Source organism: Nocardioides sp. HB32 (assembly GCF_054058995.1).
The window spans coordinates 834,817-889,764 of the sequence record NZ_JBSSBS010000001.1 but is presented as its reverse complement, the minus strand read 5'-3'; the positions used below and the strand labels follow the sequence as shown (position 1 = coordinate 889,764).

Here is a 54,948-nt window from a genome sequence, read left to right as displayed (position 1 = left end):
GCGCGCAACGCGATGGTGGCGTGGGTCCGGGCCCGGTCGCCGAAGCCGTGCTCGTCGACGGTGCCGGTCCAGAGCAGCGCGAGGTCGCAGAGGTGCAGCGGGTTCTGGTCGTCGTGCGCCTGCGGCACCAGGCGTACGGCGCCCGCGACCAGCTCCTCCTCGTCCGCCTCGACCCGCAGCGACAGCGTCACGAGCTGCGGCAGGTCCCTCGGGTCGAGCCGCTGGTGGCGGGCCAGCCGCGCCTGCAGCCGCTGCTCGAACGTCGGCCGCTGCGTACGTCGTACGGGTGCCGCAGCAGTGGTCGGTGCGCCGCGTGGCAGTGCGTCGGCGATCGCGTCGACCAGGTCGCGGACCACCCGCTCCTGCTCGCCGCTGCCCGCGGCGAGCATCCCGATCCGGTCCTCGTCGTCGGCGTCCAGCCCCGCCGCCCGCCAGTGCGGCGGGTCCCCGGACGGCGCGAACTTGCCCGCCGCGACGATCCGCATGCCGAGCAGCGCCGCCCCGGAGAGCAGGCCGACGCTGGGGTGCAGGTCCTCGCGCGACCGGGCCTTCGCGAGCACCGGGAGCGCCGCCCGGATCGGCAGGCTCACGGTCCGCTTCGCGTCCGTGAACTCCACGACGCCCTCCCGTGGGGGCTCGGCGGGGCGGAAGGTCGCCGGGCCGGTCACGGGGACGAAGGACACGCGGAGACGGTAGCCCGCGGCGCCTACACCCGCGTCCCTCCGGGCGCGCGCACCGGCCCGGCGCTCAGCCGAGGCCGTCGAACGGACGGACCTCGACCTTGCCCCGGCACGCCCGGGAGCCCTCCGCCGCCAGCGCCAGCGCCACGTCGAGGTCGGGAGCGTCGATGATCCAGAAGCCCCCGATGACCTCCTTGGTCTCGAGGTAGGGCCCGTCGGTCATCACCGGGCGCTCGCCCTGGCCGTCGACGACGGTCGCGTTCGAGGCCGGGGCCAGCCCGCCCGCGAACACCCAGTAGCCCTCGGCGCGGAGCTTCTCGTTGAACGCGCCGGTCTCGGCGAACGACTCCTCCATCTCCTCCCGGGAGCCGTAGCTGCCGAACTCGGTCGTCTCGGCGGGGCCGTGCACGCTCAGCAGGTATCGAGTCATCGGACTTCTCCTCTTGTCCCGGTGGTCCTGGTGACCACTCTCTACCCCCACCACGAACGGGACCGCGCCGACACGACAGCCGGCTGGAAGGATGGCGGCGTGGCCCACGTGCACCGTCTCGATCACATCGGCATCACCGTCGCGGACCTCGACGCGGCCACGACGTTCTTCGTCGGGCTCGGCCTCGAGGTCGAGGGCAGGGGATCCGTGGAGGGTGAGTTCGTGGAGACCGTCTGTGCCATCCCCGGCGCCCGCTGCGAGATCGTGATGCTTCGCCCACCGGACGGCGGGTGCCGGCTGGAGCTCTCGAGCTTCGTCACGCCCGACCACGTGCCCGGCTCGCCCGCGGCGATGGCCAATGAGCTGGGCCTGCGCAACGTGTCCTTCGAGGTCGGCGACCTCGACGCGGCCGTCGACGCCGTTGCCGCGGACGGCTACGGACTCGTCGGCGGCATCGGCGACTACCAGGGCAGCGTGCGGATGGCCTACGTGCGCGGGCCCGAGGGCATCATCGTGTCCCTGTTCGAGCAGACCGGCTGACGGGCAGCGTCCAGGGCCCGGCCGGGGGTTGCCTAGGCTGGCCGCATGAGCATCCTCTCGACCCCGATCGCCCGGCTGGACGGCACGTCCACGACCCTCGGCGAGATCACCGGCGGCCGGCCGGCGCTGCTGGTGAACGTGGCCTCGAAGTGCGGCCTGACGCCGCAGTACACCGGGCTGGAGGAGCTCCAGGAGCGGTACGCCGCCCGGGGGTTCACCGTGGTCGGCCTGCCGTGCAACCAGTTCATGGGCCAGGAGCCCGGCTCCGCCTCCGAGATCGCCGAGTTCTGCTCCGCGACGTACGGCGTGACCTTCCCGATGACCGAGAAGATCGAGGTCAACGGCGAGGGCCGCCACGAGATCTACGAGGCGCTCGTCTCGACGCCCGACGAGCAGGGCGAGGCGGGCGACGTGCAGTGGAACTTCGAGAAGTTCCTCGTCGCCGGTGACGGGTCCGTGGTCGGCCGGTTCCGTCCGAAGGTCGAGCCCGAGGACCCACGCCTCGTCTCCGCCATCGAGGAGCTGATCGGCTGAGCGGGTGACCTCCGGGTCCTCGTCGTCGGCACCGCCTAGCGTCGGACGCGTCCGGTGATCGGCGGGAGGTCCGCGAGCGTCACGATCCCGGGCGGTGCGGCGACGACGGCCGGCACGGCGTTGGTGACCGGCATCGCGGTGTAGATCATGCCGAGGCCCATGAAGCCCTCCGCCCAGTCCTGCGGCGGGAGGCAGTGCAGCACGGTGCGCATGTTCGGCACGCCGAACACCTGGATCACGTGCCCGTGCGCGAGCGGCTTCGGCGGTACCGTGTGCTCGCCCATGACCCAGTTGAAGCCGACGCTCACGACGTTGCGGTCGCCCACCCAGCCGCGGTGGTAGCCGAGCACTCCGCCGACGGTCCCGGCCGGGATGGTCATGAAGCCGAGGTCGCTGTCGCCGGTCGCCGCCGTGAACTCGACGTCGAAGGTCACCCGGTCCAGGGTCACCCCGATCGCGTCGGCCATCATCGCCGCCGACTCGGCGAACACCTCGCTCTCCCGGCGCACGCTCTCGCCGAGGCCCGGGGTGTCCGGCGGCTGGGAGAACCCCATCGCCGTCTGGGTCTCCGCGCTCTCGTACGTCGAGCAGTCGACGGACTCGGTGATCCGGATCTCGTCGACCCGCTCGCACGCCCCGCTCAGCACCATCCCGACCGTGTTCGTGAGTCCGGGGTGGGCTCCGCTGCCGAAGATCGACGTACCGCCGCGCTCGCAGGCCTTCCGGACCCGGTCCAGGTCGGGCGGCGACTGCTTGCCGCCGGTGATCCAGGCGGCCGAGCTGCACACGTTCACCCCCGCCTCGAGCAGTGCGCACAGCTCGTCGATGCTGGGCCACAGCGGGTTGTAGCAGCACGCGTCGGCGCCGAGCGCGAGCAGCGCGGTGACGTCGTTCGTCGCGAGCACGCCGGTCGGCGCCGGCCAGCCGCAGAGCTCGGCCGCGTCGCGCCCGACCTTCTCCGCACCGTGCGCGTACACGCCGACGAGCTCGAGGTCCGGGCGGCCGAGGATCGCGTGCAGCGACCGCCGGCCGATGTTGCCGGTCGTCCACTGGATCACGCGCAGAGGTCTGTCCATGGGCGGCAGAGTAGAACGTGTTCTAGCCGCTGCACAGGGCCGCCGGTGGCGGGCCGCCCGTCAGGCGGTGATCGCGACGGCGCCCAGGAGGCGGTCCCGCAGCGCCGCCAGCTGGGACACCGACTCGATGAAGCGGGCCGTGCTCTCGCCGATCCCGAGGTCGTCGAAGTAGTGGTGCCGCATCGCCACCCGGGCGAGGTGGTGCTCGTCGTGCTCGAGCCGGGCCGCCACGAGTGCCGCCACCTCGGCGGCGTCGACGTCGGCGAGCACGTCCGCGCACCGGCTCACCGGGACGTCGCGGCGGAGCCGGTCGGCGTCGTGGTGCCGGTCGGTGATGAAGATCGGGCGCTCGGTGCGCAGGTACAACCAGTCCAGCCCGACCGACGACACGTCGGTGACCATCGCGTCGCAGTCCGGCAGGACCGCCAGGATGTCGCCGGACGTGACGGACCGGTGCAGCGGCCCCGCCGCCTCGACGAGCGCGAGGATCGCGTGGTGAGCGTCCCGGACCGCCGGCGTCTCGCTCGTGGTGACCTTGGGGTGCGGCTTGTAGACCAGCCGCACGTCGGGAACGGCCAGGATGCCGCGGGCGATCTCGACGCCGAGGGTGTCGACCGAGGTGTAGTCGTTGTACTCGGCGTCGCCCTCCCAGGTCGGGGCGTAGAGGACGGTACGCCGGTCGCTCGGCTCGAGCAGCGAGGGCGGTCGCAGGTCGAGCTGCGGGCGGCCGGTCCGCACCAGCTTGGCGGTGTCGAGCTCGAGCACCTCGGCGGCGTACCGCTGGACCGCGGCCTCGCCGGCGACGAACACGCGGTCGTAGGCCTTGGCGTTGTTCGACGCCATGCTCTGCTTGTCGCTCTCGCCGTGGTTGATGTGCACGTGCAGCATCCCGGTGTGCAGCAGCGACTGGAAGTTGAGCACCGAGTTGTTGCAGTAGAGGACGACCTTGGCGTCCAGCTCCGCGTAGAGCTCGGCGAGCTCGGCGAAGGCCGGGGCGACCGAGATGGGGAGCCGGGTCCGCTCCCGCAGCACCAGGGCCGACTCCGGGTCGCGCAGCACCAGGCCGACGGGCTGCTGCTGGTCGAGCAGCTCCAGGACGGGGAGCCACTGGATCAGCTGGTACGTCCGGGTGGGATCGTCGGCGAAGTAGGCGAGGACGGGAACGCGGTTCACTCCCTGATTTTACGTGGTGGTCGCGAGCGTCAGCGGCCGGGCCTCCGTCGCCCCGGCCGCCCGCACCGCCCGGGCCGCGAGGGTGAGGGTCCAGCCGGTGACGACGAGGTCGTCGACCACGAGGATCCGCTGTCCGGACAGGTCGTCGGCCTGGAGCGCGAAGCGGCGGCCGACCGCCGCGACGCGTTGTGCGGAGTTGGCCGCACCCTGCCCGGGGAGCACGTCCGGGTCGACGATCGCCCAGCGTCCGACGACCGGGACCTGCAGGTAGCGCGAGAGCCCGTCGGCCAGGTCGGCGGTCAGCGCCGGCCGGCTCGCGGACTCGACCACGACGATCCCGTCGACCGCCGGCTGCCAGTCGCCCAGCACCTCGATCACGGCCTTGACCAGCCCGATCGGCACCGGGCCGTCCGCCGTCCCGGGCGCGAAGAGCTCCCGGAGCGCGTTGCCGTAGCCGAGGTCGGTGAGCCGGGCCACGGCGCGGCCCTCCCCGGCCGTGTCGGCGATCTTGCCCTTGAGGTCGAGGCCGAGGTTGGCCAGCGACGTCGGCCACATCTTGCGCGGCTCGACGGGGATGCCGGGCCGGGACAGCCGGGCGCCGGCCTCCTCGACGGCGGCCGCGGAGACGTCGGCCGACAGGCTCAGGCCCCCGCAGTTGTCGCAGCGGCCGCAGATCGCTGCCTCCGGGTCGTCGAGCTGCTCGCGCAGGAAGCGCATCCGGCAGCCGTCGGTCGCGATGTAGTCGAGCATCGCGCGCTGCTCACGCTCGCGCGCCTCGCTGACGCGGCGGTATCGCTCCTCGTCGTAGGTCCACGGCCGGCCGGTCGCCTCCCAGCCGCCGCGCACCCGGCGTACGGCGCCGTCGACGTCGAGCACCTTCAGCATCGTCTCGAGCCGGGTGCGGTTGAGGTCGACGTACGTCTCCAAGGTGGCGGTGCTGAGCGGGCGACCCTCCTCGGCGAGCACCTCGAGGGTGCGGCGCACCTGCTCCTCGCGCGGGAAGGCCAGCGAGGCGAAGTAGGCCCAGATGTCGCGGTCCTCGATCGCCGGGAGCAGCACCACCGTCGCCTCGTCGGTGCCACGGCCGGCACGGCCGACCTGCTGGTAGTAGGCGACCGGGGACGCCGGCGCCCCCATGTTGACCACGAAGCCGAGGGTCGCGTCGAAGCCCATGCCGAGGGCGCTCGTGGCGATCAGCGCCTTGACCCGGCCGGTGGCGAGGTCCTGCTCCAGGGCGTGCCGCTCGGTGGTCTCGGTCTGGCCGGAGTACGCCGCGACGTCGTGGCCCCGCGAGCGCAGGTAGTCCGCGATCTCCTGGGTGGCCGCGACGGTCAGGCAGTAGACGATGCCCGACCCGGGCTGCTCGGCGAGGTGGTCGGCGAGCCAGGCCAGCCGCTGCTCCGGGGTCTTCAGCCGGACCACGCCCAGCCGGAGCGACTCGCGGTCCAGCGATCCCCGCAGCACCAGCACGTCGCCGAGGGACCCGGCGGTGCCCAGCTGCTCGGCGACGTCGTTCGTCACCCGCTGGTTGGCGGTCGCCGTCGTCGCCAGCACGGGGATGCCGTCGGGCAGGTCGCCGAGCAGCGTGCGGATCCGCCGGTAGTCGGGCCGGAAGTCGTGGCCCCAGTCGGAGATGCAGTGGGCCTCGTCGACGACGAGCAGGCCGCAGGTCGCCGCGAGCCGGGGCAGCACCTCGTCGCGGAACCCGGGGTTGTTCAGCCGCTCCGGGCTGACCAGCAGCACGTCGACCTCCCCGGCGCGGATCGCCTCCTGGATCGGCTCCCAGTCCTCCATGTTGGTGGAGTTGATGGTGACCGCGCGGATGCCGGCCCGCTCGGCGGCCGCGATCTGGTTGCGCATCAGCGCGAGCAGCGGCGAGACGATCACGGTCGGCCCGGCGCCCTGCTCCCGCAGCAGCAGGGTCGCGACGAAGTAGACCGCGGACTTGCCCCAGCCGGTGCGCTGCACGACCAGCGCGCGCCTCCGGTCGACGGCGAGCGCCTCGATCGCCGCCCACTGGTCCTCGCGCAGGACCGCGTCGTCGCTCCCGACGAGAGCACGGAGATGGGCCTCGGCCCCCTCCCGGGTGACCGATCCTGGCGTCGCGGGGCCACGGGTCAGGGAGCCTCGGGTCATGCCGCCTGTCTACCAGCCGCCGGTGACAGGACCGGACCGGGTGGTATCTGCCTGTGGACGACGCGCTCCTCACCACCAGCGCGGCTCGCTAGGGGCCGCCGGTCACAGGAGCTGTCATGATCACCACCTTCCGCACGATCACCGCCGCCGGCGCCGCGGCCCTCGCCCTCGCCGGCGGAGCCGCACTCACCGGCACGAGCGCCCAGGCCGACGGCGGCGCCCACCGCCTGCCCCCGCGCCCGGAGGCCCGGTCGCTCGTCTCCAGCTGCTCGGGCGGCCAGGAGATCTCGATGTCCCGGCGGGCCACCGACTACCAGGGTCTGGCCGCCGGCGCCGCCGCCGAGGTCGAGGGCTCGCAGCTGCAGGTCAAGGGTCCCACGAAGGGCACCGACACGGTGCTCGTGACGCTGTACGCGATGTCGTACAGCGGTGGGTCGTCGGTCCAGCTCTACCGCGACGGCGTCGGGACGTCGGAGGGCAGCAAGTACCTCGCCTACGGCACCACGCTCGACCAGGGCGCGGTGCAGTTCTGCACCAAGATCGGCAAGGGTCAGCACACCCTGAGCCTCAAGGTCACCGACACCGGTGGCAGCGGTACGACGCTCTACTACCCGACCGTGACGTACCAGCGCTTCAGCTGAGCCCCGGTCCTCGTCGAGTGACGTGAACTGGCTGCGATCTCGCCTCGGAGAGAGCCAGCTCGCGTCACTCGACGGGCGAACCGGCGACGAACGCCTCCCCGTGGAGCACCGGCACGACGTCTGTCGCGTCGAGCTCGGCGGCGATGTCGACGTCGACCCCGAAGCCGATGCCGACCAGCTCCTGCCCGCTCGCACAGGCGACCAGGTCGTCGGGGAGCCTGGCCGCGCGGTAGGCCCGCTCGGCCACCCGTGCCTCCGCGGTCAACCCGGAGCGGCCCAGGTCGACCAGCCCGGCGATCACCGCCCCCGCGCCCCAGAGGTCCTCGATCGCCGGCCGCAGGGTGGCGTCGGGCCAGCGCTCGCCGGCGGCGACCACCGCGACCGGTCCGTCCCGCTCGGCCAGCCAGCGCGCGACCGCCGACGCGTTGCGCAGCGAGGCACCGACGACCGTCGCGCCGGCCCCGGCGAGGCCGAACGCGATCGCCGAGCCGTTCGGCGACGGCAGCACCAGCCGCTCGACACCCTCCGCCGCCCGCACGGACGCCGGCGACAGGCTCACCCCGTCGCGCAGCGACCGGCCCGTCGCCAGGACGGCGCCCCGCTCCGCGGCGTACGCCACCGCACGCTCGTCCTTCCAGCGGAACGGGTACACCGTCATCCCGCGCTCGACCGCCACGCTCAGCGTGGTGGTGAACGACAGCACGTCGACCACGACGGCGATCCCGCCGGGCTCGGCGATCGAGGCGGCCCCGGTGGGGCCCCACTCGAAGGAGATCACCAGATGCGGACCCGGTCGGCCGGGTCCAGCCAGAGGCCGTCCCCCTCGGCGGAGCCGAAGACCTCGTGGAACTCGTCGAGGTTGCGCACGATGTTCGCGCGGAACTCCGGCGGGCTGTGCGGATCGATGGTGAGGTACTGGAGGTCCTGCTCCTTGCGCCGCTTGGTCCGCCAGCAGTACGCCCAGTTGAGGAACAGCTTCCGGCGGTCCTCGACCGAGGCCTCGCCGCCCTGGGCGATGAGGTACGCCGTGTGCCCGATCGTCAGCCCGCCGAGGTCGCCGATGTTCTCCCCCACGGTGAGCGCGCCGTTGACGTGCTCACCGGGCAGGTTGCGAGGCTCGAAGGCGTCGTACTGCTCGATCAGCGCCCGCGACTTGACCTGGAAGGCCTCCTTGTCGGCCGGGGTCCACCAGTCGTTGAGGTTGCCGGCGCCGTCGTACTGCGCACCCTGGTCGTCGAAGCCGTGGCCGACCTCGTGGCCGATCACCGCGCCGATGCCGCCGTAGTTCTCGGCCTCGTCGGCGTCCGGGGAGAAGAACGGCTTCTGGAGGATGCCGGCCGGGAAGCAGATCTCGTTGGTGCCCGGGTTGTAGTAGGCATTGACGGTCTGAGGCAGCATGAACCACTCGTCCCGGTCGACCGGCGAGCCGATCTTCGCGAGCTGCCGGTCGGTCTCGAACGCGGACGCCGCCGCGACGTTGCCGAGCAGGTCGTCGCGGGTGACCTGGAGCCGCGAGTAGTCGCGGAACTTCTCCGGGTAGCCGATCTTCGGGCGGAACGTGTCGAGCTTCTCGTACGCCCGCTGCTTGGTCTCGTCGGTCATCCAGTCGAGCTTCGAGATCGACTGGCGGTACGCCGCGAGCAGGTTCGCGACCAGGTCGTCCATCATCGCCTTGGACGCGGGCGGGAAGTGCCGGGCGACGTACTCCTTGCCGACCGCCTCGCCCATCGCACCCTCGACCAGCGCGACGCCGCGCTTCCAGCGGGCCCGCAGCTCGGGCGTGCCGTTGAGGGTGCGGCCGTAGAAGTCGAAGTTGGTCTCGACGAAGTCGTCGGTGAGGTACCCCGCGGAGGCGCGCAGCACGTGGGCGAGCAGCCAGTGCCGCCACTCGTCGATGCCGACCTCCTCGAGGACCCCGGAGAGGTGGGCGACGTAGGAGGGCTGGCGCACGCACACCTCGGCGAGCGTCTCGTCCGAGCCGCCGAGGTTCGTGACGTAGGCGTCCCAGTCGAAGGCCGGCGCCAGCTCGACCAGCTCGGCCTTGGTCATCAGGTTGTAGGTCTTCTGGACGTCGCGGGTCTCCGCCCGCTCCCAGTGCCCGGCCGCGAGCCGGGTGTCGATGTCGAGCACGGTCCGGGCCGCCGCCTCCGCGCCGTCGTGCTCCGCGAGCGTGAACAGCCGGGTCAGGTAGGCGACGTACTTCTCGCGCACCTCGGCGAACTTCTCGTCGCGGTAGTACGACTCGTCCGGCAGGCCCAGGCCGCCCTGGACGAGGTTGAAGAGGTAGCGGTCGGAGTCCTTGGAGTCGGTGTCGACGTAGGACCCGAACAGGCCGTGCCCGCCGATCCGCTCGAACTCGCCCAGGAAGGCCGCCAGGTCGCGGACGTCGCGCAGGCCGGCCACGGCGTCGACCAGCGGCCGGATCGGCCGGGTGCCGCGGGCGTTGACGGTGTCCTCGTCCATGAACGACGCGAAGAGGTCACCGATCTTGCGGGCGTCGTCGTCGACGTCCGCGCCCTCGGCGACCTGCCGCGCGAGGTCCTCGATGATCGCGTGCACGTGCTCCTCGGCGGCGTCCCCGAGCTGGACGAAGGGGCCCCAGCTCGAGCGGTCCGACGGGATCTCCGTCTCGTCGAGCCAGCGGCCGTTCACGTGGCCGAAGAGGTCGTCCTGCGGCCGGATGTCGGGGTTCATGCCCTCGCGGGCCTCGTCGAGGGTGCTCACGCGACGACCCTAGCCCGCTGATGGCGGATACTCCCGTCATGTCCTCACTCGAGATGCCTGCGGACGAGCGCGACTACGGCACCAAGGTCGGCGCGATCGAGCCCGGCGGGATCGAGTTCATCCCGCTGGAGGAACGGCACGGCCGGCCCGTGCAGCTGCTCTGGACGTGGGCGTCGCCGAACTTCGAGTTCGCGACCGTCTTCGTCGGCGCGCTCGGCACGCTGTTCTTCGGACTGAGCTTCGGTCAGGCGGCGACAGCGATCGTCGCCGGCACGCTCGCCGGGGCGCTCACGCACGGGTACCTCTCCACGATGGGCCCGCGCACCGGGCTGCCGCAGATGGTGGCGGCGCGCTCGGCGTTCGGCTTCGCGGGCAACGCGATCCCGGCCACCGTGAACGCGCTGATGGCCGGCATCGGGTGGTTCGCGGTCAACAGCGTCAGCGGCGCGCTGGCCCTGGCCTCGCTCACCGACCTGCCCGACGTCCTCTGCCTGCTCGTGGTGGTGGTCGCCCAGGTCGTGGTCGCGTTCTTCGGCTACAACCTCGTGCACGTCTTCGAGCGCTACGCGTTCCCCCTGCTCGCGGTGGTCTTCGTGGTCGCCACCGTCATCGTCTTCACGAAGGCCGACGCCGGTGCCGCCGGGGGCGGCTTCGGGGGCTGGATGCTGCTGGCCGCCGCCAGCTTCGGGTACGCCGCCGGCTGGAACCCGTACGCCTCCGACTACACCCGCTACCTGGCGCCCGACGCCGACCGTCGCCAGGTCTTCCTGTTCTCCGGGCTCGGCATCTTCGGCGCGTGCGTGCTGCTGGAGCTGGCGGGCGCGGCGGCGGTGACGACCGGCGCGGACGCGTTCCTCGGCAACCCCACCACGGCCTTCACCGACCTGCTCCCCACCGCGATCGGGGACCTCACCCTGCTCTGCATCGCGTTGGGAGCCGTCTGCGCGAACGTGCTCAACATCTACTCCGGCTCGATGGCCTTCCTCGCCCTCGAGATCAAGATCCCGTCCCACATCCGGCGGGCACTGGTCGCGCTGGTGTTCGGCGTGATCGGGTTCCTCTTCGCGTGGTCCGGGCTCTCGGATGCCGGCGCGAAGTACGAGAACTTCCTGCTCGTCATCGCCTACTGGGTGGCCCCGTGGCTCGGCGTCGTGCTGACCGACCGGCTGCTGCGCGGCGGCGGCGTACCTCCGCGGGCGCTGCTCGAGCGCGGCTACTCGAACTGGGCCGGACCGATCGCGTTCGTGGCTGCGACGGTGGTCTCGGTGTGGCTGTTCTCGAGCCAGACCAAGTACGTCGGGCCCGTGGCCGAGGCGCACCCGGGCATCGGCGACCTGACCCCCGTGATCGGCTTCGCGCTGGCCGCGCTCCTCTACGCCGTGCTGTTCAAGCCGCTCGCGGTACGGTCCGAGGCATGACGCTCGACCTCGCCACCGCTCGCGACTGGCTGGCCGTCGCCGTCTCGGAAGCCCGGGTGGGCCTCGCCGAGGGCGGCATCCCCATCGGTGGGGCGCTGGTGGCCGCGGACGGCACCGTGCTCGGTCGCGGCCACAACCGCCGGGTGCAGGACGACGACCCGTCCATGCACGGCGAGACCTCGGCGTTCCGCAACGCCGGCCGCCAGCGCACCTACGCCGGCACCACGATGGTCACGACGCTCTCGCCGTGCTGGTACTGCTCCGGCCTGGTGCGCCAGTTCGGCATCTCCCGTCTGGTGATCGGCGAGGCGACGACCTTCTTCGGCGGTCACGAGTGGCTCGCGGAGAACGGCGTCGAAGTCGTGCTGCTCGACGACCCGGAGTGCATCGACCTGATGGAGCGCTTCATCGCCGACCGCCCCGACCTGTGGTTCGAGGACATCGGCGTCGACCCGAGCTGACGCGGGTGGGGTGGCGGCGATCAGCGGACCCGGACGACCGACTTCCCGAGGGTCTTGCGCGCTTCCATGTCCAGGAGGGCCTGACCGAAGCCGTCGAGGTCGTACGTCGCGCCGATCGGCGGCCTGACCACCCCGGACTCCAGCATCGGCAGCAGCTCCTGCCACTGCTGCTGCATGAAGCCGGGCCGGACCATGGCGTACGCACCCCAGCCGACACCGCGGACGTCGACGTTGTTGAGCAGCAGCCGGTTGACCTTCACCTCGGGGATGCCCTGCCCGGCGGCGAAGCCCACCACGAGCAGCCGGCCCTGCGGTGCGAGGCTGCGCAGCGAGTCGGTGAACGCGTCACCGCCCACGACGTCCACGACCACGTCGACGCCCTTCCCGCCGGTGAGGTCCTTGACCGCGTCGCGGAAGCCGTCGAGCAGGACGGCCTCGTCGGCACCGGCGGTCCGCGCGACCTCGGCCTTCTCCTCGGTGCTGACCACGGCGATCGTCCGGGCGCCGTACCCCTTGGCGACCTGGATGGTCGCGGTGCCGACGCCGCCGGCGGCGCCGTGCACCAGCACGGTCTCGCCGGCCTCGAGGCCTGCGCGCTCGGCCAGGGCGAACTGCGCGGTCAGGTAGTTCATCGGCAGCGCCGCGCCCTCGTCGTACGACACGTGGTCGGGGAGGGCGAAGGTGGACATGGCCGGGTTCGCGACCAGCTCGGCCGCCCCGCCCCAGCCGCCGACGCCGGCGACCCGCTGGCCCGGCTCGAAGCCGTCGGGGCCGGAGACGACCGTGCCGGCGAAGTCCACGCCGAGTGTGAACGGCACCTCCGGCTTCATCTGGTACTCGCCCTTGCTCAGCAGGAGGTCCGGGAACGAGATGCCGACGCTGTGCACCTCGACGAGCACGTCGTCGGACCCGGGCGTCGGCTCGGGCACGTCGTTGACGACGACGTCGGCGGGACCGGTGGTCGTGACTACCTGGGCGGCGCGCATGGGCCTGACGTTAGCGGTGGCCGTGGAAGGGATCGCGCACCGTCCCACCGACGTGGACCGCGCTCAGGACGCTCGGGTGGCTGATCGGTGGACCACGTTCAGGTCTGCGAGGTCGGCCTGATGACGAGGCGGCTCGTCCGGCCCGACATGGTCGCCGACGAGGGCCGACCAGTCGGGGTAGCACCGATGTGGTGGATGGCGGTGCACCACGAGCACGACACCGTCACGAACCAGTGCGCGAGCGAGATCGGAGTCCAGGCAGCACTGGGCTACCGGCTCCACACCATCTCGACAGCCGCCTCTGGCAGCAAGGGGCTCGGGGGCGGGGACCGGATCCAGGCCACGATGGTGTTCGAGCGGCTCACCTGATCCCAGGCCCGGCACGCGATGACCGCCGTTCAAGCCCGAATGCGTCGCCTATGTTCGCCGGTGGAAGGTGACGTCGCCGTTGGGGTGGTGGGTGGTCCGGTAGTTGGTGTCGTGGGCGCGGGCGTGGTGCCAGGGGCACAGGGAGATGCCGTCGGCGAGGTTGGTGTGGCCTCCGTCGACCCACCGCTGCTTGTGGTGGGCGTGCAGGCCGGTGGCGCGGTCGCAGCCCTGGGCGCGGCAGCCGCGGTCGCGGACCAGCATCGCGGTCCGTTGGGCCTCGGTGAACAGCCGGCGTTTGCGGCCCACGTCGAGGGGCTGGGAGTCGCCGTCGAGGACGACGGGGATGATCCCGGCCTGGCAGGCGAGCCGGCGGGCCATGCTCGGGGAGATCTTCTCCCCGGTGTCCAGCACCCCGGCCTTCTCGAGGCGGCCGAGCAGGACGTCGAGGTCGAGGAGCACCACCGCGGTCGCGGAAACGCCGCCGGTGGTGGGGAGCCGGTCGGCGGGGTACCGCTCGATCAGCTCGCACAACGCCCGCCCCCACGCCTCGGGGGTCTCCGGCCGCTCCACCCCGGGACCCTGGGTGGCGGCCACGTGCCGGGGCGCGGCCAGGGCGCCGAGGATCTTCCGCAACGTGGCGCCGTGGAAGGTGGGCACCGTGAAGGTGCCGTGGGTCTTGCCCTGCCCGTCGTCGTACATCGAGAGCCGGCAGGCCTTGGCGGCCGCGGCCTCCTCCTTGGCCAGCAGCGCGGCTTCGCGGGCATCGGCCTCCTCGGGGGCGACCACCTCGAACAGGTGCTTCCCGAGCCGGTTCAACGCCTTCGCGTCGTGGTGCCGGGCCAGCTCCAGCAGGTGCGCCTCGGCCGCGGCGACCTTCCCGGCCGGGACCGTGGCGGGCAGGTCCTCGACCCACCGGATCACCACCCGCGCCTGGTCGGCCAACACCCGCCCAGCGGCCAGCGCGTCCCGGGTCGGGCGATGCGCCTCGAGGTCACGACCCAGCCGCACCGCCGCGTACGCCGCGGCCCGGGTCGCCTTCGTCTCGTGCGCCAGCCAGCTCGCCGCCGACGAGGCGCCGACCTCGTGGCCGACGTGCAGGTCCTCGGCGTGCGCGGCCACCCGGGCCTTCAGCTCGACCAGCCGGGCCTCGGCGCGCTGCAGCGCGACCAGCGTCTGGCCAGTCTCGACCGGGTCCATCGACCACACCGACGCATCCGCGACCGCGTCGAGCTCGGCGTGCAGGTGCGCGGTCGCGACACTGACCCGGTGCCGGGGCGTCGCGATCGCTGTCATGGATCCATCACAGCACCGGCCACCGACAGTCAGACGCTCAGAACCCTTGTTTTGACCAGCATTCGGACACTTCCGGAAGATTCTTCAGCAGAAATTTTCGCAGCCCCGCCGCGGACCCAGGAAGCCGGGAAGCCACCTCGACCTGAGCTCGCCGTTACCCGCGTCGCTGCCTTTCGGTCGCCACCACCCATGGCCTGCAGCCCGCTGTCACCGACGCGGACCCGCAATCCGGGAAGCCACGGCGACCAACCGCCGCCGTTCCCGTCGCTGCCATATCGGTCCTGAACCCAGCGGGCGGCGAGCTACTGCCAACCAACGGGGCAAGCACCCTCGTCAGCGAGGCTGCACCAGCTGATTCATCTCGAAGTGCATCGGGTCGGTGTAGTGCCAGTCGCCGCCCCAGGTGAAGCCCCAGTGCTTGAAGATCGCGACCACGCCGCGGTCGATCCGGCCGGCGGTCCCGCGCTGGTTCTCGACCGCGTTGATGTCGAGGGCGAGGCCGAACGCGTGGTTGGACAGCGTGGTCGTCCCGGCGATGAAGCGCGGGTAGAAGCAGCCGGCGTACTGGGTCGGGTGGATCGTGTCGGCCAGGCCCTGGGTGATCACATCCTCCAGCGCGGCACGCAGCTGCGGGAAGATCAGCTTGTTGCAGGTGACGTTGCCGAGGATCGGCACCGGCTCGGTGGCGATGTGGCTCCTCACCCAGGCCGGGTCGGGAGCGATGTGACCGCCGGAGAGCACGGTGTAGCGGAACGTGCCGACCGCGTCGGCGATGGTGCCGACGACGACCGCGGTCTGGACGACGCCGGGGTCGAGGCCCTCGCGGGCGACCACGTCGGTCATCGAGACCGCGGCGTCCGTGCCCCGGAGGATCCTCTCGATCGGCTTGCGCAGCGGCTCCGGCGCGGTGCCGCCGGTGCGGATCAGCAGCGCGTTGCCCTCGGTCATGTCGAGGTCCTTGATCCAGGTCTCGTTGACGACCGCGTCGACCAGCCAGGACTGCTGCGCATAGGCCCCGACGTGCACCTTCGCCGCGTCCGCGGTGCTGCCGAGGGCGAGGAACCCCTCCTTGTCGATCGGCGCCCGCTTCTCCAGGGCGGGGCGGATCGCGAGCTCGCCGCCGGCGACCCGGTTCCAGACCTGATTGGCCTGGGCGCTCGCGGACTTCGTCACCCAGTTCCGGTACGTCGCCGGGTCGACAGCCGCGACGCTCAGGGTCCGGTTCTCGACCGGCACCGACGCCAAGGAGATCTGCTCGACGTCGAGGACGCCGTCGAGCCTGCGGATCGCGTCGACCTTGTCCTGCGGGATCGTCTTCGAGCCGTTCGCGACGATGTCGGCCGGCGCGATCAGGCCGGTACGCCGGCCGGGCGGGTCGACCGCGTGCTTCGGGTCGAGCGCGGGTGCCGCGGTCTGGCCGCTGGCCGCCGGGGTCGTGCTCGTCGTCTCGCTGGGTGCCGGGTCGCCGGCCTCGGTGCTCCCGTTGCACCCGGTCAGGAGCGCGCAGGCCAATGCCGCCGTACCCAGCGCACGCCCCAGTCGCATGGTCCCTCCCCGGATTCAGGGTACGTCTACCCCGCCGGAGCCGTGCCTATCCGCGACGCCGCCGGATCTCCGCGTTGATCGCCGGCACCACCTCGTGCAGGTCACCGATGACGGCGTGCGTCGCGCGGGTGACCATCGGTGCCTCGGGGTCGGTGTTGATCGCGAGGATGTGCTTCGCCGACGAGCAGCCGGCCCAGTGCTGGATGGCGCCGCTGATGCCGCAGGGGATGTAGAGGTCCGGCGAGATCCGGGACCCGGTCTGGCCGACCTGCTCGTGGTGCGGCCGCCAGCCGAGCGAGGTCACCACCCGGGAGACACCGAGCGAGGCGTCGAGCAGCGCGGTGAGCTCGAGGATGTCCTCGAAGCCTTCCGCCGAGCCGGCACCGCGGCCGGCACCGACGACCACCCGGGCCGACTTCAGCGAGCCGGACAGGTCGGCCTCGGGCTCCTCGGTCGAGACGACCCGGGCCACGAGATCCGCGTCCGCCACCGACGGCGTCTCGATGACGACCTCGGCCGCACCGGGTGCCTCGGCCGGAGCGGCCTCGACCGCGTGCCCCGCCACCGTGAAGACCGCCGGCCGCGCGGACAGCTGCATCTCCTCGAGCACCGCACCGCCGACCACCTGGCGGGTGACGACGAACGGCGAGAGCCCGCCGAAGGACAGCACGTTCGCGGCCATCGGTACGCCGGCGCGGGCGGCGACGTGTGCCATCACCTCGCCGCCGCGTGGGGTCCCGGCGGCCAGCACGACCACGGCACCGGCCTGCTCCCGGACGGTGAGGATCCCGGACGCCCAAGCGGCTCCGGAGAACGCCTCGAACGCGGGGCCGGTCAGCGCGTGCACCCGGCGGACGCCGTACGCCGCCATCGTCTCGACCAGCGCGCCGGACGGGGTACCGACCACCACCACGTCGACCGGCACACCACCGCCGGCGGCGGACAGCGACCGCGCGAACGTGACCGCCTCGCGGGACACCTCGACCGGCTCGCCGGACGGCGAGACCTCGACCAGCACCACGATCATCGGGCCAGCACCCCGAGCTGCTCGAACAGGTCGACCACGGCGGCCGCGGCCTCCGGGCCCTTGCCGAGGACCTGCACGGTCGACGGCGCGGGCGGCGGGAGCAGGAGCCGGACCCGACCGGGTCCGGTCGGTGGGGCGGAGGGCTGCCGTTCCTCGATCGGCACCTTCTTCGCCTTCATCCGGCCCGGCACCGACGGGTAGCGCGGCGCGACGCCGCCCTCGAGCACGGTCACGACGGCGGGCAGCGGCACCCGGTAGGTCTCGTGGCCGTCCGGCCCGTCGACCTCGGCCGTCACCACGCCGTCGTCGACGGAGACCAGGGTCGCGCCGTTCACGACCGGCCGGCCGAGCTCGTAGGCGAGCCGGATGCCGACCTGGAAGTCGCCGGTGTCCGCGGCGTCGTTGCCGAGCAGCACCAGGTCGTGCCCGCCGTCGCGGACGACGGCCGCGATCTCGCGCGCGACGTCGGCCGGGCCGAACGCCCCCGCGTCGGCCACCACGTGGGTCGCGGCCTCGCAGCCGACGGCCAGCGCCGCGCGCAGCTGCTCGACCGCGTCGGCGTCCCCGAGCGTCATCACCGTGGCAGCGCCGATCCGCACGGCGAGCTCCACGGCACACTCCTCGTGCGCGCTCATCGTGAACCCGGCGTACCGCCCGTCCACGGCCTGACCGTCCTCGGTCAGCACGACCTCGCTGGAGGAGTCGACCACCCGCTTCACGCAGACGAGGGTGCTCATCGCAGTCGCTCGTTGGCCGGGTCGAGCAGCGGCGTCGCGTCGACGGAGCCGACCGTCACCGGGTAGAGCTCCTCCATGTACGACACGGCCAGCTCGTTGCCGAGGACCGCCGCCTCCGGAGGCAGGTACGCCAGCAGCAGGTGCTTGCCGAGCGACGGCGCCGAGCCGGCGCTCGTGACGTAGGGGTGGTGGCCGTGCCCGTCGGTCAGCGCCCCGCCGTCGCGACGCAGGATGGGCTCCCCGCCGAGCATGTACCGCTTCACCCCCGACGCCGACGTGTGGTCGTCGACGACCAGCGTGCACAGCACCGACGCGGGCGCCTCCCCGGAATCCAGCCGAGCGCGCTGGGCCAGGTACGCATCGCGCCCCACGAAGTCGGCAGCCTTGACCTTGGGCCGCTGCATCCCGGCCTCGACGATCGAGCGCTCGGCGTCGAGCTCGTAGCCGAAGGCCCGGTAGCCCTTCTCGATCCGGCCGGTGGTGCCATACACCCCGATGCCGACCGGTACGGCGCCGTGCGCGGCACCCGACTCGAGCAGCGTGTCCCACACTCCGGCGGCGTCGTCGGCCGCGACGTACAGCTCCCAGCCGAGCTCGCCGACGTAGGAGATCCGCGAGGCGAGCACCGCGGTGCCCTTGACCTGGATCTCGCGGCAGGTGAGGAACCCGAAGCCACCGTCGGTGACGTCGTCCGAGGTGAGCCCGGCGAGGATGTCGCGCGCCCGCGGGCCCCAGAGCCCGATCGTCACCACGTCGTCGGTGCGGCTGGTGAGCGTGGTGCCGTCGGGCACGTGGCGCGCGAACCACTGCCGGTCCGCCGGGCCGTGCGCGGCGCCGGTCACCACGCGGAAGTGGTCCTCACCGAGGCGCATCACGGTGAGGTCGGACCTGAAGCCGCCCGCCGCGTCGAGCACCGGTGTGTACACGACCTTGCCGACCGGCACGTCGCACTGCGCGACGCAGGTCATCTGCACCGCGTCGAGCGCGCCCGGCCCGGCGATGTCGAAGATCTCGAACGCCGAGAGGTCGATGACACCGGCCGCCTCACGCATCCGCAGGTGCTCGGCGTTGATGATCGGGCTCCACCAGCGCGAGTCCCACTCGTGCTCGCGGGGCATCACCGCGTCGCCGTACTGATCGAGGAGCGCGGCGTTCGACTCGTACCAGAACGGGCGCTCCCAGCCGCCGGTCTCGAAGAAGACCGCGCCGAGCTTCTTCTGCGACTCGTGCATCGGGGCGAGCCGCTGGTCGCGGTCGGACTCGTACTGCTCGGCCGGGTGGATGATCCCGTAGGTCTTGATGAACGACTCGGTGGTGCGCAGCCGGGTGTGCTCGCGGCGCTTCTGGTGGGGGTGGAACCGCGCGATGTCGCTGTGGCTGACGTCGATCTCCGAGTGCCCGTTGACCATCCACTCGGCGACCGCACGGCCGACGCCCGGGCCCTCCTTGATCCAGACCGCGGCCGCCGTCCAGAGACCCTGGACCTCGCTCTCGCCGAGGATCGGCCAGCCGTCACAGGTGAGCGACAGCAGGCCGTTGATGGCGTACCGCATCTCGGCGCCCTCGGCACCGAGCAGCTCCGGCATCAGCTCGTAGGCCTGCTCGAGCTGCGGGTCGAAGTCGTCGGAGGTGAACGGCATCTCGGTCGGCGACAGCTTGGACTGCTCGATGGAGGGGATCTCCTCCGGCTCGTGCAGGATCGCGCGGTGCGCGTAGGAGCCGACCTCCATGTCGGCGCCGTGCTGGCGCTCGTAGCAGAAGGTGTCCATGTCGCGGACGATCGGGAAGGAGATCTCGCCCTCCCGCTCGGCCAGCTGCGGGCACGGTCCGACGCTGATCATCTGGTGCACGGCGGGGGTCAGCGGGATCGAGACGCCCGCCATGTCGCCGATCTTCGGGCTCCAGACGCCGCACGCGATGACGACGTACTCGGTCTCGATGTCGCCTCCGTCGGTGCGGACCCGGCGGATCCGGCCACCCTCGACGTCGAGGCCGGTGACCTCGACGTTCGCGACCACGGTCAGCGCGTCGAGCTCGATCGCGCGCTCGCGCATGATCGTGCCGGCGCGCAGGGAGTCGACGACGCCCACGCCGGGTGTCCAGAAGGCGCCGATGAACTGGTCGGTCTCGATGAACGGGACCTTCTCCTTGACGAAGTCCGGGCTCACCAGCTCGGCCTCGATGCCCCAGGCCCGCGCGCTCGACATCCGGCGCCGCAGCTCCTCCATCCGCTCCTCGGTGCGGGCGAGCTCGAAGCCGCCGGACTGCGTGAAGACCCCCATCTCCTGGTACTGCTTCACGGAGTCGAGCGTGAGGTCCGTGATCTCGCGCGAGTGGTCGACGGTGAAGATGAAGTTGGACGCGTGCCCGGTCGAGCCGCCGGGGTTGGGCAGCGGGCCCTTGTCGAGCTGCACGATGTCGCGCCAGCCGAGCCGGGCGAGGTGGTGGACGAGGCTGTTGCCGACGATGCCGGCGCCGATCACGACGACCTTGGCCGAGGCGGGGACGGTGGCCATGGAACTCTCCGGTCTGTGTCCGAGTGTGTTGCGTATCGTGCAACAGGATTCGTATTACGGAACTGCTCAAGGATCACCCGACCCCGGCCGGGAGGTCAACCCCCCGGCCGGGACGAGTGAGCGTCGGTCAGCGGGTCAGCTGCTGACGCCGGCGGCCTTGAGCCAGGCGTCGACCTTGTCCGGGTTGGCGTCGATCCACTTCTTCGCCGCGTCGTCGGGGTCCATCTGGTCTTCGGCGATGTACTTGGCGACCAGGTTCTGGTCGTCGTTGGTCCACTTGAACGCCTTGACCAGGTCGTACGCCGGGCTGCCTGAGTCGGCGAACGACGACGACACGACCTTGTTCAGCGGGTACGGCGGATAGTCGCACGCGACCTTCTCCGGGTCCGCGTCGCAGCCCTCGGTGTACTTCGGCAGGTCGACCTTGACCAGCGGCACCTCGGACAGGAACCACTGCGGCTCGTAGAAGTAGCCGATCATCGGGGTCTTGTTCTGCTGGGCGTTGCGGAAGTCCTGGATCAGCGCGTTCTCGCTGCCCGCATAGACGACCTTGAAGTCCAGGTCGAGGTTCTTGACCAGCGCCTCGTCGTTCGTGACGAAGCCGGGGTCGCCGTCGTAGAGCGTGCCCAGGTCACCGGATTCGCTGGTCTTGAACATGTCGGCGTACTTGTTCAGGTTCTTCCAGTCGGTGATGTCCGGGTACTTCTCGGCCAGCCACGGCGGGACGTACCAGCCGATGATCCCGTCGTTCCCGGTCAGGCCGGCGTCGACCGCGGTACCGTCGCCGCCCTGGTCGGACATGTACTTCTTCTGGAGCTCGGGGTGCCCCCAGTTCTCGATCACGACGTCCACCGAGCCACTGCCGAAGCCCTTCCAGGACACCTGCTCGTCGAGGTTCTTGTAGTTGACCGTGCAGCCGAGCTTGGTCTGGGCGAGGTAGCCGACCACGTGCGCGTCGGCCTCGTAGCCGACCCAGGGGTTGACCGCCATGTTCATCTCGCCGCAGTCCTTGCCCCCAGCGGGCTGGTCTGCGTTCTTGATGGAGTCGCCGCCACACGCACCGAGCGTGAGCGCCGACGCCGTCACCAGGGCGGCGATGGCCCCCTGTGTGCGCTTGACTCTCATTCTTTACACCCTTCCTCGGTTGGGAGCGAGCCGCTCCGCGAAACGGAGCCTGGTGAGGCGCCGCGATGACGGCTGACTGGACCCCGAAGCCCGCTGCGCGCCATACGTCGTGATCCGGTCGAGCATGATCCCGAGCAGCACGACCGTGATCCCGGCAGCGAGACCCTTGCCCGCGTAGTCGGCCTGCCGGAAGCCCTTGACGATGTCGAAGCCGAGGGCGCCGCCACCCACCATGCCGCCGATAACGACCATCGACAGCACGTAGAGCAGGCCCTGGTTGGTGGCCAGGAGCACCGAGCCGCGGGCCATCGGCAGCTGCACCTTGGTGATCTCCTGCCAGCGGTTGGCCCCGGTGGAACGGGACGCCTCGATCGTCTCCGCCGACACGCCGCGGACACCGTCGGCGACGAGCTTGGTCGCGATCGGTACGGCGTAGATCACGGCCGCGATGATCGCGGTGAACCGGTTCGAGGAGAAAAGGATCAGCACGAACATCAAGGGCACGAACGGCGGAATCGTCTGCCCCGCGTCCAGGAGCGGTCGGAGCCCGCGGTCGACGGCGAGGCTGCGGCCCATCGCGACGCCGAGCACCACCGCGATCGCGACGACGAACACCGTGGCCACGAGGACGGAGGTGAGCGTGACCATCGCGTTGTACCAGAGGTCGAGGGCGTAGATCCCGGCGAGGCAGACCACGCTCGCGACGAAGGCCCGCACACCACCGACGATCGCCGCGATGAGCAGGATCGCGGTGCCGGTGACGAACCACGGCGACTCGGCGACCACGCTCTGCACTGGGTTCAGGAAGTGGTTGGTGAAGCCCGTCTGGATCGACGACGTGAAGCCGGACAGGTCAGTGAGCAGCCACGTCCCGAAGTCGTCGACGGCGTTGCTGATCGGGGTGCCGAGGTCGGGGCGCGACGGGAACTCGTTCGCCCAGACATAGATGTGCGACAAGTAGAGCGCGATCAGCGTGCCCACTGACCCGATGACGAGCACGAGCCGGCGCAACCGGCGCCTCCGGTCGCCCGCGCGCCGGGCCTGCTCGGCGCGCACACTGGCCGCGGTGGTGACGCGGTCGAGCATCACGGCGAGGATCACGATGCAGGTGCCGGCCACGAACCCGGTGCCCAGCTGGCCCCGCTGGAGTCCGTCGAGGACGGGCTGGCCGAGTCCAGGCCCGTCGATGTACGCCGCGATGGTCGCCATCGCCAGCGCGGCCATCGTCGTCTGGTTGACGCCGACGATGATCGTGCGCTTGGCCAGTGGCAGCTCCACCTTCGTCAGGCGCTGCAGCCGGCTCTGGCCGAGGGAGCTGGTCGCCTCGAGCACGCCCGGGTTGACGGTGCGGATGCCGTGGGCACCGATGCGCACCACCGGAGGGACCGCGTAGACAAGCGTGACCATGATCGCCGCGGCCGGGCCGATGTCGAACAGGATGGCTGCCGGCAGCAGGTACACGAACGACGGCATCGTCTGCATCACGTCGAGCACCGGCGTGACGATCGCCGTCACTACCTTGCTGTGGGCCATCCAGACGCCGAGCGGAATGCCGAAGACGCAGGCGATGACCACGCAGAACAGCGTGATCAGCAGGGTGTCGATCGAGTCGGTCCAGTAGCCGAGGGTCCCGAACAGCAGGAACGCCGGCACCACCAGCAGCACCAGCCGCCAGCCGGAGACTGCGAACGTCACGAGCGCCGCGAGGGCGATGGTGCCGAGCCAGCCGACCTGGGGCAGCGGCCGCGGGAACGGCGCGACGGTGAACACGTGCTGCAGCCGAGTGAACCAGAGGTCCAGCTTGTCGGCGAAGTAGTTCACCGCGGCCACCAGCCAGTTCGACTGGGACGCGAACGCGTTCGACACCGAGTCGCTGAGGTCCTGCAGCCGCGCGTGCACGTCGGTGATGGCCGACGTCGAGATTTCGAGCGTGTGCTTGCCCTCGGCGAACCACCAGATGACGATCCACCCGACCACCACCGCGAGCAGCGCCCACAGGCGCCACCGGGCACGCAGCGACGCGACGACCGCGTCGTCGCTGCGGACCCGGGTCCTCGCGCCCGCGGTGGCGACGCTCATGCGATCGACTCCTCCGCCACGACCACCCGGAGGATCGCGTCGTCGTCGACGATCCCGACCAGCTGGTCACCGTCGACCACCCGCAGCGGGTGCTCGGAGGCCAGCGCGGCGTGGGCGGCCTTGCGGACGATCGTGTCCGGGCTCATCACCGGACCCTCGGTGGAGTCGTCGGGCCGCGGCTCCCGCATCACCCACTTCAGCGTGAGGACGTGCGAGCGCGGGACGTCGGAGGTGAAGTCCTTGACGTAGTCGTCGGCCGGGGCGCCGACCACCTCGTCCGGCGTACCGATCTGGACGATCGCGCCGTCGCGCATGATGAGGATCCGGTCGCCGAGCTTGAGCGCCTCCTGCAGGTCGTGGGTGATGAAGACCATCGTCTTGCCGAGCTCGTGGTGGAGCCGGATCACCTCGTTCTGCATGTCCCGCCGGATCAGGGGGTCGAGCGCGGAGAACGGCTCGTCGAAGAGCAGCAGCGACGGGTCGTTGGCGAGCGCGCGAGCCAGGCCCACCCGCTGCTGCATGCCACCGGAGAGCTGGTCGGGGTAGGACATCTCGTAGCCACTGAGACCGACCAGGTCGACGACCTCCCCGGCCTTGGCCCGGCGCTCCTTGCGGCTCATGCCCCGGACCTCCAGGCCGTAGGCGACGTTGTCGATCACCTGGCGGTGCGGGAGCAGCCCGAAGTGCTGGAACACCATCGAGGCATGGGTACGCCGCAGGTCGCGCAGCTCGCTCTCGCTGGCCCCGGTGATGTCGCGGCCGTCGATCACGACCTCGCCGGAGGTGGGCTCGATCAGCCGGGTGAGGCAGCGGACCAGGGTGGACTTGCCGGAGCCGGACAGGCCCATGACCACGAACACCTCGCCCGGGGCGACGTCGAACGAGACGTCGCGCACGCCGACCACGCACCCCGTCTTCTCCTTCAGGTCGGCGCGCGAGAGGTCCGCGTCCGGCGTACCGACGACCTTGTCGGCGCCCCGGCCGAAGATCTTCCAGAGGTTCTTGACCGTGAGTGCGGCGTCGCTCATGAGAGTTCCTCCGGGTTGAGGGGCATGCCGTCGCGGTAGCGGTAGTACGGCACGTCGGCGGGCGGGAGGGGCGTGTTGCCGGCGATCAGGTCGGCCGCCTTCTCGGCGACCATCATGACGGGGGCGTAGATGTTGCCGTTGGTGACGAAGGGGAACACCGAGGCGTCGACGACACGGAGACCCTCGACGCCGTGCACGCGCATCGTGCCGGGATCCACGACGGACATCTCGTCGACGCCCATCTTCGCGGTGCACGAGGGGTGCAGCGCGGTCTCGGCGTCCGCGCGGACCCAGTCCAGGATCTGCTCGTCGGTCTCGACCTGGGCGCCGGGCGAGAGCTCACCGTCGTTGTACGGCGCGAACGCGGGCTGGTTGAGGATGCTGCGTGCGACCCGGACCGCCTCGACCCACTCGCGGCGGTCGTTCGCCGTCGAGAGGTAGTTGAAGAGGATCGAGGGGTGCTGCCGGGGGTCGCGGCTCCGGATCTTCACGTGGCCCCTGGTGTCGGCGTACATCGGGCCGATGTGCACCTGGTAGCCGTGTCCCTCGGTCGGCGCGGACCCGTCGTACCGGATCGCGACCGGGAGGAAGTGGAACATCAGGTTCGGGTAGTCGACGTCGGCGTTGCTGCGGCAGAAGCCGCCGCCCTCGAAGTGGTTGGTCGCGCCGAGGCCGCTCCGGTGGACGAGCCACTGGTAGCCGATGCCCGGCCGCCTGCGCCACTTCAGGCCCGGCGCGATCGAGACCGGCTGCTTCGACGCGTGCTGGATGTAGACCTCGAGGTGGTCCTGCGCGTTCGCGCCGACGCCGGGGAGGTGGTGCACGACCGGGATGCCGTGCTGCTTCAGGAGGTCCTCGTCCCCGATGCCCGACAGCTGGAGCAGCTGCGGGCTGTTGATCGCGCCGCCGCAGAGGATGACCTCGCCGGCGTGCGCCGTACGGCGGGCGCGGCCGGCGCGCACGTAGTCGACGCCGACGGCGCGCTTGCCGTCGAAGCGGACGCCGGTGACGAAGGCGAGGGTCTCGACCTTCAGGTTCTTCCGGTCCTTCACGGGGTGGAGGTAGGCCCGGGCGGCGGAGAGCCGGCGGCCGCGATGGATGTTGCGGTCGAACCGCGCGAAGCCCTCCTGGCGATAGCCGTTGACGTCGTCGGTCAGCGGGTAGCCGGCCTGCTGGACGGCCTCGAAGAACGCGCCGAACAGCGGGTTGTCGGCCGGTCCGCGCTCCAGGACGAGGGGGCCGTCGCCGCCCCGCCAGCGGTCCGCCCCGGCGAGGCAGTTCTCCATCTTCTTGAAGTACGGCAGGCAGTGGAGGTAGTCCCACTCCTTCATCCCCGGCTCGGCGGCCCAGCGCTCGTAGTCGAGGGGGTTGCCGCGCTGGAAGATCATCCCGTTGATCGAGGACGAGCCGCCGAGCACCTTCCCGCGGGCGTGGAACACCTTGCGGTTGTCGAGGTTCGGCTCCGGGTCGGTCTCGTACTTCCAGTCGTAGAGCCGGTTCCCGATCGGGAACGGCAGCGCCGCGGGCATGTGGATGAACGGGTCGATGCGGAAGTCCGAGCGCCCGGCCTCGAGCACGAGCACCGAGGTGCCGGGATCGGCGGAGAGCCGGTTGGCGAGCGCGCACCCGGCCGAGCCACCACCCACGATGACGACGTCGTACCGGTCGCGGCTCATCCCTGGAACCAGCGCTGCTCGGCCGGGCGGATGTTGTGCCAGACGTGCTTGGTCTCGCGGTACTCCTCGAGGCCGGCGTTGCCGAGCTCGCGGCCGATCCCGGACTGCTTGTAGCCGCCCCACTCCGCCTGCGGGACGTACGGGTGGTAGTCGTTGATCCAGACCGTGCCCATCCGCAGCCGGGCCGCGACCCGCTGGCCCTTGCCCGCGTCCTGGGTCCAGACCGCCCCGGCCAGGCCGTAGATCGAGTCGTTCGCGATCCGCACCGCCTCGTCCTCGTCGCGGAACGTCTCGACGGTCAGCACCGGGCCGAAGGACTCGTCCTGGATCACCGACAGGTCGCTGCGACAGCCGTCGAGGATGGTCGGCAGGTAGTAGAAGCCGTCCGCCAACGCCGGGTCGTGCGGGCGCCGCCCGCCCGTCCTGAGCACGGCTCCCTCGGCGATCCCACGGGCGACGTACGCCTCCACCTTGTCGCGATGGGCGGCGCTGGTGAGGGGGCCGGTCTCGGCCTTGTCGTCGAACGGGCCGCCGAGACGGATCCGCTCGGCGCGCTCGACCAGCCGGTCCACGAAGTCGTCGTGGATCGACTCCTCGACGACGAGGCGCGCGCCCGCGGAGCAGACCTGGCCCGAGTGCAGGAAGACCGCCGTGAGCGCGAAGTCGAGGGCGACCTCGAGGTCGGCATCGGCGAACACCAGGTTGGGGTTCTTGCCGCCGAGCTCGAGCGCCACCCGCTTCACCGTCCCGGACGCGGCCGCCATCAGACGCCGTCCGGTCTCCAGACCGCCGGTGAAGGAGACGAGGTCGACGCGGGGGTCGACGGCCAGCGGCGCACCCGCCGTCGCGCCGGCGCCGAGGACGAGGTTGCCGGCGCCCGCGGGCAGCCCGGCCTCCTCGAGCAGCCGCATCAGGTGGATCGCGGTGTGCGGGGTGAGCTCGCTGGGCTTGAGGACGAACGTGTTGCCCGCCGCCAGGCAGGGCGCGACCTTCCAGGAGACCTGGAGGAGCGGGTAGTTCCAGGGCGTGATCAGCGCGCAGACGCCGACCGGCTCGTGCACGATCCGGCTGACGACGTCGGGGTTCCCGGTGTCGACCATCCGGCCGGCGTCCTCGGCGGCGACCCGCCCGTAGTGACGGAAGACCGCGACGACGTCGGCGACGTCGTACTGGCTCTCGACGAAGCGCTTCCCCGTGTCGAGCGACTCCATCCGCGCGACCTCGTCGGCGTCCCGCTCGAGCAGGTCGGCGACAGTGAGCAGCAGGTCGCCGCGCTCCCGGGCGGACCGCAGCGGCCAGGATCCGTGGTGGAAGGCGCGGTGCGCCGCGGCGATCGCGCGCTCGGTGTCCTCGGCGCCGGCCTCGTCGACCTCGGCGACGAGCGAGCCGTCGGCCGGGCACCGGATCTCGCGGCGCGCTTCACCCTGCGCGCTCGTCCACGCGCCGTCGAGGTAGAGCTCGGCCACCTGCGACCCCATCCTGAGTTGCGTATCACGCAACTCGATGCTCTCAGCGCAACTTACTTGTTGTCCTGAATATGTAGTCCGGTCACCCGGTCGTCAAGCGCCGCAGCCGACTTGTGACTCAGCGGTGACCCCAGCCGAGCCGATGAGAGACCTCGGCAGCGGCCTCGACGAGCTGCGGCAGCACCTCATCGACGCGGGCGTCCGGGAGCCGGAACGTCGGGCCGGAGACACTCATCGACGCGATCACGTCACCGTGCGCGTTGCGGATCGGGGCGGCGACCGCGGTCAGTCCCTCCTCGAGCTCGTCGACGGCGACGGCGTACCCCTGCGCGCGGACCTGCTCGAGCTCGGCGCGCAGCTTGGCCTTCTTGGTGATGGTGAGCGGGGTGTAGCGCGACAGCGAGCCCAGCACCTCCGCGACCCGCTCCTCGTCCAGTCCACTGAGCAGCACCTTGCCGTTGCTGGTGGCGTGCAGCGGGATGTGCTGCCCGACCCAGTTGTGCGGCTGCAATGCCGAGGTGCCGGCGACCTGGTCGAGGTAGAGCGCCGAGCTCTCGGAGAGGACGGCGATGTTGACCGTCTCGCCGGTGTCGGCCGCGAGCTGGCGGCAGACCGGTCGCGCCTCCTGGACCAGGTCGAGCCGCGCGGTCGTGGCGCCGGCCAGCCGCAGGACACCGACCCCGAGGCGGTAGCGGCCGCGGTCGGTGGTCTGCTCCACCAGCCGGTGCGACTCCAGGGTCGAGACCAGCCGGAACGCCGTGCTCTTGTGCACGCCGAGCTCACCCGCGATCTCGGTGACGCCGGCCTCGCCGACGCGCGCGAGGACCGCGAGGATGGTCAGCGCCCGGTCGACGGACTGGACGCCGGCGCTCGCGTCGTTCACGATGGCGACAGTAGCGGAGATCTGTTGCGTATCGCAGGACGCGTTTCTGCCAGCGCAACACTGATGCGAAGGTTGTCCCGTGCCCTCTCTCGCGCCCCCGACCATCGCGGCCGGCGACTTCGTGCTCATCCTCTCCTGCCCGGACCGGCCCGGCATCGTGCACGCCGTGTCCGGGTTCCTGGTCGCGCGCGGCGGGAACATCCTGGAGAGCCAGCAGTTCGGCGACCGGCTCAGCGGCACGTTCTTCATGCGCATCGACGTCGAGGTGCCGGGGCCGGCGACGGCCGCGGAGCTGCGCGCCGAGTTCGCGCCGATCGCCGCGGAGTTCGAGATGCGCTTCGAGCTCTGGGACGCGCGGGCGCCGTACCGGACGCTGATCATGGTGTCCAAGCACCTGCACTGCCTCAACGACCTGCTGTTCCGCACCTCCACCGGCTCCCTGCAGATCGAGGTGCCGGCCGTCGTCTCGAACCACGAGGACGCCGCCGAGATGGCGGCGTCGTACGGCGTGCCGTTCTTCCACGTGCCCGTCACGCCCGACACCAAGCCGGAGGCGGAGGCGCGGCTGCTGTCGCTGGTGAAGGAGCTGGACGTCCACCTGGTCGTGCTGGCCCGCTACATGCAGGTCCTCTCCGACGACCTGTGCCGGTCGCTGGCCGGCCGGGCGATCAACATCCACCACTCGTTCCTGCCGAGCTTCAAGGGCGCGAAGCCCTACCACCAGGCCTTCGACCGCGGCGTGAAGCTGGTCGGCGCGACCGCGCACTACGTGACCGGCGACCTCGACGAGGGCCCGATCATCGAGCAGGACGTGATGCGCGTCGACCACTCCTACGACCAGGACGCCATGGTCGGCGCCGGCCGCGACGTCGAGGCGCAGGTCCTCTCCCGTGCGGTCCGCTGGCACTCCCAGTCGCGGGTGCTGCTGAACGGGTCGCGGACGGTGGTGTTCCGGTAGCGGGGCGGGTTTCTCCGGCTGACCGGAGAAACCCGCGCGACACGCCGAGGCGACACGGCGTGTCGAGCGGGTTTCGGCGGACAACCCACGGATCTGCTCAGGCCGACCAGAGGATCGAGTCGGCCGCGATCGTCGCGGGCGGGTAGACGTCGTGGAGGTCGGGCCGTCGGCCCATCAGCTCCGAGAGCGCCACCGTGGGCGCCCGCCGCGGTTCGTCCCGTTCGCGTCGGGACGTCGGCGTGGATGCGGCGGGGTGCGGCCGGCGTTCCCGCACCGGTCGGTCCTGCAGCGTCGTCATGCCGGCACGGTTCCCCGACCGCCCGGATCCTGAACGTACCCCGGCGAGCCGGTCTGGACCGCGGCACCTCAACCGTCAGAACCCCCGACTCGACCGTGAGAGCGGGTCAGTCCCCGAGCTCGGCGCGACGGCGTACGACGTAGGCCTCGAGCTCCTCGCGGACGGCCTCGTCGAGGGGCGGCTGCTCGTACTCCTCGAGGCGCTTCTGCCAGATGTCCCCGGCCCGGGCCGCGGTGTCCTTGGCGCCGTTGCGCATCCAGCGCTCGTAGTTCTCGGAGGAGGAGAGGAACGGGCGGTAGAAGCAGGTGCGGAAGCGCTCCATCGTGTGCATCGCGCCGAGGAAGTGGCCGCCGTGGCCGACCTCCTGGTGCGCGTCGAAGGCCAGCGACGCCTCGTCGATCTCCAGCGGCGTGAACTCGTGCTGGAGCATCTGCACGAGCTCGCAGTCGATGACGAACTTCTCGTAGCCCGACACCAGGCCGCCCTCGAGCCACCCGGCGGAGTGCATCACCCAGTTCGCGCCGGCGAGGAACGTCGGCAGCAGCGTCATCATCGCCTCGTAGCCGGCCTGCGCGTCCGGCACCTGCGAGGACGTCAGGCCGCCGCCGGTGCGGAACGGCAGCCCGAAGTGCCGTGCGATCTGGCCGGTGCAGAGGAGGCCGATGCCGGACTCCGGCGTGCCGAACGTGGGCGAGCCGGACTGCATGTCGATGTTGGAGAGGAACGACCCGAACACCACCGGGCAGCCCGGCCGGATCAGCTGCGAGAGCGCGATGCCGGACAGCGCCTCGGCCATCTGCTGCACGAGCGCGGCCGGGATCGTCACCGGCGACATCGCGCCCATCAGGATGAACGGCGTGAGCACGACGGGCTGGTTGGCCGCCGAGTACTCGAACTGCGCCTCGAGCATCCGGTCGTCCCAGCGCAGCGGGCTGTTGCAGTTGACCAGCGAGATCAGCGCCGGGGTCTCCTCGATCGCCTCGCGCGAGCCGAACAGGATCTCGGTCATCGCGATCGTGTCGCGAGCGTTGACGCCGGAGACCACGTTGCCCATGTAGATCTTGTCGGTGAGCGTCTGCAGCGCGTACGTCATGTCGAGGTGCCGGCTGTCGAGCGGGGTGTCGTTCGGCTCGGTCACGACGCCGCCGGCGGAGTCGAGCACGCCGAAGGACTGCGAGAGCTTGGCGAAGTTCCGGAAGTCCTCCATGGTGCCGTCGCGGCGCACGTCGCCCTGGCGCACGAACGGCGGGCCGTACACGGCACCGAAGGCCATCGCGTCGCCACCGATGTGCACGGAGTTCTCGGGATTGCGGGCCTGGAGGTCGAACTCACGGGGCGCCTTCGCGACCTGCTCCAGCACGAAGTCGGGGTCCAGGAAGACGGTGTTCTCCTCCACCCGCTGCCCGGCCGCGGCGAACAGGTCCCGGGCCCGGGCGTCCATGAACTCGACGCCGATCTCGCTGACCAGCCGGCGCCAACCGGCGTCCAGCGTCGCCATCGCGTCCTCGGAGAGCACCTCGTAACGGGGCATCCGGTTGCGGAACATCGCTCCTCCTGCCTAACCTCATCATGTGGGACCAGCGTTCCACAACATGGAACAGGACGGAAGCGCGTGTCATCCACGAGGGCAGAGGCGAGCACTGGCACCCAGGCCGTCGACCGCGCGGCGGCGCTGGTCGAGACGGTCGTGCACGCCGACGCGCCGCTGAGCTTCGCCGACCTCCAGGCCGCGAGCGGGCTCGCGAAGTCGACCACCTCCCGGATGCTCGCGGCGCTCGAGCGCGGGGGCCTGCTGGAGCGCGACGCCGGAGGTTCGTACGTCGCCGGCAGCCTGTTCTGGCTGTACGCCGCCCGCCACGACCCGTGGGAGGAGCTGGTCCGGCTCGCGCGACCGGCGCTGGAGCGGATCGGCGAGGAGACCTCGGAGTCCGTGCACCTCTCGGTCGCCCGCGGCGACAAGGTCGTGCAGGTCGCCCAGGTCGACAGCCGCTACCTGCTCGGCACCCGCGACTGGACCGAGATCGACGTGCCGGCGCACACCTCCGCGCTCGGCAAGGTGTTCTACGCCTGGCAGGCGCTGCCGGTCCCGGCGGGGCCGCTCGCGGCGCTGACCGAGAACACCATCACCGACCCCGCCCTCCTCGTCCGCGACGGGCAGCGCGCCCGCCAGCGCGGCTGGGCGGTCACCGACGGCGAGCTCGAGATCGGCCTGAGCGGCGTCGCCGTACCGGTCCACGGTGCCCGCGGCGACGTGGTCGCCGCGCTCGGCATCTCGGGACCCACCACACGCCTCGAGGACCGCCTCGAGGAGCTCGGAAAGAACCTGTCGTCCCACGCCACGCAGCTGTCGACGCTGCTGCGCGGCTCAGCACCCAAGGAGGGTGTGGCATGACCTCACCGGAGGAGATCCTGCAGGGCCTCTACGACGAGACCCTGGTCGGCAACGCACCCCGGGTGCTCGAGCTGACGGAGGAGGGGTTGTCGATCGAGATGGAGCCGCAGACGCTGCTCTTCGACGCGCTCATCCCCTCGCTCGAGGAGGTCGGCGCGCGGTTCGAGCGCGGCGACTTCTTCGTGCCCGAGATGCTGATAGCGGGCCGGGCGATGGCGGGTGCCATGGAGCGGCTCCGGCCGCTGCTCGCCGAGACCGGGGTGCAGACGGTCGGCAAGTTCCTGATGGGCACGGTCAAGGGCGACGTGCACGACATCGGCAAGAACCTCGTCAACATCATGCTCGAGGGCGCCGGCTTCGAGGTCATCGACCTCGGCGTCCAGGTCGCGCCGGAGAAGTTCGTGGCCGCGATCGAGGAGCACCAGCCCGACATCGTCGGCTTCTCGGCGTTCCTCACCACCACGATGCCGATGTTCAAGGCCAACATCAACGCCCTCGAGAAGGCCGGCCTCCGCGACTCCGTGGTGGTCATGGTCGGCGGCGCCCCGGTCACCCAGGAGTACGCCGACGCCGTCGGCGCCGACGGGTACGCCGCCGACGCCTCGGCCACGGTCAAGAAGGCCAAGGCGATGCTCGAGGCGCGGCGCGCGAAGGTCCCCGCATGACCACCCCACGAAACTGCGAGCTTCCCCCGCTTCGCTCCTCCAGCCCGCACTTTCGAGGGGACCCCGGATGAGCGAGCCGCTCCACACGGTCCTGCGGTCGGCGACCCGCGAGGTCGTGCTCGGCCACGACCAGCGGTTCTGCCTGATCGGCGAGCGGATCAACCCCACCGGCCGCCGGATCTTCCAGGAGCAGCTGCGCGCGGGCGACCTGTCCGCGATCGAGAGGGACGTCATCGCGCAGGCCGAGGGCGGCGCCGACGTGCTCGACGTGAACATGGGCGTCCCCCTCACCGACGAGCCCGAGCTGCTCGCGAAGGCGATCCAGCTCGTCCAGTCGATCAGCGACCTGCCGATCTGCATCGACTCCTCGGTCGTCGAGGCGCTCGAGGCCGGGCTGTCGGTCTACCAGGGCCGGGCGCTGGTCAACTCCGTCACCGCCGAGGACGACCGGCTGGCCGCGATCCTGCCGCTGGTCAAGAGGTACGACGCCGCGATCATCGCGCTGCCCAACGACCACGACGAGATCCCGATGGAGGCCGACAAGCGCCTGGACCTCACCGCGAAGATCATCCGGGTGGCCACCGAGGAGTACGGCATCGCCCAGGCCGACATCGTGATCGACCCGCTCGCGATGCCCATCGGCGCCGACACCTCCACCACGTTGGTGACCTTCGAGACGATGCGCCGGATCCGCGACGAGCACGGGGTGAACATGACCTGCGGCGCGTCCAACACGTCGTTCGGCATGCCCGACCGGCACACCCTCGGAGCCGCGTGGCTGCCGATGGCGATGACCGCCGGGCTCACCAGCGCGATCATGGACACCCGCACCCCGCAGATCGTCGAGGCCGTCAAGGCCGCCGACGTCTTCCTGGGCCACGACGAGTGGGGCATGGCGTGGATCGCCGCCCACCGGGCGAAGGCGGCAGCGAGCGCGTGACGGAGCTCCACGACGGCGCTCAGCCCGACGGGACCGGCCGGGTCGACCTCTCGTTCACCGTCGAGGATGCCCAGCGGACCGTCCGGGTGCCGCCCGGCGTCACCGTCTTCGACGCCGCGTCGTGGAACGGCATCGCGATCGACTCCACCTGCGGCGGCCACGGGACCTGCCACAAGTGCAAGGTGCGCATCGACGGCCCCAGCCCGATCACGCGCCACGACGTCAAGACGTTCACCCGCGACCAGCTGGACGCCGGCTGGCGGCTCGCCTGCCTGGTCAACGCGACACGGGACCTGACCGTCGACGTACCCCCGCTGACCACCCGGCCCAAGGCCGCCACCGTCGGGGTCGGCCGGCAGGTGATCCTGCGACCGGCGATCCAGAAGCGGTACGTCGAGCTCGAGGAGCCCACCCTCGCCGACCAGCGCACCGACCTGGCGCGGCTGCTCGCGGCGGTCGACGACCTCGAGCCGGTGCCGGACCTGCACCTGCTGCGCCGGCTCCCGACCGTGCTGCGGCAGGCCGACTTCAAGGTCACCGCGGTCGTCGTCGACGAGGCGCTGATCGATGTCGAGCCCGGCGACACGACCCGGCAGCAGTACGCCATCGCCTTCGACCTCGGCACCACCACGGTCGTCGCGACGCTGCTCGACGTCGGCACCGGCACGCCGGTCGCGGTCGCCTCGATGCTCAACCGGCAGCAGCCGTTCGGCGGCGACGTGATCACCCGGATCAGCGCCACGATGATGGACCCGGCCGCGCTGGGTCGGCTGCAGACCGCCGCCCAGGAGACGCTCGCGACGCTGGCCGCCCAGGTGTGCGACGAGGGCGGCGTCGACCCGACCCATGTCTACGAGGTCGCCGTCGCCGGCAACGCCACGATGACCGCGCTGGCCCTCGGGATCGACCCGGAGCCGCTCGGCGTCGCGCCGTTCATCATGTCGAGTGCGCAGCCGCCGGACCTGCTCGCCTCCGACCTGGGCCTGACCCTCCACCCCCGGGCCCGGGCCACCCTCTTCCCGGCCCTCGGTGCGTACGTCGGCGGCGACATCGTCGCCGGCATGCTCGCCACCGGCATGGACCGCGACAAGCGCACCCGGCTGTTCATCGACGTCGGCACCAACTGCGAGATCGTCGTCAGTGACGGCGACCGGATCCTCTCGACCGCCGCGCCGGCCGGCCCGGCATTCGAGGGCGGCGCGATCCGCTGCGGCATGCGCGCCGCCGACGGCGCGATCGAGGTCGTCCGGCTCGGCGACACGGTCGAGCTCGGGGTCATCGGTGACGTCGAGCCGAAGGGTCTCTGCGGCTCGGGTCTCGTCGACGCCGTGGCCGAGCTCGTGAAGGCGGGCCTGCTCGACGCGTCCGGGCGGTACGTCGCCGACGACGTCGCCAAGGAGGTGGCGCCCGCGCTGGCCGACCGGCTCACCATGCTCAGCAACTCCAAGGGGGCCCAGGAGCGGGTGTTCGTCCTGCACCGCCCGACACCGGACGCCGAGCCCGAGGACTGCGTGGTGCTGTCGCAGCGCGACGTCCGCGAGCTGCAGTTCGCGAAGGCCGCGATCTCGACCGGCTGGACGCTGCTGCTCGAGGAGCTCGGCCTCGAGCACCGCGACGTGCAGCAGGTGCTGCTCGCCGGCTCGTTCGGCAGCTACCTCTCGGCCGCGTCGGCCGTCCGCATCGGGCTGGTGCCGAAGCTGCCGGTCCTGCGCATCGTGGCCGCCGGCAACGTCGCGGGCGAGGGGGCGAAGATGGCGCTGCTCTCCGTGCGCGAGCGCGCCGGTGCCCAGGCGCTGCTGGAGGAGGTGACCTATGTCGAGCTCTCCGACCGCACCGACTTCAACGACCGATTCGTCGACCAGCTCGGGTTCTGACCGGGTCGCCCTCATCGCCTGCGGGGCGATCGCCCAGCCCTGCAAGGAGATCGTGGACCGCAACCACTGGCCGGTCGACGTCCACCCGCTGCCGCCGCTGCTGCACAACCAGCCCCAGCTGATCGCGGGCGAGGTGCGCGCGCTGGCGAGCACGCTCGCCTCGACCTACGACTCCGTCGTGGTGGGGTACGCCGACTGCGGGACGTACGGCGCGCTCGACGAGGTGTGCGAGGAGCTCGGGCTGGCCCGGCTGCCCGGCCTGCACTGCTACGACCTCTACGCGGGCGCATCGCGGATCGAGACGTTCTTCGACGCGCAGCCCGGCACCTACCTGCTCACGGACTTCCTGGTGAGGTCCTTCGCGCGGACCGTCGAGCAGGAGCTCGGCCTGGACCGCTGGCCGGAGCTGCGGGAGGCCTACTTCGGGAACTACACGCGGGTCGTCTGGCTCGCGCAGCGCCCCGACGACGAGCTGCGCCGGCTGGCGTCCTCCGCGGCGGAGCGGATCGGGCTGCCGCTCACCGTGGTCGAGACCGGCGACGCTCGCCTCGAGGACGCACTGCGTCGTACCGTCGCCGGGTGAGCCACCCCGTCGTCCGCCAGACCGTGCTCGACTGCCACGACCCGCGGCGGCTGGGCGACTTCTACCGCGACCTGCTCGGCTACGAGTACCGGCCCGGCGACGAGACGCCCCGCGAGGAGGAGGACTGGCTGGTGCTCCGGCCGAACGACGGCCCGCACGGCCTCGCCTTCCAGGCCAACCCGGAGTACGTCGCGCCGGTGTGGACGCCGGAGGCGGACCGGCCCGGCGAACAGCAGATGATGCTGCACCTGGACATGGCGGTCCCCGACGTGGCGAGCCTGGAGCTCCAGCGCCAGCGCGTGCTGCAGCTCGGCGGCGCGGTCCTGCTCGACCGCACGGCGGACGACGAGGAGCCGCTGTACGTGTTCGCGGACCCCGCCGGTCACCCGTTCTGCATCTTCGTCGCCTGACGAGGCGGCGCCGGCGCCCAGCGGGGATGATGTGGCGCGTGCACCGTGTCGCGAAGCTCCACGCCGTCGGGGACCTCCGGATCGAGGAGGCCGACGACCCGGGCGCGCCGCCCGCCGGCTGGTCGACGGTCGCGGTCACTTCGGTCGGGCTCTGCGGGTCGGACCTGCACTGGTACGCCGAGGGCGGCACCGGCGAGGTCTCGATCGGCGACCCGGTCGTGCCCGGGCACGAGTTCGCGGGCCGCGCCCTCGACGGCCCGTACGCCGGGCGTCGCGTCGCGGTCGACCCCGCGATCCCGTGCGGGCGCTGCGAGCAGTGCCTGGAGGGCCACGGCAACCTGTGCCCGAACATCCGGTTCGCCGGGCACGAGAGCCTCGACGGCGGCCTGCAGGAGCGGCTGGTGTGGCCCGACGAGCTGTTGTTCCCGCTCCCCGACGGGATGAGCGACGACGCCGGCGCGCTGCTCGAGCCGCTGGGTGTCGCCATCCACGCGGTCGACCACGCCCACGTGCGCGCCGGCCACGACGTGCTGGTCGTGGGAGCCGGCCCGATCGGGGTGCTGGCCGCCGCGGTCGCCCGCCGCGCCGGCGCGGCGCGTGTCTTCGTGTCCGAGCCGCTGTCGCACCGGCGGCGTACCGCCCTGCGCTTCGGGGCCGACGCGGCCTGGTCGCCCGAGGAGGCCGAGGGCGAGCTGATGGCCGCGACCGCGGGCCGCGGCGTCGACGTCGTGGTCGAGATGGCCGGCGCCGACGCCGGCATCGCCACGGCCGTCGCGTGCGCCCGGCCCGGCGCCCGGCTCGCGCTGGGCGGGATCCCCTCGACCCCGCTGTCGGCGTTCCCCGCCGCTCCGGCGCGCCGCAAGGGCCTGACCTTCGCGATGGTGCGCCGGATGCACGAGACCTACCCGCGGGCGATCCGGCTCGCGACCACCGGCATCGACCTCGACGACCTGGTGAGCGACCGGTTCCCGCTCGAGCGCTCCGCCGCGGCCTTCGAGCACGCCGTCGGCCGCACCGGAGACAAGACCGTCATCTCGGTCAGCGGCTAGCCTGCGCCCATGGAGGGCGTGATCGGGGACGGCGATCCCCGCGCCGACGACGTCGGGGAGCTGCTGGAGCGGCACCTGGCGTTCGCGAACGACCACACCCCTCCTCAGGACGTGCGCGCCCTCGATCTCGCGCTCGCCCCGCCGGACGTCGTCCGAACCGGTCCCCCGGACGGCCAGCTCGGATGACGTCCCACCTGAACCGTCTCAGCGAGTACGGCGTGACCGACCGCTCCGCGCTCGACGCACTGCTCGACTCCCAGTGGGCCGGCGTGCTCTCGACGGTCGTGGACGGCGCGCCGCTCGCCGTACCCATGCTCTACGCGCGCGACGGCGACCGGGTCCTGCTGCACGGCTCGACCGGCGCAGGTGCGTTGCGGGCCGTCGGCGCCGGCGCGGCCGCCGTGCTCACGGTCTTCGCCCTGGACGCCCTCGTGGTCGCGCCGACGACGTTCGAGTCGTCGGTCAACTACCGGTCCGCGACGATCCGCGGATCGCTCACTGCCGTGGACCCGAAGGAGGCGGCGCTCGACGTGTTCAGCGAGACCCTGCTCCCTGGTCGGACGACCGAGGTCCGGGCGTCGACGCGCAAGGAGCTCGCGAGCACCACGGCGCTGTCGCTGCCGATCGGCGCCGACAACTGGCTGCTGAAGGTCGCCGCCGAGTGGCCGGCCACGCCCGCGGAGGCAGGTGCCGAGCCGGACGTATGGAGCGGCCTGGTGCCGGTCCGCACGTCCTACGACCCTCCGGTCCCGGCGCCCTGGTCGGCCGACCTGCCGGTGCCTCCGTCGGTCCAGCGCCTCACGTCGTAGAGAAGGTGCGCCACCCGGTCCCGCTGGGCCCGCTTCCTCGACTCATCGGTTGCGGAGGCGAGCGAGCAGGTCCTGCCGCCAGGCCTCGGTCTCCGCGACCTGGTTGAACGTGAAGACGTGCAACCCCTCGACCAGCGCCGCGGGCTCGCCGAGGGTCGGTGCGCACTTCTCGAGGAACCGCTCGCCGGTGAAGCCACCCGGCGCCGCGAGCCGGGCGAACGTGCCTTTGTGCTTGGCGAGGAACCGGGTCGACTCGCCCACCCCGATCTTGGTCGCCATCGCGAGCAGCTTGGTGCGGTCCACCGGGCCCGGGATGCCCAGCAGCAGTGGCATCGTGATGCCGCGCCCGCGCATCCGGTGCACCCAGTCGTGGATCACGGCGGGGTCGAACGTCAGGTTGCTGACGACGTGCGTGGCGAAGCGCCGCTTGTCCCACATCGACTGCACGGTCAGGTCGTCGTGGATGGTCGGGTGCGACTCGGGATAGCCGGTGATCCCGACGTGGGCGAACGGCCGGCCGAGGTCCGCGAGGTCCTCGAGGAGCGCCAGCGCGTCGGGGTAGTCCCCGGCCGGGTCGGCGTCCCCGCCGGGAACGAAGATCCGGGTGATGCCCTTCCCCGTCAACCGCTCGCAGATCTCCGCGAGCTCGGCGCGGCCGGACACCATCCGCGCGGCGAGGTGCGGCACCACGGCGTACCCGTGGCCGGTCAGCCGCTCCGCCAGGTCGAGCGTCGCCTCCAGGCCCTTGCCCGGCGAGGCGGTGACGGTCACCCCCACGTCCCGGGGCAGGTGGGCGAGCACCTTGTCCTCGGTCGAGGGCGTGGGCAGCACCTCGTACCGGGACTGCTCCAGCAGCCGGGTCAGGGTCTGGACGTGGGACGACTTGTTGCGCATGGTGGAACTCGTTTCGTGATGCGCACCGACGTCGCCGAGTCTAGACCCTCGCGTCGCGGATCGTCACCCACGAGATCACGCCGCCGAGCGCGAGCAGCCCGGCGCAGATCATCACGGCCTGGCCGTACGCCGCGTCGAAGACCGCCGGGTCCGCATAGTCCGCGCCCATCAGGCCCACGGCGACCGGCAGCGCGGCCACCGCGAGCAGCGAGCCGGCCCGGGCGACGGCGTTGTTGACCCCGCTGGCGATGCCCGCGTGCTCGTCCGGGGCCGCAGCCAGCACGGTGGCGGTCAGTGGCGCCACCATCAGCGCCAGGCCGAGGCCGAAGACGGTCAGTCCCGGCAGCACGTCGGTCCAGTAGTTGACGTCCGCGCCGACCCGCATCAGCAGGAGGGCGCCGGCCGACATCACCAGGGGACCGACGGTCATCGGGATGCGCGGGCCGATGCGAGTGCCGAGCTCGCCACCGCGCGGGGCGAGGAACAGCATGCAGAGCGTGATCGGCAGCGTCGAGACGCCGGCCTCGAGCGCGCCGTACCCGCTCACGGTCTGGAGCTGGAGCACCAGGAAGAACAGCACCGCGCCGAGCGCGGCGTACACGACCATCGTCATCAGGTTCGCGGCGCTGAACGTGCGGTCCCGGAAGATGCCGAGCGGCAGCATCGGGTGGTCGCTGCGGCGCTCGTCGACGAGGAACCCGGCAGCGGCGAGCACCATCACCAGAACGGCCCACGGGGCGAGCGGGCTCCCCCACTCGATGAGCGCGTAGGTCAGGCCACCGAGGGCGAGTGCGGCGAGCACCGCCCCCACGACGTCGAACTCCCGGGGTGCCTGCGGGTCGAGCGTCTCCGGCACTGCCCGCCGCGCCGTGACGACGGTGACGACCGCTATCGGCAGGTTGATCAGGAAGATCCAGCGCCAGCTGGCGTACTGCACGAGCGCACCGCCCACGAACGGCCCGATCGCGGCGGCGATGCTGCCGAGCCCGGACCACGACCCGATCGCCTTCGCGCGGTCCTCGCGCACGAACGCGCCCTGGATCATCGCCAGGCTGCCCGGTGTCAGCAGCGCGGCGCCGACGCCCTGGAGCGTGCGGGCCGCGATCAGGACCCCAGGCGAGGGCGCGATCCCGCAGAGTAGCGAGGCGATCGCGAACCAGACCGTGCCCACGACGAAGACCCGGCGCCGTCCGAAGCGGTCGCCGAGCGAGCCGCCGAGCAGGATGAAGCTGGCCAGCGACAGCAGGTAGGCGTTGGACACCCACTGCAGCTGGGCCAGCGAGGCGTCGAGGTCCTCGCCGATCGTGTGCAGCGCGACGTTGACGACGGTGCCGTCGAGCATCGTCATGCCCGATCCGAGGACGGCGGCGAGGACCACGGCCCGGCCGGTCACCGTGCCGAGGCGTACGCCGGGCAATCCGGAGGAGTCGCTCACTCCGATGAGCCTAGGAGAGATCGGCGAAAACCCCGATGCCGGGCCGACCACGTCGACCGGCTCGGCCTCGAGCACCCGCGGATCGCCCCTCGCGCATGCCGGGATGCAGCGGAGGTGGCCGAGGCCCGCGCCGCTGCGTGAGCGTCCTAGCCGCGGAGCACTCGCGCGGCGATCCACGCGATGTCCTCGGCGGTCCGCGCCGGCGGGCCGGACGGCTGCATCACGTGGCTGAGCACCAGCCGGACGACCATGTCGATGGCAGCGTCGAGGTGCGTCTCGTCGAGGCGGACGTCGTACGGCGCGACCCGGTCGCGCACGACGAGCTTCGCGGCCGCGAGCAGCGACTCGGCGTGGGTGGTCAGCAGCGGCAGCAGCTCGGTGTCCGCGCCGTGGGTCGCCGAGACGACCGCGTGCAGGAGCAGGTTGTCCTGCGCGAGCTCCAGGACGCCGCGCGACGCCGCGCGGATCGCGTCGACCAGGTCGGCCGGGTGCTCGTCGAAGGCCGCCGTCACCACGCCGAGGAACCGGTCCAGCTCGTGCAGGATCATCGCCTCGGCCAGGCCCGGCTTGGTGCCGACCTCGTTGTAGACGGTCTGCCGGCTGACGCCGACCCGCTCGGCGATCGAGCCCATGGTGACGGCCGCCCACCCGGACTCGGTGGTCATCGCGACCGCGGCCTCGACGACGCGGTCACGCATCGTGGAGGCCATGGCCTCCAGTGTAGGAATCAGGCCACCGCCTCGGTCAGCGGGACGAAGTCGACCTTCTCCCGGACGCCGCAGTCCGGGCAGCACCAGGAGTCGGGCACGTCCGCCCACGGCGTACCGGCCGCGAAGCCCTCGTGCTCGTGTCCCTCCTCGACCCGGTACGTGTAGCCGCAGCCCGGGCAGCGGGCGGCCAGCACCTCCTCGGCCGGCGCGCCGGCGGCGTCGGCGGTCGGGCTTCCCGACGTCCCGGCCGGGCCCGGCGGGGGGTACTTCGCGAGGATCTTGTCGCGCTTGCGGGGGCTGAGGTTGGCGCGCGACAGGTCGCCGTCGAAGTGCGCGAGCACCCGCGGGTCCATCACCCGGCGCCAGACGGAGGGGACGATCGCGAGCACGATCATGCCGGCGTACCCGGTCGGCAGCACCGGGCTCTCCTCGAAGTCGCGCAGGGACTGGTAGCGGCGGGTCGGGTTGGCGTGGTGGTCGCTGTGCCGCTGCAGGTGGTAGAGCAGCACGTTGGTCGCGATGTTGTTGGAGTTCCACGAGTGGGTGGGGTCGACCCGCTCGTAGCGCTGGCGCTCGCCGACGCCGACCTTGTGGCGCAGCATCCCGTAGTGCTCCATGTAGTTGACGACCTCGAGGAGCGAGAAGCCGACGACGGCCTGGATCACCAGGTACGGCAGGATCCCGACACCGAGCCAGGCGACCAGCGCGCCCCAGAGGACCACCGACATCAGCCAGGCGTTGAGCACGTCGTTGCCGATCCGGAACGGGTGCTGCTGCCTGCGGGCGTAGCGGCGCTTCTCGAGGTTCCACGCGGACCTCAGGGAGCCGCCGACCGTGCGCGGCCAGAACTGGTAGAAGCTCTCGCCCACCCGGCTGCTGGCCGGGTCCTCCGGGGTCGCGACCCGGACGTGGTGGCCGCGGTTGTGCTCGATGTAGAAGTGCCCGTAGAAGCTCTGCGCCAGCGCGACCTTCGAGAGCCAGCGCTCGTTCTCCTCGCGCTTATGGCCGAGCTCGTGCGCGGTGTTGATGCCGATGCCGCCGATGCAGCCGACGCTCACGGCGAGGCCGATCTTGGCGAACGTCGAGAGGTCGTCACCGGCGATCAGCCACATGGCGCCCACGAAGCCGGCGTACTGGATCGGCAGGAACAGGTAGGTGATCCAGCGGTAGTAGCGGTCCCGCTCCAGCGCCTCGATCACGTCGTCGGGAGGGTTGGACCGGTCGAGCCCGGCCACCAGGTCGATCGCCGGGACGACGCCCAGGATCACGACCGGGCCGATCCAGAACCAGATGCCCCAGCCGGTCAGCGCCCAGGCGGCGTACCCGATGAAGGCGAGCGACGGCACCACCAGGCCGATCAGCCAGAGGTGGCGCTTGCGGTCCCGCCAGGAGTCGGTCGACCCCGCCCGGACGGTGCTGTTCGCGATCTGCTCGGACATCCCCATGCCTCCGTAGCCCTCGTCGGTTGCTTGACAGAACCGTACGAAATGTCAAGCGACTTTGACAAGAGGAGATGATTTGTAAACCGACCTCCGGGCTGCCTCGGTGGCCGAGCTCGTCGAGAGCCCAGCCGTGCGGCTCGCTCGACCACCATCGACGGATCCGCGGTCGCGTCTCCGTCAGGCGTTCTCCCTGCGGAACGTCGCGGTGCCCCACCAGGTCCCCAGCACCGCGAGGACGACCGCCCAGACGGTGCCCCACAGGACCGAGGAGGTGCCGAAGCTCCCCGAGAAGGAGTCGCGGACCGCGTCGACGACGTACTTGAACGGCATCAGGTCGCTGACGTTCTGCAGCCACTCCGGCCCGATCGTCATCGGGAGCAGGATGCCGCTGAGCAGCAGCACCGGCATCATCACGATGTTGATGATCGGCGCCATCACGTCCTCGCTCTTGGTGGTCAGGGCGAGCGCGTTCGAGGCGGCCGCGCAGGCCGCGCCGATGATCAGCGTGATCAGGATGCCCAGCACGATGCCGCCGAACGAGCCGCGCAGGCCCATCACGTAGCCGAGCGCGACCAGGATGACCGCCTGGACGAACAGCTGGCTGACGTCGCGCATCAGCCGGCCGACGAGCAGTGCGGAGCGGTTGGCAGGAGTCACCCGCTCGGCCTCGATCACGCCCTCGCGCCACTCGCCGATGAGGCCGAACCCGGCGAAGAACGCGCCGAACATGCCGAGCTGCACCAGCAGACCCGGCACGAGGAACGTGTAGGCGTTGTCGGTGCCGGTGCCGAACGACGACACCAGCGGCTCGAGCAGCGGGCCGAACAGCACCAGATAGAGCACCGGCTGCATGATCCCGATCAGCACCCACGCGGGATTGCGCAGGTTCATCCGGATCTGCCGGCGGAACACGATCGTGCTCTCTCGCGTGAAGCTCATGCCGGCACCTGCTCCTTGTCGTCGTCCTTCTCCGAGCCGGCCTCGGCGTCGCGCAGCGACCGGCCGGTGAGGGTGAGGAACACGTCGTCCAGGGTCGGCCGCGCGACCTCGATCGAGTCGAGGGTGACGCCCGCGGCGTCCAGCTCCCGCAGCAGCCCGGGTACGACGCGCCCCGCGCGGCCCACGCGCCCCCGCACGTGGTGGCCGTCCGTCTCGACCCCGTCGGCGATCGCGCCCAGCTTCGCGGCCGCGAGGCCCACCTGGTCGTCGGCGGCGACCTCGAGGTCGACCAGGTCACCCGCGACCTGGGCCTTGAGGTTGTCCGCGGTGTCGGCGGCGACGATCCGGCCCTGGTCGATGATCAGGATCCGGTCCGCGAGCGCGTCCGCCTCGTCGAGGTAGTGCGTGGTCAGGAAGACCGTGGCACCGTGCCGCGCGCGCAGGTCGCCGATGTGGTCCCAGAGGTTCGCCCGCGCCTGCGGGTCGAGCCCGGTGGTCGGCTCGTCGAGGAAGACCAGCGTCGGGTCGTGGATGAGCCCCATCACGACGTCGAGGCGGCGCTTCTGGCCGCCGGACATGTTCTTGGGCTGGCGGGTCCAGAGCCCGTCGAGCTGGAGCCGCTCGAACAGCTCCTGGCCCCGGCGTACGGCGTCGGCCCGGCTCATCCCGTAGAGCATCCCGTGGTCGACGACCTCGTCGCCGGCGTACGCACCGGAGAACGTCGAGCCGACCTGCGAGACGTAGCCGATGCTGCGCCGGACCTGGACCGGCTCCCTCCCGACGTCGTAGCCCGCGACCGTGGCGGTGCCGGCGGTCGGCCGGAGCAGCGTCGTCAGCATCCGCAGCGTCGTGGTCTTGCCGGCGCCGTTGGGGCCGAGGAACCCGACCACCTCGCCCTCGGCGACGTCGAGGTCGACGCCGTCGACGGCCCGGACCTCCTTGGCGTTCTTCCCGCGTCCCGTGTGGAAGGTCTGCACGAGCCCCCGTGCCTCGATCATCCTGACTCCCTGGATTCGTCATCTATTCAAACTTGAACACACGCATAGCAAGCGTCGGCCAGCTCTGACCCGGGCCGCGCCGCGGACTCATCGGGTCAGGACCAGGTGACCGCCGCCTGCTCGCGCCAGGTCCCCTCGAGCGCGGGCCGGCCGGAGCGGTTCCAGAGGGAGAGGTAGAGGTCGACCGCGGTGCCGTTGAGCACCCAGTCGGCGTCGCCGAGGCCGCGGCGCGGGCCGACGAGCCGCTCGGTGACGGCCGGGCGCGGGCCCAGTCGCAGCCGCCACCAGTCGGGCGCGTCGTCGGGCGCGACGACGAGCACCGACTCCTCCTCGCAGCGCAGCCGCGAGCGCGGCCGGGTGAGGAAGCCGCCGAGCAGCTCGTCGATCCCGTCGACCGCCAGGTCGACCTCGATCCACGTCTCGGCGGGATCCGGTGACCGGCCGAGCGCCGCGGACAGCGCGTCGACCGCGTGCACCGTCGTCTCGTGGCACTGCCGGCGGGCCCAGAACTCCCGCGGCGCGGGTGCGTCATGGAGGAACACCGGCGCCTGCACGTCGGCCGGCGCCCGGGTCAGCGTGTCGGCGAGCTCGATCACGCCGTCGCGCAGCCACTCCAGCGGGTCCGACTCCTCCTGGCCGGCGGCCTCGAGCACGTCGGGGTCGATGTCCCGCTCGCCGCGCACCAGGCCGGCGGCCCAGCGGTGCACCATGCCCTGGTGGGCGACCAGGTCCCGCACCGTCCACCCGGGACAGGTCGGCACCGGCGCGCGCAGGCCGGCGCGGTCGGCGTACCGGACGAACGCGACCATCGCGGAGCGGAGTCCGTCGAGGTGGCGCGCCAGGGGGAGCTGGGTGGGCACGTGCCGAGCGTGACACCTCGCGCGGCGCGCGGCACCCGGATTACCCGGAGGTGGTAGGAGTGGGGCGTGACCGAGCCCGCCGCCGTCCGCCTCGCCGTCCTCATCGACGCCGACAACGTGTCCTCCTCGCACTCCGCCGCACTGCTCGCCGAGCTGGCCCGGTACGGCGTACCAACGGTCAAGCGGGCGTACGGCGACTGGACGACCCCGCAGCTCGGCGGCTGGAAGGGCGAGCTGGCGCGGCACGCGATCCAGCCCGTCCAGCAGTTCGCGAACACGGTCGGCAAGAACTCGACGGACTCCGCGCTGATCATCGACGCGATGGACCTGCTGTACTCCGGCAACCTGGACGCGTTCGCGATCGTGTCCAGCGACAGCGACTTCACCCGGCTGGCCACCCGGCTGCGGGAGTCCGGCAAGACCGTCTACGGCCTCGGCCGGCGGCGTACCCCCGCCTCGCTCCAGGCGGCGTGCGACAAGTTCATCTTCCTCGAGGTGCTGCGCGACGAGCAGGACACCCCCGACGACAGCGACGCGGAGGCCGAGGAGGACTCGCTGCCCGACCTGCGCACGATCCTCGAGGCGGCCGTTCGCAGCACCGGGCAGGAGGACGGCTGGGCACCGCTCGGCGCGGTCGGCACCTACCTCGGCAAGACGCACGCGGCCTTCGACCCGCGGCACTACGGCTTCCCGCGGCTCAGCGCGCTCGCCGGCGCGCAGAGCTACCTGGACCTCGACCACCCCGAGGGTGGGCAGCCGCGGGTCCGGTTGCGCTCGCAGCGGGCGCCGCGCAAGCGGGCGGCGAAGAAGGCCGCCCCGGCCACGAAGGCCTCACCGGCCAAGTAGCGCGCGGTACCTCTCGCGGTCGGCGTTCATCTGCCAGCCCGGCTCGTCCTCGAGCAGCGGGAGCATCGAGAACGCGACGTGGAACGCCGTGCGCTCGTAGGGGTCCACGGTCTCCAGCGCCGAGACCAGCAGCCGGTCCAGCTCGGCGCGCCCGGTGTCGGTGAGCACGTAGACCGCGAGGTCGCGGCCGCCGTTCTGGAGGTCGTGCCGGACCAGGTGTCCGTGCCGGGTGAGGGAGGTCAGCCCGTGGTAGATCGACCCCGGGTTGGTGTGCGCCCATCGGTCGACCTGCCAGGACAGCAGCTCCCGCCGGATCTGGTAGCCGTTGACGGGCTCGAAGAGCGCCACGGCGCCGAGGAGCAGCATCCGGGTCTCCTCGCCAGCCATGCGGCGAGTCCAGGAGCGTAGGTTGGCGCCATGACGGAGCAACCCTTCGGCATCGACTTCGGCGGCACCGGCATCAAGGGCGCGCCCGTCGACCTCGACGCCGGTGAGTTCGCCGGGGAGCGGGTTCGCATCCGCACTCCGGAGAAGTCCACGCCCGACAACGTGCGCGACGTGTTCGTCGACCTGCTCGCCCAGTTCCCCGACTGCAAGGGCGCGGTCGGCGTGACGGTGCCCGGCGTCGTCCGCCACGGCGTCGTGTACTCGGCGGCGAACATCGACAAGTCCTGGGTCGGCACCGACGCGGACAAGCTGCTCACAGAGGCCACCGGCCGGGAGGTGCACGTCGTCAACGACGCGGACGCCGCCGGTCTCGCCGAGGTGCGGTACGGCGCCGCGCGTGGCCGCTCGGGCCTGGTGATCGTCACGACCCTCGGCACCGGCATCGGCTCGGCGATGGTGCACGACGGCGTCCTGGTCCCGAACTCCGAGCTCGGTCACCTCCAGGTCGACGGGCACGACGCCGAGTCGCGTGCCGCCAACAGCGCCCGCGAGCGCGAGGGGCTCTCGTGGGAGCACTGGGCGAAGCGGCTGACGAGGTACTACCGGACGCTGGAGATGCTGTTCTCCCCCGAGCTGTTCGTCGTGGGCGGCGGGGTGAGCAAGGAGAGCGAGGAGTTCCTCCCGCTGCTCGACCTCGACACCGAGATCGTGCCCGCCACGCTGCGCAACAAGGCCGGCGTGGTCGGCGCGGCGCTCTACGCCAGCGAGGGCGGCGGCTGACGGCCGACCCGACCGGGTCAGGGCGCCCGCGACGGCCGCTCAGTCGCCGCGGATCGCGGCGGCGACCGCCTTGGGCACGTCGGGGTGGAAGACGGTGGGGATGATGAAGTTCGGGTTGAGCTCGTCGTCGTCGACGACGTGCGCGATCGCGTCGGCGGCGCGCAGCAGCATGTCGATGGTGACCTCGTGCGCGCGGGCGTCGAGGAGCCCCCTGAAGACGCCGGGGAACGCCAGCACGTTGTTGATCTGGTTCGGGTAGTCCGAGCGGCCGCTGGCGACGACGGCGGCGTACTTGTCCGCCTCGGCGGGGTCGACCTCGGGATCGGGGTTCGCGAGGGCGAAGACGACCGCATCGGGGGCCATGTCCCGGATCCACTCGGCCTTCAGCGCGCCGGGGGCACTCACCCCGATGAAAACGTCCGCGCCGTGCAGGACCGTGTGCAGGTCGCCGCGCACCCGGCGCGGGTTGGTGACGGCGGCCAGCTGCCGGTGCGCCGGCGCGAGCGAGTCGTCGTCGGCCGCGAGCGCCCCGGCGCGGTCGACCACGACCACGTCCGTGACCCCGGCGGCGATGAGCAGGGTGACGATCGCCGTGCCCGCCGCTCCCCCGCCGGACACCACGACCCGCACCGACGGCAGCTCCTTGCGCACGACGCGCAGCGCGTTGGTGAGGGCGGCGAGCACGACGATCGCGGTGCCGTGCTGGTCGTCGTGGAACACGGGGATGTCGAGCGACTGGCGCAGCCGGCGCTCGATCTCGAAGCAGCGCGGTGCGGCGATGTCCTCGAGGTTGATGCCGCCGAAGCCCGGGGCGATCATCTCGACCGCCTTCACGATCTCGTCGGTGTCCTGGCTGGCCAGGCAGATCGGCCACGCGTCGATGTCCGCGAACCGCTTGAACAGCGCGGCCTTGCCCTCCATCACCGGCAGCGCCGCACCGGGGCCGATGTTGCCCAGGCCGAGGACGGCGGACCCGTCGGTGACGACCGCGACCGAGTTGCCCTTCACGGTCAGCCGCGGGATGTCCTCCGGGTGCTCGGCCAGCGCCATGCTGACCCGGCCGACGCCGGGGGTGTAGGCCATCGACAGGTCGTCCCGGTTGCGGAGCGGGACCTTCGAGGTGACCTCGATCTTGCCGCCGATGTGCATCAGGAACGTCCGGTCGCTGACCCGGTGGACGTCGACCCCGTCGAGGGCGTCGACGGCCGCCTCGAGCACCTTCGCGTGCGCGGCGTCGCTGGCCGAGCAGGTCACGTCCACGACGAGCCGCTCGTGGCTGGACTCGGCGACGTCGATCGCGGTCACGATGCCGCCGGCCTGCGTGATCGTCGTCGCCACCGCACCGACGACCCCGTGGTCGGGCGCGGTGTGCAGGCGCATCGTGATCGAGTACGACGAGGGGGTGGCGGCCATGTCCCGACCCTCTCGCTGCCGGTCGGTTACCGGCAAGTCGGACGCGTGCGCCGTCCCTAAGCGACCTCCTCGGCGCCGAGGTGCGCGAGCAGGTTCCTGGAGAACCGGTCGCCCATCTGGTCGATCACCCGGCTCATGGCGCCGCGCACCGCGCGCCCGGACGCCCGTGGAAGCGGCAGGTCCAGGGTGATCTCGAGGGCCGTGACCAGGCGGGTGCCGCCCTCGGCGTCCTCGAGGGAGTACCACCCCTCGACCGCCGACCGCTCGCTCGTGCCGGCGGGCGGGTCGTGGCGGAACTCGATCCGGCTCGGCTCGTCGTACGTCACCAGCTCGGTGAACGCCGGCGCGACGCCGACGCCCAGCACGGTGAGCCCGGACAGCTCCCAGCGCCAGTGGTCGCCGTCGGCGGTGATCCGGCGGACGAACGGCGTGAGCTCGGCGACCAGCGCCGGGTCGGTCAGGGCCGCCCAGATGTCGGCGCGGTGCGCGGCGACCACGGCCTCGGCCCGGGTGTCGGCGGAGAAGCGGGTCATGGCGACTCCCTACCCGGCGCGGCAGGATTCGATGTGCTCGCTCGGTGGCAGGCTGGTGCCATGCCCCAGGTGACGGCCGAGGCGTGGGTCCCGGTGCCGCCCGACACCGCGTTCGCCGTCTCGCAGACGACGGGCGCGGTCCGCCTGCGCTGGGACCCGTTCATCCGCAAGCAGCACCTGCTGGGCGCGGAGCAGCCCGCGGCGGGCGTCCGCACCTACACCCGCGCCCGGGTCGGGCCCTCGATGGTGAGCCGCTACGTGTCGTACCGACCGCCCACCTCGGTGGGCATGACGATGGAGAGGGGGCCGTGGTTCTTCGCGTCGTTCGGCGGCGGGTGGCGGTTCACCCCCGAGACCCGGGACGGCGTCGCCGGCACCCGGGCGGTCTGGACGTACACGTGGACGGCGAACCCGTCCTGGTTGCGCCCGGCCGCCGACCCGATCGGGCGGTGGCTGCTGGGCCGGGAGATCCGCGGCCGGATCGCGGCGTACGCCGAGGCGTGCGGCGACCCCGACGTCCTCGGTGTCGTCCAGAACACGCCGCCGGAAGGTTTGCGCTGACCCCCCGACGGGGGACCTGCGTGACATGTCCGCACCACAGCTCGTCCTGCTCGCCCTGATGGCCTTCGTGCTCCTCGCACCCCTCGCGATGGTCGGGGTGCTCCTCACCGGGCTGGCACGGCGCGGCGACTCAGCTGACGAGCCGGGCCCGCACCTGGGCGGCCTGCTGGTGGCCGACGGGGTTCGCGTGTCCGTCGAGCACCACGACGATCGAGCGGTTGCCCAGGTCTAGGGTCACCGTGCCCTCCCCCAGCTCGAGCACCTCGCCCCTGATCAGGTAGTCCTCCCCGCCGATCCGCTCGAGCAGCGTCTCCGGTGGGCATCTCTCCACGTCCCCGAGCGCCACCGCGCGCAGCAGTGCGCGCCGCGGGCCGCCGTACCGCCAGATCAGCAGCACGACCAGCAGCAGGATCAGGTCAGCGCCCAGCGTGAGGACCAGCGGGACCCGGCTGTCGACGGTGCCCTCCGCGCGGTACGCCGACGGGTCGTGGTCGGCCACGCGCACCGTGATCCGGCCGCTGGCGACCGCGTCGTCGTACGCCTCCTCGCTCACCTCGGCCTGCCAGGACTTCTGGTCGGGGTCGACGTCCTGCGGGAACGTGAAGGACAGCCAGAACTGGTCGCCGTCCACGACCCGGTCGTCGACGACGGTGGCGGTGACGTCCTTGCCGGACGAGGCGATCTTCTGGTCCTGGTACCAGCTGTGCAGGAGGGGCAGGTTGACCACCACCGCGAGCAGCACGACGAGGAGCGCGGCACGCCGGCGGGACTGGGTCATGCCGGCCAGTATCCGGCCTACTGCAGGGTGGCGGTGAGCCGCATCACGTTGTCGACGTACCGCTGCCCGCGGGTTCGCCCCTGCCAGTCGTCAAGGGTGAGCTCGGTCGACAGGGCGCGGTAGGTGTCCTGGACCTCGGCGAGCCGGGCCACGATCTCCGGGCCGGTCATCATCATCACGACCTCGTAGTTGAGCGCGAACGAGCGCATGTCCATGTTGCTCGACCCGACGACGGCGACCCGGTCGTCGACCGAGAAGTGCTTCGCGTGCAGCACGAACGGCTCGGGATAGAGCCAGATCCGCACCCCGGCGGTCAGCAGTCCCTCGTAGTAGGAGCGCTGCGCGTGGGCGACCATGAACTGGTCGGCGGTCGCGCTGACGAACAGCTCGACGTCGACACCGCGCTGGGCGGCGGTCGTCACGGCGTACAGCAGCGAGTCGTCCGGCACGAAGTACGGGCTCGTCAGCGAGAGCCGACGCTCGGCGGAGTACAGCATGCTGTTGAACAGCCGCAGGTTGTTCTCGGTCGCGAACCCCGGGCCGCTCGGCACCACCTGGACGCCGACGCCGGTGAGCGCACCCGGGCGGTCGGTCGGGGGTGGCGGCACGGCGGCGACCAGGCCCTGCAGGTTCTCCCCGGTCTCGGTGAACCAGTCGGTCGCGAAGACGACGTTCAGCTCCTGGACGGCTGGGCCCTCGATCCGGGCGATCAGCTCGACCCACGCCCGGCCGAGCTGCTGGTTCTTCGGCTTGTCGTAGCAGGCCTCGATGAGGTTCTGCGAGCCGCTGAAGGCGACCCGACCGTCGACGACCAGGATCTTGCGGTGGTTGCGCAGGTCGGGCCTGCGGATCTCGCCCTTGAACGGCCGGATCGGCAGCATCGGCGTCCACCGGATCTTCGTGGCGTCGAGCCTCTTCACGAAGTCCTGGTAGCCGGGGATGCCGCGGGAGCCGAGGTGGTCGAAGAGGAACCGCACGGTGACCCCGCGCTCCGTGGCGCGCACCAGCTCCTCGAAGAACGGCCCGGTGACCTCGTCCCAGGCCGAGATGTAGAACTGGACGTGCACGTAGTCGGTGGCCGTGGCGACCTCGCGCGTCATCGCGTCGATCTGGGCCTGGTAGTCCTCGACCAGCTCCACGGTGTTCCCGAAGCTCAGCGGCAGCACCCCGAGCCGCCGGTTGAGCTTCGCGAAGCTCTGCACCAGGGGCGGCAGCCGCAGCCGCTCGGCGTGGTCCTCGATGTCCTCGAGGTGTGCGGCCGCCAGGATCGCGGCGTTCACCTCCTCCTGCTGTCCGCGCCGCTTGCGGCCGACCGTCGTGCGGCCGAACAGCAGGAACAGGAGGAAGCCGAGGAACGGCAGCGCGAGGATCAGCACCAGCCAGGCCATGGCGGTCTGCGGCCGGCGGTCCCCGGGGATCACGACGAACGCCGCGACCACGATCGCGATGTTCGCCACGACGAGGGCGGCGCCCAGGATCGCGACCAGGGTGGCCGCCCAGTCGGACATGACGGTCACGCTAGGGACGGGCGTACGCCGGAGGGTCACCCGAGTCGGGTGAGCCCGGCGTAGGGAACGCGCCCGCACGATGTGGACGTGGCGACCTCCTCCGCCCGGGCCGTGCCCGGACTGCCCCGGGGCGTGCTCGTCCTGGTCGGGCTGGCGGCGGGCGTCGTCGTCGTCGCGGGGATGCACGGGATCTCCTCGATCCTGGCGCCGACCTTCCTGGCGCTGGTGCTCACGGTGCTCGCGCACCCGCTCCGCTACTGGCTCGACCGCTGGATGCCCTCGTGGGTCGCGTCCGCGATCTGCATCGCGGCCGTGTACCTGCTGATCGTGGCGCTGGCCGTGGCGGTGGTGGTGTCCGTCGCCCGGTTCGCCGCTATCCTGCCGTCGTACACGGACGCGTTCCACCAGCGCGTCGACGACCTCACCGGGTGGCTCAGCGACCTGGGCGTCGACCAGGCGCAGATCGACGAGCTGGGCTCGTCGTTCGACTTCGAGGCACTCGGCGGGTTCGTGGGGGACCTGCTCGGGGACCTGCTCGGGCTGGTGTCGAACCTCTTCTTCATCCTGTCGCTGGTGCTGTTCATGACCGTCGACGGGAGCTCGTTCCCCCGGCAGCTGCAGCGCGCGCGGGCATCGAAGCCGCAGGTGGTCGAGGCGCTCGAGGAGTTCGCCCACGGGACCCGTCGCTACCTCGGCGTCTCGACCGTGTTCGGCCTGATCGTCGCGGTGCTCGACACCATCGCCCTCGCGCTGCTCGGCGTACCCCTGGCGCTCACGTGGGGCCTGCTGGCCTTCATCACCAACTACATCCCCAACATCGGCTTCGTGATCGGCCTGATCCCGCCCGCGATCCTCGCGCTGCTCGAGGGCGGACCGAGCCTGATGCTCGCGGTGATCGCCGCGTACTGCGTGCTGAACGTCGTGATCCAGTCGGTGATCCAGCCCAAGGTGGTCGGCGACGCCGTGGGCCTGTCGACGACCCTCAGCTTCTTCTCGCTGGTCTTCTGGACCTGGGTGATCGGGCCGCTCGGCGCACTGCTCGCGATCCCGTTGACGCTGTTCGCGAAGGCACTGCTGGTCGACGCCGACCCGGACACCCGCTGGCTGAGACCACTCATCTCGAACAAGGACGACGCCCTGCCCGCGGAGGACCTCAGTCCGGGATCGTGACGACCTCGACCACCGAGATCCCCAGCGAGTTCAGCAGGTTGAGCACGCCCTGGAGCTCCTCCTGGTCGGCCATCTCGCCGGTGAGGGTGGTCGTCGCGCGCTGCGTGCGGGCGGTCAGGTGCGGGAACGCGCCCGAGAGCTCGTCGGAGATCTCCGCGTCCACGCGGATCATCATCCTGGTCATCGGCACTGGTCCCTCGGCCTCGTCGGTCCCGTAGCGGCGACGGTAGGCGGCGGCGTCGGGCGACGCCTCACCGGAAACGGGCGAGGCCACTGCGGTGGTCCTTCGCGAGGCTGGTCGCGATGACCGCCGTGATGTTCATCCTCCTCGGGCTTTTCCTCTGCTTCCTGGGTTCGGCCTCGGTCCGCTTCGCCGTCCTGGTGGCAGGGTTCTGCGGTGCCTGGCTGATCGCGGACGAGCTCGACGCCAGCACCGGGACGACGTTCCTCGTCGCCCTCGCCGGTGCCGGCGGCGCGCTGGTGCTCAGCATCCTGCTCGCGCGCTTCGCGCTCTTCGCGGCGGGCTTCGTGCTCGGCGGTGCGGTCGGGGCGAAGCTGTTCGAGGTGCTCGACCGCGGCGACGCGAGCTGGCTGCTCGCCCTGGTGTTCGTGCCGTCGGTCGCGCTGCTCGGCGGCTTCCTGGCCCACCACTGGAAGAAGGCGTTCCTGCCGTGGGCCACCGCGCTCGCCGGCGCCGCGATGGTGCTCACCGGGATCGGCCGTGTCGACACCGGGCTGACCTCCGGGCTGCGGCGTCCCGACGATGCGACCGGCGGCGTCGTGCTGGCCGTCCTCTGGGTCGCCCTCGCCCTCGCCGGGCGGTCGTTCCAGGCCCGGCGTGGCGCCGACCGCTGACTTCACGCAGAACGGGTGAGCCCAGGGCCACGGGCGGGCGGGACGCTGGTGCGGTGGCGACGTTGACCGTGTGGAGGTTCGACGCCGTCGACGACGCCCAGCGGGCCGCCGACCTCCTGGCCGACCTCGAACGCGCCCACCAGGTAGTGGTGCAGGATGCGGCCGTCGTCTCGTGGGAGGTCGGCAAGCGCAAGCCGCGCACGCGCCAGCTGACCAGCACCGCCGGCGCCGGCGCCCTGAGCGGTGGCTTCTGGGGACTGCTGTTCGGACTGATCTTCTTCGTCCCCCTGCTCGGTGCCGCGATCGGAGCGGCCGGCG

The 54,948-nt window shown here is 71.6% G+C and carries 56 protein-coding genes (2 of these 56 cut by a window edge); 22 read left to right on the top strand and 34 right to left on the bottom strand.

The genetic code is table 11. The annotated features are described in order from the left end of the window. Positions 1-683, bottom strand: partial view of a DEAD/DEAH box helicase gene (locus tag ACVW2K_RS04540; RefSeq protein WP_457201694.1) — the 5' portion only. The gene continues 2,026 nt to the left of window position 1, outside the view; the window shows 683 of its 2,709 coding nt (coding positions 1-683); the start codon lies at positions 681-683; its stop codon lies off the left edge, out of view. A 64-nt stretch (positions 684-747) separates the two neighbouring features. After that, complete coding sequence (locus tag ACVW2K_RS04535; protein WP_457201693.1) at positions 748-1,110, bottom strand: YciI family protein; 363 nt, start codon at positions 1,108-1,110, stop codon at positions 748-750. A 99-nt stretch (positions 1,111-1,209) separates the two neighbouring features. Here ACVW2K_RS04535 and ACVW2K_RS04530 point away from each other — a divergent pair, with 99 nt between their 5' ends. Both ACVW2K_RS04530 and ACVW2K_RS04525 read left to right on the top strand, forming a co-directional pair. Continuing rightward, on the top strand, positions 1,210-1,650 hold the full coding sequence (locus tag ACVW2K_RS04530; protein ID WP_457201692.1) for a VOC family protein: 441 nt from the start codon (positions 1,210-1,212) through the stop codon (positions 1,648-1,650). 45 nt (positions 1,651-1,695) lie between these two features. Then, a complete protein-coding gene (locus ACVW2K_RS04525; RefSeq protein WP_457201691.1) occupies positions 1,696-2,184 on the top strand; it encodes a glutathione peroxidase in 489 nt (162 codons plus the stop codon). A 35-nt stretch (positions 2,185-2,219) separates the two neighbouring features. Here the strand turns inward: ACVW2K_RS04525 and ACVW2K_RS04520 are convergent, their stop codons facing one another. The 3 genes from ACVW2K_RS04520 to ACVW2K_RS04510 are packed head-to-tail and all read right to left on the bottom strand — an operon-like array spanning position 2,220 to position 6,569. Beyond that, positions 2,220-3,260, bottom strand: coding sequence for an NAD(P)H-dependent amine dehydrogenase family protein (locus tag ACVW2K_RS04520; protein ID WP_457201690.1), 1,041 nt, complete (start codon positions 3,258-3,260; stop codon positions 2,220-2,222). Positions 3,261-3,320: 60 nt separating this feature from the next. Next, positions 3,321-4,433, bottom strand: coding sequence for a CDP-glycerol glycerophosphotransferase family protein (locus tag ACVW2K_RS04515; protein ID WP_457201689.1), 1,113 nt, complete (start codon positions 4,431-4,433; stop codon positions 3,321-3,323). 9 nt (positions 4,434-4,442) lie between these two features. Continuing rightward, entirely contained in the window at positions 4,443-6,569 is a 2,127-nt protein-coding gene (locus tag ACVW2K_RS04510) for a DEAD/DEAH box helicase (protein ID WP_457201688.1), read from the bottom strand. A 116-nt stretch (positions 6,570-6,685) separates the two neighbouring features. On the opposite strand from ACVW2K_RS04510, the gene ACVW2K_RS04505 reads away from it, so the two are divergent. Further along, positions 6,686-7,210: a hypothetical protein gene (locus ACVW2K_RS04505; protein ID WP_028637963.1), complete on the top strand. Its 525-nt coding sequence runs from the start codon at positions 6,686-6,688 to the stop codon at positions 7,208-7,210. Positions 7,211-7,274: 64 nt separating this feature from the next. On the opposite strand, the gene ACVW2K_RS04500 is transcribed toward ACVW2K_RS04505, so the two are convergent. After that, complete coding sequence (locus ACVW2K_RS04500; protein ID WP_457201687.1) at positions 7,275-7,988, bottom strand: 2-phosphosulfolactate phosphatase; 714 nt, start codon at positions 7,986-7,988, stop codon at positions 7,275-7,277. Further along, a complete protein-coding gene (locus tag ACVW2K_RS04495) occupies positions 7,985-9,934 on the bottom strand; it encodes a M13 family metallopeptidase (protein WP_457201686.1) in 1,950 nt (649 codons plus the stop codon). The genes ACVW2K_RS04500 and ACVW2K_RS04495 overlap by 4 nt, the downstream gene beginning before the upstream one ends. 38 nt (positions 9,935-9,972) lie before the next feature. Between ACVW2K_RS04495 and ACVW2K_RS04490 the strand changes: the two genes are divergently transcribed. After that, entirely contained in the window at positions 9,973-11,352 is a 1,380-nt protein-coding gene (locus tag ACVW2K_RS04490; protein WP_457201685.1) for a purine-cytosine permease family protein, read from the top strand. Further along, positions 11,349-11,813 carry a nucleoside deaminase gene (locus tag ACVW2K_RS04485; protein WP_028637959.1) on the top strand — a complete coding sequence of 155 codons (465 nt, stop codon included), beginning with the start codon at positions 11,349-11,351 and terminating at the stop codon, positions 11,811-11,813. Before ACVW2K_RS04490 ends, ACVW2K_RS04485 begins: the two co-directional genes overlap by 4 nt. Before the next feature lie 20 nt (positions 11,814-11,833). On the opposite strand, the gene ACVW2K_RS04480 is transcribed toward ACVW2K_RS04485, so the two are convergent. After that, entirely contained in the window at positions 11,834-12,799 is a 966-nt protein-coding gene (locus tag ACVW2K_RS04480) for an NADPH:quinone oxidoreductase family protein (protein WP_457201684.1), read from the bottom strand. A gap of 120 nt (positions 12,800-12,919) precedes the next feature. Here ACVW2K_RS04480 and ACVW2K_RS04475 point away from each other — a divergent pair, with 120 nt between their 5' ends. Continuing rightward, positions 12,920-13,168: a hypothetical protein gene (locus ACVW2K_RS04475; protein WP_457201683.1), complete on the top strand. Its 249-nt coding sequence runs from the start codon at positions 12,920-12,922 to the stop codon at positions 13,166-13,168. Between the two features lie 48 nt (positions 13,169-13,216). Here the strand turns inward: ACVW2K_RS04475 and ACVW2K_RS04470 are convergent, their stop codons facing one another. The 11 genes from ACVW2K_RS04470 to ACVW2K_RS04420 all read right to left on the bottom strand — a co-directional run bounded on the left by ACVW2K_RS04470 (position 13,217) and on the right by ACVW2K_RS04420 (position 28,543). Further along, positions 13,217-14,461 (bottom strand): DUF222 domain-containing protein, encoded by a 1,245-nt coding sequence (locus ACVW2K_RS04470; RefSeq protein ID WP_457201682.1) that lies wholly within the window; start codon positions 14,459-14,461, stop codon positions 13,217-13,219. A gap of 333 nt (positions 14,462-14,794) precedes the next feature. Next, positions 14,795-16,006 carry a M15 family metallopeptidase gene (locus ACVW2K_RS04465; protein ID WP_028637955.1) on the bottom strand — a complete coding sequence of 404 codons (1,212 nt, stop codon included), beginning with the start codon at positions 16,004-16,006 and terminating at the stop codon, positions 14,795-14,797. Between the two features lie 46 nt (positions 16,007-16,052). Continuing rightward, a complete protein-coding gene (locus ACVW2K_RS04460) occupies positions 16,053-17,033 on the bottom strand; it encodes an electron transfer flavoprotein subunit alpha/FixB family protein (RefSeq protein WP_457201681.1) in 981 nt (326 codons plus the stop codon). Next, positions 17,030-17,770 carry an electron transfer flavoprotein subunit beta/FixA family protein gene (locus ACVW2K_RS04455; RefSeq protein WP_457201680.1) on the bottom strand — a complete coding sequence of 247 codons (741 nt, stop codon included), beginning with the start codon at positions 17,768-17,770 and terminating at the stop codon, positions 17,030-17,032. The genes ACVW2K_RS04460 and ACVW2K_RS04455 overlap by 4 nt, the downstream gene beginning before the upstream one ends. Beyond that, complete coding sequence (locus tag ACVW2K_RS04450) at positions 17,767-20,286, bottom strand: GcvT family protein (RefSeq protein ID WP_457201679.1); 2,520 nt, start codon at positions 20,284-20,286, stop codon at positions 17,767-17,769. Before ACVW2K_RS04450 ends, ACVW2K_RS04455 begins: the two co-directional genes overlap by 4 nt. 135 nt (positions 20,287-20,421) lie before the next feature. Next, a complete protein-coding gene (locus ACVW2K_RS04445; protein ID WP_457201678.1) occupies positions 20,422-21,411 on the bottom strand; it encodes an ABC transporter substrate-binding protein in 990 nt (329 codons plus the stop codon). Between the two features lie 3 nt (positions 21,412-21,414). Continuing rightward, positions 21,415-23,490: an ABC transporter permease gene (locus tag ACVW2K_RS04440; protein WP_457201677.1), complete on the bottom strand. Its 2,076-nt coding sequence runs from the start codon at positions 23,488-23,490 to the stop codon at positions 21,415-21,417. Beyond that, on the bottom strand, positions 23,487-24,518 hold the full coding sequence (locus ACVW2K_RS04435) for a quaternary amine ABC transporter ATP-binding protein (protein WP_036570703.1): 1,032 nt from the start codon (positions 24,516-24,518) through the stop codon (positions 23,487-23,489). Before ACVW2K_RS04435 ends, ACVW2K_RS04440 begins: the two co-directional genes overlap by 4 nt. Next, positions 24,515-26,194 carry a choline dehydrogenase gene (betA, locus tag ACVW2K_RS04430; protein ID WP_028637950.1) on the bottom strand — a complete coding sequence of 560 codons (1,680 nt, stop codon included), beginning with the start codon at positions 26,192-26,194 and terminating at the stop codon, positions 24,515-24,517. The genes ACVW2K_RS04435 and betA overlap by 4 nt, the downstream gene beginning before the upstream one ends. Then, on the bottom strand, positions 26,191-27,672 hold the full coding sequence (locus ACVW2K_RS04425; RefSeq protein WP_457201676.1) for an aldehyde dehydrogenase family protein: 1,482 nt from the start codon (positions 27,670-27,672) through the stop codon (positions 26,191-26,193). The genes betA and ACVW2K_RS04425 overlap by 4 nt, the downstream gene beginning before the upstream one ends. 106 nt (positions 27,673-27,778) lie before the next feature. Further along, positions 27,779-28,543, bottom strand: coding sequence for an IclR family transcriptional regulator (locus ACVW2K_RS04420; protein ID WP_457201675.1), 765 nt, complete (start codon positions 28,541-28,543; stop codon positions 27,779-27,781). Between the two features lie 79 nt (positions 28,544-28,622). Here ACVW2K_RS04420 and purU point away from each other — a divergent pair, with 79 nt between their 5' ends. Further along, entirely contained in the window at positions 28,623-29,501 is an 879-nt protein-coding gene (purU, locus tag ACVW2K_RS04415) for a formyltetrahydrofolate deformylase (protein WP_457201674.1), read from the top strand. Positions 29,502-29,598: 97 nt separating this feature from the next. Here the strand turns inward: purU and ACVW2K_RS04410 are convergent, their stop codons facing one another. Then, the gene (locus ACVW2K_RS04410; protein ID WP_028637946.1) at positions 29,599-29,799 is read right to left on the bottom strand and encodes a hypothetical protein; all 201 of its coding nucleotides are present in this window, start codon (positions 29,797-29,799) and stop codon (positions 29,599-29,601) included. Between the two features lie 106 nt (positions 29,800-29,905). Next, entirely contained in the window at positions 29,906-31,345 is a 1,440-nt protein-coding gene (locus tag ACVW2K_RS04405) for a trimethylamine methyltransferase family protein (protein WP_457201673.1), read from the bottom strand. Between the two features lie 66 nt (positions 31,346-31,411). Between ACVW2K_RS04405 and ACVW2K_RS04400 the strand changes: the two genes are divergently transcribed. The 9 genes from ACVW2K_RS04400 to ACVW2K_RS04360 all read left to right on the top strand — a co-directional run bounded on the left by ACVW2K_RS04400 (position 31,412) and on the right by ACVW2K_RS04360 (position 38,521). Next, positions 31,412-32,191 (top strand): IclR family transcriptional regulator, encoded by a 780-nt coding sequence (locus ACVW2K_RS04400; RefSeq protein ID WP_028637944.1) that lies wholly within the window; start codon positions 31,412-31,414, stop codon positions 32,189-32,191. Then, positions 32,188-32,856, top strand: coding sequence for a corrinoid protein (locus tag ACVW2K_RS04395; protein ID WP_036570700.1), 669 nt, complete (start codon positions 32,188-32,190; stop codon positions 32,854-32,856). Before ACVW2K_RS04400 ends, ACVW2K_RS04395 begins: the two co-directional genes overlap by 4 nt. Before the next feature lie 67 nt (positions 32,857-32,923). Next, entirely contained in the window at positions 32,924-33,796 is an 873-nt protein-coding gene (locus ACVW2K_RS04390; protein WP_028637942.1) for a methyltetrahydrofolate--corrinoid methyltransferase, read from the top strand. Next, positions 33,793-35,670: an ASKHA domain-containing protein gene (locus ACVW2K_RS04385; RefSeq protein WP_457201672.1), complete on the top strand. Its 1,878-nt coding sequence runs from the start codon at positions 33,793-33,795 to the stop codon at positions 35,668-35,670. The genes ACVW2K_RS04390 and ACVW2K_RS04385 overlap by 4 nt, the downstream gene beginning before the upstream one ends. 52 nt (positions 35,671-35,722) lie before the next feature. Continuing rightward, positions 35,723-36,253 (top strand): DUF1638 domain-containing protein, encoded by a 531-nt coding sequence (locus tag ACVW2K_RS04380; protein ID WP_197025352.1) that lies wholly within the window; start codon positions 35,723-35,725, stop codon positions 36,251-36,253. Beyond that, a complete protein-coding gene (locus ACVW2K_RS04375) occupies positions 36,250-36,663 on the top strand; it encodes a VOC family protein (RefSeq protein ID WP_457201671.1) in 414 nt (137 codons plus the stop codon). Before ACVW2K_RS04380 ends, ACVW2K_RS04375 begins: the two co-directional genes overlap by 4 nt. 38 nt (positions 36,664-36,701) lie before the next feature. Further along, on the top strand, positions 36,702-37,712 hold the full coding sequence (locus ACVW2K_RS04370) for a zinc-dependent alcohol dehydrogenase (RefSeq protein ID WP_457201670.1): 1,011 nt from the start codon (positions 36,702-36,704) through the stop codon (positions 37,710-37,712). Positions 37,713-37,721: 9 nt separating this feature from the next. Next, complete coding sequence (locus tag ACVW2K_RS04365; protein ID WP_457201669.1) at positions 37,722-37,898, top strand: hypothetical protein; 177 nt, start codon at positions 37,722-37,724, stop codon at positions 37,896-37,898. After that, positions 37,895-38,521 carry a pyridoxamine 5'-phosphate oxidase family protein gene (locus ACVW2K_RS04360; protein ID WP_051549319.1) on the top strand — a complete coding sequence of 209 codons (627 nt, stop codon included), beginning with the start codon at positions 37,895-37,897 and terminating at the stop codon, positions 38,519-38,521. The genes ACVW2K_RS04365 and ACVW2K_RS04360 overlap by 4 nt, the downstream gene beginning before the upstream one ends. A gap of 42 nt (positions 38,522-38,563) precedes the next feature. On the opposite strand, the gene ACVW2K_RS04355 is transcribed toward ACVW2K_RS04360, so the two are convergent. The 7 genes from ACVW2K_RS04355 to ACVW2K_RS04325 all read right to left on the bottom strand — a co-directional run bounded on the left by ACVW2K_RS04355 (position 38,564) and on the right by ACVW2K_RS04325 (position 45,799). Continuing rightward, positions 38,564-39,415 (bottom strand): methylenetetrahydrofolate reductase, encoded by an 852-nt coding sequence (locus ACVW2K_RS04355; protein WP_457201668.1) that lies wholly within the window; start codon positions 39,413-39,415, stop codon positions 38,564-38,566. Positions 39,416-39,455: 40 nt separating this feature from the next. Then, a complete protein-coding gene (locus tag ACVW2K_RS04350; RefSeq protein WP_036570697.1) occupies positions 39,456-40,850 on the bottom strand; it encodes an MFS transporter in 1,395 nt (464 codons plus the stop codon). Between the two features lie 146 nt (positions 40,851-40,996). Then, entirely contained in the window at positions 40,997-41,560 is a 564-nt protein-coding gene (locus ACVW2K_RS04345) for a TetR family transcriptional regulator (protein WP_457201667.1), read from the bottom strand. Positions 41,561-41,577: 17 nt separating this feature from the next. Next, positions 41,578-42,999 carry a fatty acid desaturase gene (locus ACVW2K_RS04340; protein WP_457201666.1) on the bottom strand — a complete coding sequence of 474 codons (1,422 nt, stop codon included), beginning with the start codon at positions 42,997-42,999 and terminating at the stop codon, positions 41,578-41,580. A 180-nt stretch (positions 43,000-43,179) separates the two neighbouring features. Next, positions 43,180-43,941, bottom strand: coding sequence for an ABC transporter permease (locus ACVW2K_RS04335; RefSeq protein ID WP_457201665.1), 762 nt, complete (start codon positions 43,939-43,941; stop codon positions 43,180-43,182). Next, a complete protein-coding gene (locus ACVW2K_RS04330; protein WP_457201664.1) occupies positions 43,938-44,939 on the bottom strand; it encodes an ATP-binding cassette domain-containing protein in 1,002 nt (333 codons plus the stop codon). The genes ACVW2K_RS04335 and ACVW2K_RS04330 overlap by 4 nt, the downstream gene beginning before the upstream one ends. 95 nt (positions 44,940-45,034) lie before the next feature. Continuing rightward, positions 45,035-45,799, bottom strand: coding sequence for a maleylpyruvate isomerase family mycothiol-dependent enzyme (locus ACVW2K_RS04325; protein ID WP_028637931.1), 765 nt, complete (start codon positions 45,797-45,799; stop codon positions 45,035-45,037). 66 nt (positions 45,800-45,865) lie between these two features. On the opposite strand from ACVW2K_RS04325, the gene ACVW2K_RS04320 reads away from it, so the two are divergent. Further along, positions 45,866-46,645, top strand: coding sequence for an NYN domain-containing protein (locus tag ACVW2K_RS04320; protein WP_028637930.1), 780 nt, complete (start codon positions 45,866-45,868; stop codon positions 46,643-46,645). On the opposite strand, the gene ACVW2K_RS04315 is transcribed toward ACVW2K_RS04320, so the two are convergent. Then, positions 46,631-47,032: a PadR family transcriptional regulator gene (locus ACVW2K_RS04315; protein WP_457201663.1), complete on the bottom strand. Its 402-nt coding sequence runs from the start codon at positions 47,030-47,032 to the stop codon at positions 46,631-46,633. The two genes, ACVW2K_RS04320 and ACVW2K_RS04315, sit on opposite strands and share 15 nt — an antisense overlap. Before the next feature lie 30 nt (positions 47,033-47,062). Here ACVW2K_RS04315 and ppgK point away from each other — a divergent pair, with 30 nt between their 5' ends. Beyond that, on the top strand, positions 47,063-47,812 hold the full coding sequence (gene ppgK / locus ACVW2K_RS04310) for a polyphosphate--glucose phosphotransferase (protein ID WP_457201662.1): 750 nt from the start codon (positions 47,063-47,065) through the stop codon (positions 47,810-47,812). A 39-nt stretch (positions 47,813-47,851) separates the two neighbouring features. Here ppgK and ACVW2K_RS04305 read toward each other — a convergent pair whose 3' ends face one another. Both ACVW2K_RS04305 and ACVW2K_RS04300 read right to left on the bottom strand, forming a co-directional pair. Then, a complete protein-coding gene (locus ACVW2K_RS04305) occupies positions 47,852-49,225 on the bottom strand; it encodes a malic enzyme-like NAD(P)-binding protein (RefSeq protein WP_457201661.1) in 1,374 nt (457 codons plus the stop codon). Between the two features lie 56 nt (positions 49,226-49,281). Continuing rightward, entirely contained in the window at positions 49,282-49,758 is a 477-nt protein-coding gene (locus ACVW2K_RS04300) for an SRPBCC family protein (RefSeq protein ID WP_457201660.1), read from the bottom strand. Between the two features lie 60 nt (positions 49,759-49,818). Between ACVW2K_RS04300 and ACVW2K_RS04295 the strand changes: the two genes are divergently transcribed. Continuing rightward, positions 49,819-50,319: an SRPBCC family protein gene (locus tag ACVW2K_RS04295; protein ID WP_457201659.1), complete on the top strand. Its 501-nt coding sequence runs from the start codon at positions 49,819-49,821 to the stop codon at positions 50,317-50,319. 130 nt (positions 50,320-50,449) lie between these two features. Here ACVW2K_RS04295 and ACVW2K_RS04290 read toward each other — a convergent pair whose 3' ends face one another. Further along, a complete protein-coding gene (locus ACVW2K_RS04290; RefSeq protein WP_028637925.1) occupies positions 50,450-51,097 on the bottom strand; it encodes a hypothetical protein in 648 nt (215 codons plus the stop codon). A gap of 17 nt (positions 51,098-51,114) precedes the next feature. Continuing rightward, complete coding sequence (cls, locus tag ACVW2K_RS04285; RefSeq protein ID WP_036570691.1) at positions 51,115-52,605, bottom strand: cardiolipin synthase; 1,491 nt, start codon at positions 52,603-52,605, stop codon at positions 51,115-51,117. Between the two features lie 87 nt (positions 52,606-52,692). On the opposite strand from cls, the gene ACVW2K_RS04280 reads away from it, so the two are divergent. Continuing rightward, a complete protein-coding gene (locus ACVW2K_RS04280; RefSeq protein ID WP_028637923.1) occupies positions 52,693-53,775 on the top strand; it encodes an AI-2E family transporter in 1,083 nt (360 codons plus the stop codon). Here the strand turns inward: ACVW2K_RS04280 and ACVW2K_RS04275 are convergent. After that, positions 53,759-54,049 carry a hypothetical protein gene (locus tag ACVW2K_RS04275; protein ID WP_028637922.1) on the bottom strand — a complete coding sequence of 97 codons (291 nt, stop codon included), beginning with the start codon at positions 54,047-54,049 and terminating at the stop codon, positions 53,759-53,761. The genes ACVW2K_RS04280 and ACVW2K_RS04275 overlap by 17 nt on opposite strands. A gap of 29 nt (positions 54,050-54,078) precedes the next feature. On the opposite strand from ACVW2K_RS04275, the gene ACVW2K_RS04270 reads away from it, so the two are divergent. Both ACVW2K_RS04270 and ACVW2K_RS04265 read left to right on the top strand, forming a co-directional pair. After that, positions 54,079-54,630: a hypothetical protein gene (locus ACVW2K_RS04270; protein ID WP_457201658.1), complete on the top strand. Its 552-nt coding sequence runs from the start codon at positions 54,079-54,081 to the stop codon at positions 54,628-54,630. A gap of 53 nt (positions 54,631-54,683) precedes the next feature. Then, positions 54,684-54,948: the 5' portion of a DUF1269 domain-containing protein gene (locus tag ACVW2K_RS04265; RefSeq protein WP_028637921.1), read on the top strand. The gene runs 230 nt beyond the window's last position; the window shows 265 of its 495 coding nt (coding positions 1-265); it begins with the start codon at positions 54,684-54,686; its stop codon lies beyond the right edge, outside the window.

Bases quoted from the DNA above. Each gene is read 5' to 3' on its own strand.
- ACVW2K_RS04535 (WP_457201693.1), bottom strand. From the start codon at position 1,110: ATGACTCGATACCTGCTGAGCGTGCACGGCCCCGCCGAGACGACCGAG.
- ACVW2K_RS04525 (WP_457201691.1), top strand. From the start codon at position 1,696: ATGAGCATCCTCTCGACCCCGATCGCCCGGCTGGACGGCACGTCCACG.
- ACVW2K_RS04520 (WP_457201690.1), bottom strand. From the start codon at position 3,260: ATGGACAGACCTCTGCGCGTGATCCAGTGGACGACCGGCAACATCGGC.
- ACVW2K_RS04510 (WP_457201688.1), bottom strand. From the start codon at position 6,569: ATGACCCGAGGCTCCCTGACCCGTGGCCCCGCGACGCCAGGATCGGTC.
- ACVW2K_RS04505 (WP_028637963.1), top strand. From the start codon at position 6,686: ATGATCACCACCTTCCGCACGATCACCGCCGCCGGCGCCGCGGCCCTC.
- ACVW2K_RS04490 (WP_457201685.1), top strand. From the start codon at position 9,973: ATGTCCTCACTCGAGATGCCTGCGGACGAGCGCGACTACGGCACCAAG.
- ACVW2K_RS04485 (WP_028637959.1), top strand. From the start codon at position 11,349: ATGACGCTCGACCTCGCCACCGCTCGCGACTGGCTGGCCGTCGCCGTC.
- ACVW2K_RS04480 (WP_457201684.1), bottom strand. From the start codon at position 12,799: ATGCGCGCCGCCCAGGTAGTCACGACCACCGGTCCCGCCGACGTCGTC.
- ACVW2K_RS04475 (WP_457201683.1), top strand. From the start codon at position 12,920: ATGACGAGGCGGCTCGTCCGGCCCGACATGGTCGCCGACGAGGGCCGA.
- ACVW2K_RS04470 (WP_457201682.1), bottom strand. From the start codon at position 14,461: ATGACAGCGATCGCGACGCCCCGGCACCGGGTCAGTGTCGCGACCGCG.
- ACVW2K_RS04465 (WP_028637955.1), bottom strand. From the start codon at position 16,006: ATGCGACTGGGGCGTGCGCTGGGTACGGCGGCATTGGCCTGCGCGCTC.
- ACVW2K_RS04460 (WP_457201681.1), bottom strand. From the start codon at position 17,033: ATGATCGTGGTGCTGGTCGAGGTCTCGCCGTCCGGCGAGCCGGTCGAG.
- ACVW2K_RS04455 (WP_457201680.1), bottom strand. From the start codon at position 17,770: ATGAGCACCCTCGTCTGCGTGAAGCGGGTGGTCGACTCCTCCAGCGAG.
- ACVW2K_RS04450 (WP_457201679.1), bottom strand. From the start codon at position 20,286: ATGGCCACCGTCCCCGCCTCGGCCAAGGTCGTCGTGATCGGCGCCGGC.
- ACVW2K_RS04445 (WP_457201678.1), bottom strand. From the start codon at position 21,411: ATGAGAGTCAAGCGCACACAGGGGGCCATCGCCGCCCTGGTGACGGCG.
- ACVW2K_RS04440 (WP_457201677.1), bottom strand. From the start codon at position 23,490: ATGAGCGTCGCCACCGCGGGCGCGAGGACCCGGGTCCGCAGCGACGAC.
- ACVW2K_RS04435 (WP_036570703.1), bottom strand. From the start codon at position 24,518: ATGAGCGACGCCGCACTCACGGTCAAGAACCTCTGGAAGATCTTCGGC.
- betA (WP_028637950.1), bottom strand. From the start codon at position 26,194: ATGAGCCGCGACCGGTACGACGTCGTCATCGTGGGTGGTGGCTCGGCC.
- ACVW2K_RS04425 (WP_457201676.1), bottom strand. From the start codon at position 27,672: ATGGGGTCGCAGGTGGCCGAGCTCTACCTCGACGGCGCGTGGACGAGC.
- ACVW2K_RS04410 (WP_028637946.1), bottom strand. From the start codon at position 29,799: ATGACGACGCTGCAGGACCGACCGGTGCGGGAACGCCGGCCGCACCCC.
- ACVW2K_RS04405 (WP_457201673.1), bottom strand. From the start codon at position 31,345: ATGTTCCGCAACCGGATGCCCCGTTACGAGGTGCTCTCCGAGGACGCG.
- ACVW2K_RS04395 (WP_036570700.1), top strand. From the start codon at position 32,188: ATGACCTCACCGGAGGAGATCCTGCAGGGCCTCTACGACGAGACCCTG.
- ACVW2K_RS04390 (WP_028637942.1), top strand. From the start codon at position 32,924: ATGAGCGAGCCGCTCCACACGGTCCTGCGGTCGGCGACCCGCGAGGTC.
- ACVW2K_RS04365 (WP_457201669.1), top strand. From the start codon at position 37,722: ATGGAGGGCGTGATCGGGGACGGCGATCCCCGCGCCGACGACGTCGGG.
- ACVW2K_RS04360 (WP_051549319.1), top strand. From the start codon at position 37,895: ATGACGTCCCACCTGAACCGTCTCAGCGAGTACGGCGTGACCGACCGC.
- ACVW2K_RS04355 (WP_457201668.1), bottom strand. From the start codon at position 39,415: ATGCGCAACAAGTCGTCCCACGTCCAGACCCTGACCCGGCTGCTGGAG.
- ACVW2K_RS04345 (WP_457201667.1), bottom strand. From the start codon at position 41,560: ATGGCCTCCACGATGCGTGACCGCGTCGTCGAGGCCGCGGTCGCGATG.
- ACVW2K_RS04340 (WP_457201666.1), bottom strand. From the start codon at position 42,999: ATGTCCGAGCAGATCGCGAACAGCACCGTCCGGGCGGGGTCGACCGAC.
- ACVW2K_RS04335 (WP_457201665.1), bottom strand. From the start codon at position 43,941: ATGAGCTTCACGCGAGAGAGCACGATCGTGTTCCGCCGGCAGATCCGG.
- ACVW2K_RS04330 (WP_457201664.1), bottom strand. From the start codon at position 44,939: ATGATCGAGGCACGGGGGCTCGTGCAGACCTTCCACACGGGACGCGGG.
- ACVW2K_RS04315 (WP_457201663.1), bottom strand. From the start codon at position 47,032: ATGGCTGGCGAGGAGACCCGGATGCTGCTCCTCGGCGCCGTGGCGCTC.
- ppgK (WP_457201662.1), top strand. From the start codon at position 47,063: ATGACGGAGCAACCCTTCGGCATCGACTTCGGCGGCACCGGCATCAAG.
- ACVW2K_RS04305 (WP_457201661.1), bottom strand. From the start codon at position 49,225: ATGGCCGCCACCCCCTCGTCGTACTCGATCACGATGCGCCTGCACACC.
- ACVW2K_RS04300 (WP_457201660.1), bottom strand. From the start codon at position 49,758: ATGACCCGCTTCTCCGCCGACACCCGGGCCGAGGCCGTGGTCGCCGCG.
- ACVW2K_RS04295 (WP_457201659.1), top strand. From the start codon at position 49,819: ATGCCCCAGGTGACGGCCGAGGCGTGGGTCCCGGTGCCGCCCGACACC.
- ACVW2K_RS04290 (WP_028637925.1), bottom strand. From the start codon at position 51,097: ATGACCCAGTCCCGCCGGCGTGCCGCGCTCCTCGTCGTGCTGCTCGCG.
- cls (WP_036570691.1), bottom strand. From the start codon at position 52,605: ATGTCCGACTGGGCGGCCACCCTGGTCGCGATCCTGGGCGCCGCCCTC.
- ACVW2K_RS04270 (WP_457201658.1), top strand. From the start codon at position 54,079: ATGACCGCCGTGATGTTCATCCTCCTCGGGCTTTTCCTCTGCTTCCTG.